Raw genomic sequence first — 54,606 nt, forward strand, 5'->3', positions numbered from 1 at the left:
GCGGGCTCTCCGTCGCCGCCTGGATGAACTGGGACTGCCGCGAGCGCGAGGTGTGGAGGACGATGTCCCCCGTCCGCAGCAGCTCCTCCAGTCCCGCCCGTGGCGCCGCGACCGCGCCGTGGGCACCGAGCCACACCGCCAGGAGCACACTCCACCGCATCGTCGAGTCCTTTCCGGCGCTTGTCCGCGCCCTCACCCTGGCTTTGCAGGCAGGGTGCCAGCGCCGCCGGAAGCGCCGTCACCCCGCGCGCGTGAGTGGCACCTCCAGGCGGGGCAGGTAGTGCCCTGCCTTGCTCTCGAAGAGGACCAGCCGGTCCACGCGTCCCTCGCCGAAGTCCGAGCCCTCCAGGGCCTTCGCGCACCGGGCCAGCGCCGGGTCTCCGCGCGGGTCCTTGGAGCGGGCCAGCGTGAGGTGCGCGGTGTACTCGCGGTGCTCGGGCTCGAAGCCCAGCGGCTGGAGCGCGGCGGCGGCGTCCGCCTGGAGCGCCTTCAGTGCGTCCGTCGCCCCTCGCACGTCCGCCCAGAGCACGCGCGGGCGCGCGGGTGAGCCGAAGCTGCCCCCGCCGCCCACGGACAGCACGAAGGGCGCGTGGCGCGGGCCCAGGGGCTCCAGCGCCTCTCGCAGGGACGGCAGCCGCGCCTCCTCCACCTCGCCCAGGAACACCAGCGTGAGGTGGACACCCTCCGTCTTCACGAAGCGGGCGTGTGGCGCCACGGCGCGCAGCCGCTGCAGCTCCTCGATGGCGCGCTGTTCAATCGTGGCTCCCAGCGTGACGGCGGTGAACAGGCGCATGGCTCAGTTCTCCTGTCGGCGCCCACGCGGCCAGAGCGCGTAGGTCCAGAAAGGGATGAAGGCGAGCAGCTCCACGCCGACGACGTACAGCCCGCGCGCGGACAGCATCCCCGCGCCGATGGGGGACACGGGCAGCGGGCGCACGGGGGCGAAGAAGCGTCCGTGCGAGAAGGGCCACAGCAGCGCCGCGCCCAGGCCGCCGTTGGTGAGTGCATCCAGCAGGCCGTGGCTGGCCACCGCGACGAAGGTGAGCGCGCCCCACCGCGCGGCCGGGGCGCGCAGGGCCCGGGCCACGCCCGCCGCGAGGAGCGCCACGCCCGCCGCGAAGACGAGGGAGTGCGACGCGCCCCGGTGTCCCCAGGTCGCGGAGTAGGGGATGCCGAGCCGGAAGGCCACCACGTCCGCGTCCGGCAGCAGGGCGAGCAGGGAGAACAGCGTCATGGCCGCCGCCAGCCGGCCAGGGGACATGTTTCCCGCCTCGTACCGCCCCAGGGCCATGCCCACCGCCACGTGACCGATGCTCGCCATGAGCATGAAGATAGCCCACCTGGCGGCCCCGGCCCGCCGTGGACAACCTGCCTGGAGGGGGCGGGCCGGGTTGGGCTACCGTCCTTCCCGCATGCGGAAGCGCCCCCATATCGAGGACACGCTCCAGCGCCGCCTGGAGGGTTGGCGCGCGCAGGTGGGTGAGTGGCTCAACCGGGTCCGGTTCGCGGGCACGGCGGGCTGGTTGTTGCTGGCCTGGCTGGACGAGTGGCGGGTGCCCCTGCTCGCGCTGGCCATCTATCTGTCCCTGGCCTTCATGCTGTGGTTGGGCGCGCGGCGCTTCCCGGCGCTCGGGAGCCGGTCGGCCCTGCTGCTCGCCATTGTCGACATGCCCGCCGTCTTCATCCTCCAGCGGCTGGCCATCCTCGAGGCCTTCGCGAGCACGGACGTCCCGGCGAACACGGTGCCCATCGCGCTGCTCACGCTGGGGGCGTACATCGTCCTGGTTGTCATCGTGGCGCTGGTGACGCTGTCGCGCGCGAGCGTGGCGGCGGCCGCGGTGCTGGCCATCGCCCTGGAAATGGGGCTGGTCGCCGTGGCGGGCCTGGACTGGAGGCCCCTCTTCTCCGGCATCGCGTGGGTGCTGTTGCTGGCCGCGCTGGCGGCCATCTTCATCGGCCGGCAGGTGCTGCGGCTGGTGACGGAGGTGGCGCAGGAGGAGCTGCACAACGAGCGCCTGGGCCGCTACTTCTCCCCCGAGGTGGCCCGTCAAATCTCCGAGCGCGGCGGCGAGTCCAGCGACGGCGAGCACCGGGAGGTGACGCTGCTCTTCTCCGACATCCGCGGCTTCACCTCCATGTCCGAGCGGATGGACAGCCCGCAGGTGGTGGCGCTGCTCAACGAGTACCTCTCCCGCATGGTGGAGGTGGTGTTCCGCCATGGGGGGACGCTCGACAAGTTCATCGGCGATGGCATCCTCGCCTACTTTGGCGCGCCGCTGGAATTGCCCGGGCACCCCCAGGCCGCGGTGGCCTGTGGCGTGGCCATGCTGGAGGCGCTGGAGGCGCTCAACGCGGAGCGCGCCGCGCGAGACGAGGAGCCGCTGCGCATCGGCATCGGCATCCACACCGGGCGCGTGGTGGTGGGCGACGTGGGCAGCGAGCAGCGGCGCGAGTACACGGTGATTGGTGACGCGGTGAACCTGGCCAGCCGGATTGAGGGGCTCACCAAGAAGGTGGGCGTCCCCATGCTCGTCTCCGGAGCGACGATGCGGCAGTGCCAGGGCCGGTTCGACTTCGAGCCGGCGGCGCCCCTGCCGGTGGCGGGCAAGGCCGAGCCGGTGGCCACCTTCGTCCCCCGGGCGCCCGCCCTGCGCGCGGTGAGCTGAGCGCCGGGCTCTCCGCCTCCGGCCGTCACAACTCCAGGAGCGGCACTCCCTCCGGCGAACACGGGAGGAGTGTGACTCATGGCGCAGGGATATTCGTTGAACATCGGTCTGAACTCGGTGGACCCGGTCCACTACGCGGGATGGGACGGAGCGCTCCTGGCCTGCGAGGCGGACGCGGAGGACATGGAGCTCATCGCCCGCGCGCAGAACTACTCGGCGGTGCGCAAGGTGCTGACGAAGGAGGCGACACGCGCCCGGGTGCTGAAGGAGATGGACGAGGCGGCCCGGGTGCTGCAGCCCGGCGACCTCTTCCTGCTGACGTACTCGGGGCACGGCGGCCAGGTCCCCGACAAGAACAACGACGAGTCGGACGCCGAGGACGAGACGTGGGTGCTCTATGACGGGCAGCTCATCGACGACGAAATCTATGGCGCGCTGGCGAAGCTGCGGCAGGGCGTGCGCGTGCTGATGTTCTCCGACAGTTGTCACAGCGGCACCGTGAGCAAGCTGGCCTACGCGGCGCTGCGCAACAGCGGCAGCCTGGGGATGCTGGCGGAGGAGGTGCAGGGCACGGAGGGCGCGGAGCAGCGCTTCAGGAACATGCCGCTGCCCATTGCCCTGCGCACCTACCGCAACAACAAGGCCATGTACGACGCCGTCATGGACGCGCTGCCGAAGGAGGACCCGAAAGCGACGATGAAGGCGACGGTGCTCCTCATCTCCGGCTGCCAGGACAACCAGCTCTCCAGCGACGGCACCTTCAACGGCCTGTTCACCGCCAACCTGCTGCGCGTCTACAACGGCGGCAAGTTCCGCGGCAGCCACCGCACCTTCCACCACCGCATCGGCCGCCGCATGCCGCCGCTGCAGTCGCCCAACTACTCCGTCGTCGGCGTCCCCAGCCGCGAGTTCGAGCGCCAGACGCCCTTCAAGGTCTGAGCGCGCGCACCCATGCACTGAAACGGCGAGAGGGCCGGAGGCGGGGAGACCCCCCCGCGCCCGGCCCTCCGTCAACCGCTCACGTGCGGCTCAGTACGCCTTGGAGAACACGATGCGGCCCGGCGACGGCTCGCCGGTGACGACGCACTTGCCCGGCTCCTGCTTGAGGCTGAAGGGCCGGCAGCGCGTGGTGAGCCCCGTCTCCTCCTTGATGCGGGCCTCCACCTTCGGGTCCAGGTTCCAGTGCGCCAGCAGGAAGCCCGCGTCCGCCTTCTCCTTCATCTCCTCGTAGGAGTTGACCTCGAAGGTGTTGGCGTCACGGAAGGCCTTCGCCTTGTTGAACAGGTCCTTCTGCATGGCGTCCAGCATGGCCTGGGCCCTGGACACCGCCTCGCCCAGCGGGATGAACTCCTTCTGCTTCAAGTCCCGGCGCACCATGACGCACGAGTCCTTGGCCAGGTCCTTGGGCCCCAGCTCGATGCGCAGGCACGTGCCGATGAGCTCGTGCTCGAAGTACTTGAAGCCCGGGCCCTTGGACTCGTCGTCGTCCACCGTCACGCCCAGGCCCGCCTTGCGCAGGTCCGCCGCCAGCGCGTGGCTCTTCTCCAGCACCTGCGCCTTCTCCGCGTCCGACGCCTTGCCGAAGATGGGGATGATGACCACGTGGTTGGACGCCAGCTTCGGCGGGACAATCAGGCCGTTGTCATCCGAGTGGGTCATGATGAGGCCGCCGATGAGGCGCGTGGACACGCCCCACGACGTCTGCCACACGTAGTGCTGCTTGCCGTCGCGGCCCTGGAACTGCGTGTCGAAGGCCTTGGCGAAGTTCTGCCCCAGGTTGTGGCTGGTGCCCGCCTGCAGCGCCTTCTTGTCCTGCATCATCGCCTCGATGCTGTAGGTGCGCAGCGCGCCGGCGAAGCGCTCCGACTCCGACTTGCGGCCCGGCAGCACCGGCATCGCCATGTAGTCCTCGGCGAACGTCCGGTAGACCTCCAGCATCTGGAGCGTCTCCTTCTCCGCGTCCTCCTCCGTCTCGTGGCAGGTGTGGCCCTCCTGCCAGAGGAACTCCGTCGTCCGCAGGAACAGGCGCGTGCGCATCTCCCAGCGCATCACGTTCGCCCACTGGTTCAGGAGCAGGGGCAAGTCCCGGTAGCTCTGAATCCACTTGGCGAACGAGCGGTTGATGATGGTCTCACTGGTGGGCCGGATGACGTAGGGCTCCTCCAGCTTGGCGCCGCCCGCGTGCGTGACGACGGCGAGCTGCGGGTTGAAGCCCTCGACGTGCTCGGCCTCCTTCTTCAGGTAGCTCTCGGGGATGAGCAGCGGGAAGTAGGCGTTCTTGTGGCCCAGGTCCTTGAACATCTTGTCCAGGACCCGCTGCATGTTCTCCCAGATGGCGTAGCCGTTGGGCCGGATGACCATGCAGCCCTTCACGTCCGAGTAGTCGGCGAGCTTCGCCTTCTGGACCAGGTCGACGTACCACTCGGAAAAGCCCTTCTCGCGGGGCGTGAGCTTCTCGGCCATGTGCGGAGCACCCTTCGTAAGTCGTTGAAAGAGGACGGTTGCCTACGCCGGGCCCACCCGGAAATCAACGGCCCCGTCGCCCCTTGCGTCACCCGCCCCATGGAACGGGTTGCGGATTTTTCGACCGGCGGTCAAAATGAGGAGCGAAGGTTGAAAACAGCTCCCGGGAGGTACCCATGCTTCAACCCGTGGCCGAGGGTGTTCACGTTCTCACCGTCGACTTCCGTATGGGAGGCTTCGACCTGGGAGGCCGGATGACAGTCATCCGCCTGCCGGACGGCGGGCTGTGGGTGCACTCGCCCGTCCGCTTCGGCCCCGAGGTGCGCGCCGCGGTGGATGCGCTGGGGCCGGTGCGCTTCCTGGTGGCGCCCAACCTCATGCACCACCTGGCCCTCCAGGACTGGGCGGCGGCGTACCCGGAGGCGAAGGTGGCGGCGCCGGCGGGCCTGAGGCGCAAGCGGCCGGAGTTGCGCATCGACGTGGAGCTGGGGGACACGCCGGACGCGGGCTGGGCGGGCGCCATCGACCAGGTGCTCGTGCGGGGCATGCCGAAGCTGGACGAGTGCCTCTTCTTCCACCGCCCCAGCCGCACGGTGCTCGTCACGGACCTGGCCTTCAACATCCACCGGACGGGCTCGTGGTTCACCCGCGCGTACCTGAAGCTCTGCGGCGCGTGGCAGCGGCTGTCGCCCACGCTCATCACCCGGGCCGTCATGAAGGACAAGGCGGCAGTGCGCGCGTCGCTGGACAAGGTGCTGGCATGGGACGCGGAGCGGGTGGTGGTGTGCCACGGCGACGTGGTGGAGCGCGGTGGCCGGGAGGCGCTGGTGGATGGCTTCCGCCGGCTCTAGTGGAGGAGGGCGGAAGTCCCCCGCCGGCCGCCGCCGTGCGCCGCCCCGGGACGAGGTGCCCGTTTCGGGTGAGGAGGCACGCGAGGCCCGCAAGGCGCGCCGCCAGGAGGGACGCCGCAAGGCCATCCTCGCCGCCGCGCGCGCGGTGCTGGTGCGCGGAGGTGTCACCGGGCTGACGCTGGAGGCGGTGGCCGCGGAGGCCGACCTGAGCAAGCCGTCGCTCTTCTACTACTTCCGCTCCAAGGAGGAGCTCGTCGGGGAGCTGGCGGTGGAGGGGCTGGCGCGCGAGGTGGAGGTGCTGGAGGCGGCGGTGGCCTCCGCCAGCGGCGGGGTGGAGGCCCTGGCGGCGCTGGTGCGGGCCAAGGTGGACCTGTACGCGGAGGACCTGGACGCCTTCCGCGTCGTCTACCTCTGGCCGCAGTTCCTGGGCCGCCAGTCCGGCTCGCAGCGCGAGCGCGTCTACGCGCTGAGCGCGCGGCTCAATGACGCGCTCGAGGCCCGGCTCCAGGCGGACGCGCGCGCGGGCCGCCTCGCTCCGGGCTTCCAGCCGCGCCGGCTGGCCAACGTCGCGTGGACGGTGGCACACGGCCTGCTGTCGCTGGTGGCGGGATTGGAAAATGCCGGTGGGAACACGCGCTACACGCTGTTGCAACTGCGTGACGAGGCCTGTGCGCTGCTGCTGCGGACCGGCGTGCGCTGAGGGTGCTGTGAACCTTTGCCGCGCCGCGCTAGAAAGGGGCTCCTTCCCAGTCGTATGTCTCAGGAGGCTTCATGCGGTCGTCTCTCTCGTCTCTCCGGGCTGCCGGCGTCATGGCGGCGTGCCTCGTCTCGGGTTCCGCGCTCGCCTACTCCACCGGTCAGAGCGGCTACAGCGGCAAGCCGCCGGCCCAGTCGTGCATGAGCTCCACCTGCCACTCGGGGGGCACGACGCCCACGGTGACGCTGGAGGGGCCCGCCAGCCTCGAGGCGGGGGCCACCGGAAACTACAAGCTCGTCATCACCGGCGGCCCCGGCGTCCGGGGCGGCTTCAACGTGGGGGTGGACAACGGCACGCTGCAGCCGGGCTCGGGCCAGAAGAAGGATGCGTCGAGCGGCGAGCTGACGCACTCCCAGCCGAAGGCCTTCAGCAACGGCCGCGTGGAGTTCGACTTCACCCTCGTCGCGCCGTCCAGCGGCGGCACCATCAACCTCTACGGCGCCGGCAACTCCACCAACTACAACCAGGATGAGTTCGGTGACGGCGCGGCCCAGTCGCTGAAGGCCATCACCGTGACGGGTGGCGAGGATGATGGAGGCGGGTGCGCCGCGGCCGGTGGCGCGCCGCTGCTGGGTGCGGTGCTGATGGTGCTGGGCGCCCGCCTGGGCCGCCGCCGCAAGTAGTCGCCTGCCTGCCCGCCGGGCGGGCCCGGGAGGGTGGGGCGACAGGGCGGAGGGACGCGGCCTAACATCCGCGCCCTTCCGACAATGCACCTCCGCCGACTCCTTCCCATCCTGTTCCTGATGGGGCCGCTCGCGTGTGCGAGCGGTCCCGGCCTCCGTCCACCGGAGGCCCCGGTCGCCTCCGTGCAGCGCAAGACGGGGGAGCTGCGGGTGATGACCTTCAACATCCAGTCCGGAGCCCGGGGGCTGGAGGGCGTGGCGCGCGTCATCCGCGCCTCGGTGCCGGACGTCGTCGCGCTGCAGGAGGTGGACGTCGGCTCCACACGCGCGGGCGGGGTGGACCAGGTGGCGGAGCTGTCGCGCCTCACCGGCCTGCCGTACCGCGCGCACTTCCGCACCACGAAGCTGTACGGCGGTGACTACGGCATCGCCCTCCTGTCCCGCTTCCCGCTGGAGGCGCTGGCGCAGTATCCGCTGCCGGTGCCCGCTGGCGCGGAGCCCCGCACGCTGGCCCACGCGGTGCTCCAGATGGACGGGCGCGAGGTGAGCGTCTACCTCACCCACCTCATCCGCCGCCCCTTCAACGGGGACGCGCGCGTGCGCCAGAGCGTGCGGGTGGCCCGGCTGATGGCGGCCGACACGCGGCCCAAGCTGCTCCTGGGAGACCTCAACGACGACCCGGGCTCGCGCCCCATCCGCCTGCTGCGGCGGAGCATGCAGGACGTGGTCGCCACCACCGGCGGGGCCGGGGGCACGTACCCGCTGCCGCTCTTCCTGCCCACGCTGCGCATCGACTACGTGCTGGCGTGTGACGCCTTCACGCCCGTCTCCAGCCGGGTGCTGCGCGTGGACGTGTCGGACCACTACCCGGTGGTGGCGGACCTGCGGCTGAAGGAAGAGGCCGCCCCGGCGGTGGCCGGGCGCGCCGCCCCGGCGTCCCTGCCCGCCAGCTCCGCGCCCTGAGCCGCGCCGGCTCCGCGCACCCGGGTACGGAGCGCCGTACCCGGAGCCGCGGTGTCCGTCAGCTCACGTTGAAGCGGTAGAGCACGTCCTGGTCGCCCCGGGTGTAGCCCTTGAGCACCTGGTGCGAGAGGTTCTTCGCGCCCAGGTAGTTGAGGCCGCCGAAGGCGAAGCCCATGACGGACAGCTCGAAGTACACGTGGGGATGGGGCACGTTGGTGATGCTCAGGTCCGTGTAGCCCTGGCCCGGGTGGACGCTCAGGTCTCCCTCGGTGAAGTAGCCCTTCCAGATGCCGGGCGTGAAGAGGAGGAAGCGCCGCAGGTCTCCGGGGCCGAACATCGTCTTGAGCTGGCCCTGGCTGAGCGCGTACTCGGCGGACTTGATGCCGAACTGCCACCAGGCGTCCGGGTTGCCGCCGTAGAAGCGCTTCAGCAGCTCCTCGTTGAGGCGGAGGAAGGCCGAGGCCGGCATGCGCGTCACCGGCATGATGGCGCCGGCGAAGAACGGCTCCTTCTTCGCGAAGTCGCTGAGAAAGGCCTTCCAGGCCGCCTCGCCGTGGGACTGCACCATCATCTGCTGTCGCGCCAGGAATGCGACGCCTTTGACTTCCATACGAGTGCCCTCCTGAGTGGCCCCTGCCTTGCTGCCTGATGGGATGCTCCGGCGTGCTCCGGGCACTTCCATTGTGCTTCGGGTTTCCCGGGGATGAAACGAGCGCGCGGCGAAAAGCGCCCGCCCGCCCGGTTATTCCAGCTGGAGGCCGCAGTCGGCGCAGGCGCCCGCCACCAGCGGGGCGGCGGTGCCGCAGGCCGGGCAGGGCAGCTCGCCGTCCTCACTCGGGGCCGGCAGGGCCGGGGCGCCATCCGGCAGCAGCCCCTCGCGCTGGAGGGTGTCCACCCAGCGCTGCTGGAGGAGCGCTGCCACGCGGGGGCCGTCTTCGGGGCGCACCAGCACCTGGAACTTCGGGCTGCACCCCATCTTCCCGCACGCCTCGCGGTGGACGAGCGCCGGCACGTCCGCGCCCAGGCAGGCCTCCACCAGCCGCCGCGCATCCATCAGCGGCATCTCCGCGCAGGGCACCAGCTCCGCGCCCGACAGCGCCTTCGTCGCTTCTTGCTCGGTCATCACCCCGGGATTGGAGCGCAGGGGGATGGGAGCCGTCCAGTCCGCTCGTTCGTTCGCCTGCCCTCCCCGATGCCCATCAGACGCTCTTCCTACGCCCCCGCCTCTCGCGCGGTTCGACTACCCTGGGCCGGTGCCTCCTGCGTCCCTGTCCGCCCGGCCCGGGCGCCTGCGTCGCCTCCTGCTCGTGGCGGGAGGCGCGCTGACGTTCGGCGTCTTCGGGCTGGCCTGGGTGGTGGACCGCTTCGGCCAGCGCGAGCGGGCGGAGGCCGCGGACGCGGTGGTGGTGCTGGGCGCGCGGGTGCTTCCGGGCGGCGTGCCCTCCGGCGCGCTGCGGGCGCGCACGGAGAAGGCGGTGGAGCTGTACCAGCGCGGCCTCGCGCCCCGGCTCGTCTTCTCCGGAGGCGTGGGAGTGAATCCGCCCTCCGAGGCGCGGGTGATGCTGGCGCTGGCGACGCGGCTGGGCGTGCCGGAGGCGGCATGCACCCTGGAGGAGGAGAGCCACTCCACGGAGGAGAACGCCCGCCTCGCGGTGAAGCTGCTGCGCGGGCTGGGCGCGCGGCGCGTGGTGGTGGTCTCGGACCCGTACCACCTGCTGCGCGCGCGCCAGTACTTCCGGCTGAACGGACTGGACGTGGCCACCAGCCCCGCGCTGGAGACCGAGCGCAACCTCAGCCCGGTGGACCGCTTCTACTGGACGGTGCGCGAGGCCATCGCCCTGCTGCTGCACCCGCGCGTGCTGCTGGCCCGCGCGCCCGCGCCTACTCCGCCGGCACCGTGAGCGCGCGCAGCGCCCGCTGGCCACCGGGCGACACCACGCGCAGCAGCACGGGCTCGCCGGGCTCCGCCTCGCGCAGCGCGCGGACCAGGTCACGCGCGCGGCGCACGGGCTGACCGCGCGCCTCCACCACCACCATGCCCGGCGCCAGCCCCGCGCGCTCCGCCACCGAGCCCGCGTCCACATCCGTCACCAGCGCGCCCGAGCCAGGCAGCCCCTGCGCCTGTGCGAGCCGCGCGTCCATGTCGGAGATGACCAGGCCCACGCGCTGGTCCGGCGGCATCTCCTCCGCGCCGGGGCGGCCGCGCGACGCCACGCCCTCCAGGTCCGGCCGGGTGCCCAGCGTCGCCTTCACCTCCTCCCGCTTCCCGTCGCGGTAGACGGAGAGGGTGAGCGCGGTACCGGGCGCCTTCAGCGCCACCGCGCGCGTGAGGGCGCCGCCGGACGCGATGGGCTGCCCGTCCACGGCGATGATGACGTCATCCGGCCGGAGCCCGGCCGCGGCGGCGGGCGTGTCCTCGCTGACGTCGGTGACGACGGCGCCCTCGCGCGTGGGCAGGCCCAGCGCCTCGCCCAGGTCCGCCGTCAAGTCCTGCACGGCCACGCCCAGCCAGCCGCGCGTGACGGCGCCCTCCTCCTCGAGCTGGGGCAGCAGCGCGCGGACGAGGTTGCTCGGCACCGCGAAGCCGATGCCCGAGCCCTGGCCGACGATGGCCGTGTTGATGCCCACCACCTCGCCCCGGAGGTTGAAGAGCGGGCCGCCGGAGTTGCCGGGGTTGATGGCGGCATCCGTCTGGAGGAAGTCGTCGAAGGGGCCCGCGCCGATGTCGCGCGCCTTGGCGGAGAGGATGCCCAGGCTGACGCTGGAGCTCAGCCCGAAGGGGTTGCCGATGGCCACCACCCAGTCCCCCACGCGCAGCGCGTCCGCGTCGCCCAGGCGAACCACCGGCAGCGCCTTCGCGCCGGGCGGGAGCCGGAGCTGGAGCAGGGCCACGTCCGTGAGCGGATCCGTGCCCAGCACCTTCGCGCTCAGCTCGCGGCCGTCGGGGAGCCGCACCTGGATGTCCGTCGCGTCCTTCACCACGTGGTGGTTGGTGAGCACCAGCCCCCGTGCGTCGGTGATGAAGCCCGAGCCGAGCCCCTGGCGCGGCGGCTCCTCCCGGGGGCCGAACGGCGTGAAGGGGCCCCACGGGCCGCCGAAGGGGGACTCCTCCTCTTCGCCCCAGGGCGAATCCCCGCGCGAGCGGCGGGCCGGTGAAGCCGCGCGCACCTCCACCTGGACGACGGCGGCCCGCACGGAGTCCACCAGCGGCGCGACGGACGCGAGCGCGGCGCCCATGTCCGGTGGCATCACCTGCCCGGAGGGCAGGCGCCGTTCTCCGGCCGGGGTGTCCGGGGCGGCGGGAGGCGGAGCGGGTGGGGGCTGCTCGCTCTCGCGCCGGCAGCCCGCCAGCGCGAGCAGCAGCCCCAGGCTCGCGGTCCGCAGCCGTGTGCTTCGCTTCATCACGCTCCTCCCACCCTTCAACGCCCGGCTCCGTGGAGGGCCACCCCGGTTGCTCGCGTCTCCGGCGGAAGGGCGGCCCGGCGCCTACAGGACAAGCCTGCCCACGTACTCGTACAGCAGCAGCGCGGCGGCGCCGACGTACGCCAGGCCGAGCAGCGCGAGGAAGCTCTCGGTCCCGACGCGCTCCTCGATGCGGAGTGCCTCCACCATGGACCTCCCTCCTTTCCCGGGCCTTGAATAAGGCGGCGGGCAAGGGACGCAAGGCCCACGCGAGGGCACGGTGTGGGGACGGGAGAGCCCCGGTGTGCCCTCAGCCCGAACGCTCGCGAGCGGCGGGGCTCGCGGGAGGCGCTTCGGTGCGGCGCAGCAGCTTCTCCAGGATGCGGAAGAGGGCCTTGCGGTCGCTCGCGTCGAGGATGCCGAGGAACTGGCTCATGCCCTGGTTCATGGAGCGGTCGAGCTTCTGCCAGGTCGCCTGCCCCTCGGGCGTGAGGCGGCAGTGGACCACGCGGCGGTCGGAGGCGCTGCGCTCGCGCATCAGGTAGCCCTCGCGCTCCAGCCGGTCCACGACGCCGGTGACGGTCTTCTCGGTGACGCCCAGGCGGCGGGCCAAATCACCCATGGTGAGCGCGCCGTCCTGGCCCAGCCACAACAGCGCATGCACCTGCGGCGGCGTGAACTGGAGCTGCTCGCAGGTACTGGCGATGGGGTCACGGAGCGAGCGGCGGCGGCCCAGCGCCACCAGGAGCTGCTGGAGCTTCTGCACGTCGGCCGAGACGTCTTCATCTTCTTTGTGGAAATTCCGTGACACGGAGTATCCCTTAGCGGCCTGGGGTAGGCGGGTCAACCTGTTGTCTCGCTGGAAGCGGCCATGTGCACAATGTGCCCCTGGCTGCCCTGGAGCGAGCGGAGCGTCCCATCATGCGTGCCTTCCCACCGACATGTGCTCTTCTTTTTCTGCTGCTCGCGGCCGGGCCCGCCCGCGCGGAGAAGGCGCTGGTGTTCGCCGCGGCGAGCACCACGAACGCGCTCCAGGAGCTGGCGCCGGCCTTCACGAAGGCGACGGGGCATGGGGTGGAGTTCGCTTTTGGCGCGTCCAGTGACCTGGCTCGGCAGGCGGCCGCGGGGGCTCCCGCGGATGCGTTCCTCTCGGCGGATGCGCCCAGGCTTGATGCCCTGGAAGGGGTGGGGCTGGTGCAACCCGGCACACGGGTGGACCTGCTCTCCAACCGGCTGGTGGTGGTGGTGCCGGTGGGGGCGAAGGGCAAGGTGGCGGAGCCGGCGGACCTGCGGGGAATGAAGCGGGTGGCGCTGGCGGACCCGGCGGCGGTGCCCGCCGGGGTGTACGCGAAGGGGTGGCTGGAGAAGGCGGGGCTGTGGAGGGACGTGGAGCCGAAGGTGGTGCCGGCGCTGGACGTGCGCGCGGCGCTGTCGGCGGTGGAGGCGGGGCGCGTGGACGCGGGCGTGGTGTACGCGACGGACGCGGCGCAGTCGAAGAAGGTGAGGGTGGCCTTCGTGGTGCCGGAGGCGGAGGCGCCGCGCATCGTCTACCCGGTGGCCGCGCTGGCGAAGGGGAAGGCACCGGAGGCCGGGCGGGCCTTCGTGCGCTTCCTGCGGACGGACGCGGCGCGCGAGGTCTTCACGCGGCACGGCTTCGGGGTGCTCGGTGTGGAGGCGGGGAAGCGCGTTCCGTGATGGAGGGCACGGCGGGGCTGGTCTTCTTCACGGTGGCGGTGGCGACGGTGGCCACGCTGCTCATCCTCGCGCCTGGGGTGGCGGTGGCGTACGCGCTGGCGCGCTGGGACGGGCCGGGCAAGGGCGTGGTGGAGACGGTGCTGGCGCTGCCCATGGTGCTGCCGCCCACGGCGGTGGGACTGGTGTTGTTGGAGCTGCTGGCGGCGAATGGCCCGCTGGGGCGGGTGCTGGACGCGTGGGGCGTGGAGGTGGTGTTCACGCCGAAGGCGGTGGTGCTGGCGAGCGCGGTGATGGCATTCCCACTGCTGGTGCGCTCGGCGCGCTCGGGCTTCGAGGAGGTGGACCCGAGGCTGGTGGCGGTGGCGCGCACGCTGGGAGATTCTCGGGCGCGGGCGTTCTTCCGGGTGACGCTGCCGCTGGCATGGCGTGGGGTGCTGGTGGGGGCGCTGCTGGCCTTCTCCCGGGCGCTGGGTGAGTTCGGCGCCACGGTGCTGGTGGCGGGCAACATCCCCGGGCGCACGCAGACGCTGTCGCTGGCCATCTTCCACCGGACGCAGCTGGGGGAGGACGCGGAGGCGCTGAGGCTCGCGGGCGTGGCGGCGCTGCTGGCCTTTGTCGCGGTGTACGCGACGGAGGTGGTGACGCGGCGGCGGGGACGGCGGGTGCGGGCGTGAGCATGGCTCTCTCAATCCGGTTGCCCCTGGCGCGCTTCACGCTGGAGGTGGAGACGCGGCTGGAGGGCGCGTCGGTGGCGGTGATGGGGCGCTCGGGCTCCGGGAAGACGTCGCTGCTGGAAGTGCTCGCGGGGCTGCGGCGTGGAGCGCGCGGCCGTGTCGAGGTCGGCGGGCGCGTGTTGCTGGACAGTGATGCCGGCGTGGACGTGCCGCCGGAGGCACGGCGCATGGGCTACGTGCCGCAGGACGCGCTGCTCTTTCCGCACCTCACCGTCGAACAGAACGTGCGCTACGGAGTGCGCGGGGCGAAGCACTCACGGGCGGACGAAGCCGTGTCGCTCCTGGAGTTGAGCCCGTTGCTGCGACGCTACCCGGCGACGCTCTCCGGAGGGGAGAAGCAGCGCGTGGCCCTGGCGCGGGCCCTGGCCACGGACCCGGCGTTGTTGCTGCTGGACGAGCCGCTCGCCGCGCTGGACGTGGCGCTGAAGGAGCGGGTGCTGCCGTACCTGCTGCGCGTCCGCGACGAAGCAAAAGTGCCGATGCTGTACGTGACGCACCAGCTCGGTGAGGCGCGGGTGCTGGCGCGCGAGGCGCTGCTGCTGGACGAGGGCCGCGTGAGAGCCGTGGGCCCGGCCGCCGAGGTGTTGGGCCCGGCGGTGCGCGGGTTGCTCGCGGCGGAGGGCGAGGCCGAGGAGAACATCCTGGAGGGCGTACTGGAGCGCCCCGAGGGCGGGGGCCTGCGGCTGCGAGTGGCGGAGGGGCTGTCGCTCTGGGTCCCCGACGCGCCGGAGTTGGCGGCGGGAGCGCGAGCGGCCTACTCGGTGCCGTCGGAGGACATCCTCCTGTCCACGGGCCCGCTGACCGGAGTCTCCGCGCGCAACGTCCTCGCGGGCACGCTGGCGCGGGTGGAGCCCGCGGCGGCGGGAGAGGACGCGGCCTACGTGGACGTGGGTGACGTGCGCTGGGTGGTGCGGCTCACGACGGCCTCGGTGCGCGAGCTGGGCGTGGCGCCGGGCGCGCGTGTCTACCTCGCGGTGAAGTCAGCCGCGTGTCGTAGGCTGCGGTGAGAGGTGCGGCGGGCGCCTCGTGGCGAAGCAGTACCAGGGTGGGGCGAGGGAGGGGACGGGCGTGGAGCGGAAGATGTGATGCTCAGGTGCTCGACGAGCAGGAGGGCCAGGAACTCGAATTGCTCCGGTCATGGCGTGTCGCAGCGGATTACCATGAGGACGAAGTGATGATGGAGCAGGCACGCGAGGCCCTGAAGGTCGCCGAGGCTCTTGTGCATCGCCTGCTCGGGGAGAGACCTGAATGGTAGCGGAGCGGGACGCCATTCGTGACTACGTCTCACGCGTCACGGGAGGAAGGCCCGTGCGCTGGTTGGATGCGCGGATTTCGAAGGGCGACTTTGATGGGCGAGACTGGACGCTCGAAATCTTCGATGTCCCCCACCGGGAGCACCGCGCCCTGCACTCGCGGCTGTGGCCCCTCAACAGGCGTGTCTGGCAGGAGTTGCACCAGTCGCTAACCCTGGTTTTTCACACCCCCGAAGAGACGACTCGGCTCTATGTCTGGGTTCGTCAGGAGCGTCCGTCCGGTCTTCTCGATTCAGTGAGCCCCAGGACCTTTGTGTCTCCGCCCGGGAGCCTGACCGGTTTCTGCCTGCGTTGCCACCAGCAGCGGACGCTCCGTTCGGAGGGCGCGGGGCACCGATGTGCCTCCTGCGGAAATGAGCAGCAGACAAACGGCCTCTGGGTTGCCTCGCTGCAGTAGGTCTCGCCGGCACCAGTCACCTCGGCACGGATGGCACGGCGCGCGGCCTCCCGCCTACGGGAACCTGATGCCGTTGATGGTCACGGTGCGGGCGCCACTCGTGTCCCACAGTCTTAGCGTGAAAGTACCCGCCGTCACGTCCGGAGTCGCTTCGGCTTCCACGCTCACACCGCCGCCAAACACGAGGGGAGCGATGGGCTCCGGAGACCAGCGCGTGACCACCTTCAACTCGGCACCCTTCCTGCCTTGAAGCGTCAGCGTCGCGTTTTCTGGCTTCCACGGCGGTGTGCCCTCTGGAACTTTCAGGAACACCTCCACGACCACGCGCGCAGCGGAACGATACGCAGTGACGCGCGACACAGGGAACGCGTTCGTCGCGGTCTCGGTAATGCTCTTGGTGATGTCATGGGAGGGAACGCCCTTGCGGTCCATGACCCCCGAGGCGAGCAGTTCGGTGAGTCCCCCTGGCCCGTCTCTTTCGACACGCAACCGCGTGTTTTCCTCCGTGAGTTGCCGGACCTTCGCTTTCGTCTCCGCCAGTTCCTGTTCGTATGACTCCGCGGAGCGTGCCTGTCGGTAGACGTTCACCAGTGGCGCCGCCTGGGCCGCCTGCACGACCAGCGTGATCGCCGCGCTTGTCGGGGCCGCGTTGTCCTGGAATGTCACCGTCAGCCGCAGTCGCTCACCTGCCGCCACCTTCACGGAGGGAATCAACTTGAGCGTACTCGGACCGGGTTCCACCTTGGTGAATCGGTCCGACCCTTCCACGGTGACGGACCCGGGTATCAGGTCCGTGTCGAAGTTGAACAACGTGGCCCGTCCTGGGCTGATGCAGACCGTCGGAGTCTCCCCCTGGGGGACCGCAGGAAGCTCGACATGACGCATGCCTGTGTCGCAGGTGTCGGCATCCGGTTGCGTGGGAGCGGACCCGGAGAGGACGAACGCCATGAGGATGGCAGGTAGGACTGCGGTCACGGAGGAAACCTCGGAGGGGGCGGGAAAGGCGGGGACCTTTCACGTTGCCTCTATCACGCCTTGCTCCGCGCCGTTGTCCGCGCTCAACGCATCTGCTTGCCCGGACGGCTTCACTCGAACTTGCGGACCGCTACCACGGTGACGCTGCTGAACACCTTGGCGGTGTCGGCGCTGCCGTTTGGCTCTCGAACGAGGCCTCGTACACGTTCTGTCAGATCCTCCAGCTCGAAGCAGACCGGAGCGGTACGTCCGTTCACCTTGGCTCCAGTGAGCCGACCGTAGATTCGATCTCCAAAAATCAGCCGACCCGACAGCTCCACCGCGGGCATATTCTTGAACTGGCCTCCCGTAATGTAGAGCGTCGTCCTGCCCTCGCTCACGGCGATGACGCGGGCGCTGTGCTCGGTTTCGAACGTCGCAAGGTGATCGTGTCCCGGCTTGATGCCCCAGTTCGCCATCGTCTCCACCGCACCCGGCGGGCACTCCTCCGAGGGAGGCGCTGGACGCACCTGCGCTCCTGGGCAACCCGTGAGGGCTGAGCAGGTGATGGCTGCACCGACCACTCTTCTCGCGGTGCGGATCGCGGTGGAGGGCTGCTTGGGTTGCACGTTGGTATGCGTCGTCACGGAAGCTGAGTCCTCGGAGAACATCGCGCGTGCCGCGATGCTCACAGGGTTGGGAGCAGCCTCGGGTGAGGCTGCGACGGCCCTAGCTTCTGGCGACTCCAGTGGACTCGCCACTTCCTGACCGGGTCCTTCCTGCTCCTGCGGCGCGGAAACGTGAGGCGCCACCGGCGGCGGAGCATCGGGGCGAGTCATGCTCCACCACGCCACTGTCACAAGACCGGCCATCAGCGCACAGGCCGTGGCCACTTTCAGCAGCGGGCGGCGAACGCGTTCCCAGGTCCGGATGCTCTTCGCACGTCGCGCGGCAGCCGCGCTCGGGTGCGCGAAGACGTCTTCTGTCAGGGGCACATCCGTCGCATCGTCCAGCGGCTTCTCATCTCCCTCCCGCTCGCGCGCTTGCGCGGCACGCGGGGCCTCCACTTCCGCCAGCCTCTGCTCCCGCATTTCCTCATCGGTCACAGGAGCAGGACCGCTCTCCGGCAAGTCCAGTGGCACCTTCCATTCTCGTGACGTACGCGCCTTGTTGGCCTCCCACAGAGCCGTGTAGAGGGACTCCGCGCTTTCGAACCTGTCTTCGGGGCGCTTCGCCAGGAGCCGCATGGTGATGAGGCTGAGGCTCTTCGGAACCTTGGGATTCACCCGATGCGGCGCGCGGGGCACGCGCAGGGTGATGGCCGCTACCAATCTCTCCGGTGGCAGTTCTGGATTGAAGGGCAGCCCGTCTGTCAGTGCTCCGTAGAACAGCACGCCGAGCGCATAGAGGTCCGCTGTCGGTCCGCCCCGGAATCGCGCGTCCTCGCCCTGCGCATGGAGCTGCTCGAAGGCCTCCGGTGGAGCGACGGAGAGGTCCACCGGCGGTAGTCCCTGGGTGAGGGAGCGCGCTCCGGGGAGCGACACGCTTCCGTAGTCGAGCACGAACGGCGTGTCGTCCTCCTTCCGGATGACGACGTTGTTGGCGTTCAGGTCACGGTGGTGAACACCGCTCTTGTGCAGCTCCGCCACCGTGCGGACGATGGGAAGCATCACGTCCACGAGCCGCGCCGCCGTCGGATGCGTCTCGTATCTCCAGTCGTGAAAGCGCCATCCGTCGATGAACTCCATCACGACGTAGAGGTATCCAGCTTCGGGGTCGGGCCATCGGCCGACCTGGAACAGGCGCGGAATGTTGGGATGGGGTGTGCGCCCCAGCAACATCGTGGCCTCGCGCGTGCACCTGCCGTCCACATCCTCCTCGCCGGGCATCTTCTGACCCGGCAACCGCGTCGCCATCTTCAGCGCGCAGAGCATTCCGTCGTGCTCGACCTTGAACACCCGGCCGAGTCCACCAGCGCCGAGAACTTCCAGTATGCGCCAAGGGCCGATCATGTCGCCCGGTCCAAGCCGGTCGGGATGGGGGATGTCGGTGCTCATTCGGAGGTGCCCTGCTCGGTCGGACTGGAGGAGAGTGACGCTGTGGGTTGACCCTAGCAGAAGCCGCGTGCCGGAGTCGGGCCCATTGCTCCGCACTCGCTCCTGACGAGGCGCGCGCCCCGGAACCCCGGCCTCATGCGAGGCTTCCCCTCAGCGAGGAGGATGGGGAGGGGATTGTTGTCTTCTCCTGTTGGAGCGAGCTCACCCTTCTGTGCCAGGTTCGATAGGTGCTCCAGTTCGTTTTCTATCTTCAAGACCCTTTTGGTTGAACAGCGGCCAGCCATATCTCATGCGCCAGGCCATTTCGACGGCCACTCGCGAACGCGCATGCTGGGTGCCTAGTTCTTTGAATACTCTCTTTTCATCAGCGGTCAGGCCCTCGATGCCGTCGATCATCCCGATGTGGAATATACGCGCGGACCAACGGTGTTCCTTCACGAGGTCAGGGTAGAAGTTGAGGCCGATGGAAAAGGGCCCTTTCTCAGTGGTCGCCGTATGATTCCTCAGTCGAGAGAACACCATTGCTGTCGTTCCATTGTAGACCACCCGGAAGTTCTCGGCGGGTGTGCTACATAGGACTTCTGGAGGCAATGTTTCCTCGTTGAATGAGACCACCTCGGCAATGTTGAGCGCCTTCTTGCATCCGCTGGTGTTTGTTTGAGTGTGCAGGGTATTCAAGGGGCATCTGTCAGAATCCAGTACCAGCCCGCTTGGTTGTCCCACTTGCCCGGAGCATTTTTTTCTACCCACTGGGTTGTGAACATGTCGGCGGGGCAGGGTGTGTTTTCTTTGAATGAAATTTCAAATGCGTGTTGCCATGCTGATTCAGCATATTCAATCAGTGTCTTCATGTGTGTCGGAATTGCTCTGTTTTTGATTTTCATGGGGCGATGCGGCTCTCTTCTTGTCCTGTTGGAAAGCTATCTCGGAATCCGGCAGGCGGACGACGGAGAAGAGTGCTTCGAGGAGTAACCGGGGACTGAACTGGCCAGTGTGGGCGCCAAAGAGGCTGCGGCTGTGGGGGCCCGCCCCATGGCTCCGGTCGTGTCAAAGCCCAGCTGCACTCTTCCGTCACGGTGAAACCAGGCAAGCCAGCAGCCAATCCATCTATTCGCCGTCTGTCATTCATCCCCACCCGGGAGCAGATGCCAGCGCCCCGCGCTCGCCCAAGCTTCCGGCTCTCCGCGAGGGGCATCCCGCCCTGGCGGGAGGGGGAACGCATGATGCGCGGTTGGGGACGGAAGTCGTGGGTGTTGCTGCTGGGGCTCGGGCTGTCGGCGTGTGGGGTGGCACCTTCGGAGCCCGCGGAGGAAATCGGGCAGGAGGCGCCGGACGCGCTCGAGAACGGGGGCACGTGTCCCTCCGCCACCCGGCTCGCGGACTTCTCGGCGGGGGGCGACTTCCCGGGGCCCTACGAGCTGACCGGGGTGAAGGAGACGCTCTACTTCACCGTGGATGACGGCATCCACGGCCCGGCGCTGTGGGCCAGCGACGGGACGCCCGGAGGCACGCGGCTGTTCCGTGACTTCGACGTGTTCCCGCACAGCCTGACGGAGGCGCGGGGGCTGCTCTTCTTCATCGTGGACCTCACCCTCTGGCGGACGGACGGCACGGACGCGGGCACATTCCCACTGGTCACCGCGTCACTGCCTCCCTCCTTCGAGCCGCCGCTGGACGTGCTGGGAGAGTTCCGCGGCAAGCTGTTCTTCCGGATGTACACGCCTGAGTACGGCAACGAGCTGTGGGTGAGCGACGGCACGCGCAAGGGCACCCGGTTGTACCTGGACGCCAACCCGGGCCCCACGTCCAGCTTCCCCGGCGAAATGGTGGAGACGGCGAGCGGCAACCTCGTCTTCGACGCGCGCGTGGGCGAGGACCGGGACATGCTGGTGGTGCTGGAGGTGTCCCCCGAGGGCGTCGTCGAGGAGCTGTACCGCGTGGCGGGCTACGAGGATTCCTCCATCTTCCGGCTGTCCGTGGTGGGGGACCGGGTGTTCTTCCTGGTGGACCTGACGGACGGCAGGCCCGCCCTCTACACGAGCGACGGCACCCCGGGCACCGCGACGCTGCTCTTCGCCTGGGGTAGGGTCAGCACGCCGCGCCATTTCACCTCCTACGCGGGCCGTCTCTACTTCGCCGCCGAGGAGAACATCGGTGACCCCGACGGCAGGGGCGTCGAGCTGTGGGTGAGCGACGGCACGCCCGCGGGCACGGGGCGGCTGGTGGACATCTTCCCGGGAGAGGAGAACTCCGGCCCCCGGGAGCTGAATGTGTTCGAGGGTCTGCTCTACTTCACCGCGGATGACGGCGTGCACGGGCGCGAGCTTTGGGTGAGCGACGGCACGGCGGCGGGGACTCGGCTCGCCCGGGACATCCGGCCGGGGCCGGACGGCTCCTCGCCCTATGGCCTCATGGTGGCCAGCCGGAAGCTCTACTTCGCGGCGGATGACGGCGAGCACGGGCGCGAGCCCTGGAAGGTCTTCCAAGGCCGGGCGCGGCTGGTGGAGGACGTCGTTCCAGGCCCCGAGTCCTCGGCGCCCCGGGTGTACGAGTTCGACGTCGAGGATGACCCCGTCTTCGCCCGCGCCGGCAGCTACCTCTTCTTCTCCACCGAGTCCTTCGAGCTCTGGTCGATGAAGACGGGCTTCTACTGCCCGCCGTCTGGCAAGCGCTGACGCGGGCGGCCACCGCTCCCGGCCCGGTGGCGAACCGGACAAACCCGGTCCGCGCGGCCTATGCTGCGCGGCCGGAGGGACACGTACCGCATGGCCATGCGCATCCTGGGGATGGTTCTCGCAGGCGGGCAGGGGACGCGGCTGGCGCCGCTCACGTTGAGGCGTTCGAAGCCGGCGGTGCCCTTCGGGTCGAAGTTCCGCATCATCGACTTCGCGCTCAACAACTTCATCAACTCGGGCGTCTTCGCCGTCTACGTGCTGACGCAGTTCAAGGCGCAGTCGCTGACGGAGCACATCCAGCGCGGGTGGCGCTTCGGCTCGGTGCTGCTGTCGGACTACTTCATCACCCTGGTGCCGGCGCAGATGTACCTGTACGAGGAGCTGGGGCCCGTCTGGTACCGGGGCACGGCGGACGCCATCTACCAGAACATGCACCTGGTGGAGAACCACCGGCCCGAGCACGTGGCCATCTTCTCCGGCGACCACATCTACAAGATGAACGTGGCGCACATGCTGGAGCTGCACGAGTCGCAGCGCGCGGACATCACCATCGCCGCGTACCCCACGCCGCTCGCGGACGCGCACCGCTTCGGCGTCATGCAGGTGGACGAGCGTGGCCGCGTGACGGAGTTCCAGGAGAAGCCGAAGGACCCCAAGCCCATCCCGGGCCGGCCGGACACGGCGCTGGCCAGCATGGGCAACTACATCTTCCGCACCAAGGTGCTGGCGGAGCTGCTGGAGGTGGACGCGAAGACGGAGGGCTCACAGCACGACTTCGGCAAGGACGTGCTGCCCCGGGCGCTGCGCGACGGCTACCACATCCAGGCCTACGACTTCGCGAAGAACCCCATCCCCGGGCAGGCGGGGCCGAACACGTACTGGCGCGACGTGGGGACGCTGGACGCGTACCACGAGGCGTCCATGGACCTGGTGTCCGTCAACCCGGAGTTCGACCTGTTCAACCCCGAGTGGCCGCTGCGCACCGGCAGCGAGTACAGCCCGCCGGCCAAGTTCGTCCACGAGGCGGGCGACCGCGTGGGCCGGGCGCTGAACTCCATGGTGGCGGGGGGCTGCATCATCTCCGGCGGCGTGGCGCGCGAGAGCATCCTCTTCCGCCGTGTGCGGGTGAACAGCTACGCCAGCGTGCAGCGCTCCGTCCTCCTCGACGAGGTGGACATCGGCCGGCACGCGCAGGTGAAGAACGCCATCATCGACAAGGGCGTGCACGTGCCGCCCAATGTGAAGATTGGCTTCGACCTGGAGGCCGACAAGGCACGCGGCTTCACCGTCACCGACACCGGCATCGTCGTGGTGCCCAAGGGCTACCGGTTCGAGTGAGCCGTTCAAGCTTTGTTCGGGCTTCGCGGTGGATTCCTTCAGTGCGGCTGTGAGCAGTCCCGCGTGGGACGGCGCCGACCCGGCCACTTCCCTGGGCCGGGAAGCGCGTCCACCGTGTAACACTGGCGTCCGGGCCGAGTCCGGGGGCGTTCAAGTGGGGTGCGGCGCATATCGCATCGGGCCCGGCCGTCGGTTAATCCTGGTCCCCGACCTTCGCGAAGACCCGAGAACTTCATGCCCAGCAGCGCATCAGGCCCGGACAGCTCGCCCTTCATCCGCGCCGTAGGTCGTGCCCTACCGCCACACTACGTCTCGCAGGAGCAGCTCATCGCGGCCTTCCGCGAGCTGTGGGCCACGCGCCACTTCAACGTGGAGCGGCTGGAGGACCTGCACCGCGCCGTCCAGGTGGGGGGGCGCCACCTCGCGCTGCCCATCGACGACTACCGGGCGCTGGTCGGCTTCCAGCAGCGCAACGACGCGTGGATTCGCGCGGCCACCGAGCTGAGCGAGACGGTGGTGCGCCAGGCGCTGGACAAGGCGGAGCTCACCCCGGCGGACGTGGACCACGTCTTCTTCGTCACGGTGACGGGCGTCGCCACGCCGAGCATCGAGGCGCGGGTGGCCAACCGCGTGCGCTTCCGGGAGGACTTCAAGCGCACGCCCCTGTTCGGCCTGGGGTGCGTGGCGGGCGTGTCGGGGCTGGCGCGGGCGGCGGACTACCTGCGGGCCTTCCCCACGCACACGGCGCTCGTCATCGCCACGGAGCTGTGCTCGCTGACGCTGCAGCGCGAGGACCTGTCCATCCCCAACATCATCGCCTCCGGCCTCTTCGGAGACGGCTCGGCCTGCGCGGTGTTGCGGGGCGGCGAGGCACCGGGGGCGAGGGGGCCGCGGGTGGTGGCCTCGCGCTCGGTGTTCTACCCGGACACCGAGCGTGTCATGGGCTGGGACGTGGTGGACACGGGCTTCAAGGTGGTGCTGTCCGCGAAGGTGCCGAACATGGTGCGCGAGCACATCCGCGGCAACGTGGACCGCTTCCTCGGGGAGCACGGGCTGGCGCGCGGGGACGTGAGGCACTGGGTGGCGCACACCGGCGGGCCCAAGGTGCTGAAGGCCTTCGAGGAGGCGCTGGAGCTGGAGGCGGCCTCGCTGGAGCGCTCGTGGCGCTCGCTGCGCGAGGTGGGCAACCTCTCCTCCGCATCGGTGCTCTTCGTGCTGGGCGAGACGCTGGAGGGGCCCGAGCCACGCCCGGGGGACTGGGGCGTGATGATGGCCCTGGGCCCGGGCTTCTGCGCGGAGATGGTGCTGCTGCGATGGTGACCTCCACCCAGAGCCTCTTCCTGGGCTTCATGGCGCTGCTGGTGGTGGAGCGGCTGGTGGAGCTGGTGCTGTCCAAGCGCAACGCGGAGCGCGCCTTCGCGCGGGGCGGCGTGGAGACGGGGCAGGCGCACTACCGCTTCATGGTGGTCTTCCACACGCTGTTCCTGGTGGCGAGCGTGGCGGAGGTGCTCGTCCACCGGCCCGCGTTTCCGGGCGGCTGGGGCTGGGCGGCGCTGGGCGGGGCGGTGGCGGCGCAGGGCTTGAGGTACTGGGCCATCGCCACGCTGGGGGAGCGGTGGAACTCCCGCATCATCGTGGTGCCAGGGCTGCCGCCGGTGACGGGCGGGCCCTATCGCTTCCTGCGCCACCCCAACTACGTGGCCGTGGTGCTGGAATTGGCGTGTGTGCCGCTCATCCACGGCGCGTGGCGGACGGCACTCTTCTTCTCGGTGGGCAACGCGGCGCTGCTCTTCGTGCGGATTCGCGCGGAGGAGGCGGCGCTCGGCGACGCATACGCGCGTGCCTTCGCCCACCGTCCCCGCTTCATCCCGGAGGTGCCCCGTGACTGAGTCGGAACTGGAGGTGTTGGCGGAAATCCGCCGCATCGCCGCGGACGAGCTGGAGTGGAGCGGCACGGTGGAGCCGCGGCACGACCTCCTGAAGGACTTGCAGCTCGACAGCCTGGGGCTGACGGTGCTGGCGGTGGGGCTGGAGAACCGCTTCCGCATCCGCCTGTCGGAGGAGGATGCGCAGGGCGTGCGGACGGTGGAGGACCTGGCGCGGCTGGTGGCGCAGCGGGCCGCGGCGCCCCGGACTCCGGAGGTGCGCCCGTGAGGGGGCCGGAACTGCCCGCGCTGAAGCACCCGACGGTGAACGCGGCGCTCGCGGCGACGGCGCGCGACACGTCCCATGTCCTCACCTTCGTGGACGCGGCGGAGCGCGAGGTGGCGCTGCCGTGGACGGAGGTGCACCGCCGCGCGAGGCGCACGGCGGCGGGGCTGGCGCGGCTGGGCGTGAGGGAGGGGGACCGGGTGGCGCTGTTGCTGCCCACGTCGCCGGGCTTCATGGACGCGTACTTCGGGGCGCTGCTGGCGGGGGCGGTGCCGGTGCCGCTGTACCCGCCGGTGCGGCTGGGGCGTCTGGACGAGTACCACCGGGCCACGGCGCGGATGCTCCAGGTGACGGGGGCCGTGGTGGTGCTGACGGACTCGCGGGTGCGGCTGCTGCTGGGGCCGAGCGTGGAGCGCGCCCGGCCGCGCCTGGGCTGCCACACGGTGGACGAGGTGTCGCGAGGAGAGGAGGAGCGGGAGGTGCCGGTGCGCCCGGAGGCGCTGGGGCTCATCCAGTTCTCGTCCGGCTCCACGGTGGACCCGAAGCCGGTGGCGCTGACGCACGGGGCGCTGATGTCGCAGGTGGCGGCGCTGGAGGAGGCCATGCCGCTGCGGCCGGACTCGTCGCGGGTGGGCGTGAGCTGGCTGCCGCTGTACCACGACATGGGGCTCATCGGCTGCGTGCTGTCGGCGCTGTACTACCCGGGCAACCTGGTGCTGATTCCGCCGGAGGCCTTCCTGGCTCGGCCGGCGCTGTGGCTGCGGGCGCTGTCGCGGCACCGGGGCTTCATCTCTCCCGCGCCCAACTTCGCGTACGGGCTGTGCCTGAAGCGGGTGAAGGACGCGGAGCTGGAAGGGGTGGACCTGTCGTCCTGGAAGCACGCGCTGAATGGGGCGGAGCCGGTGTCCATGGACACGCTGCGCCGGTTCGCCCAGCGCTTCGAGCGCTGGGGCTTCTCCGCGCGGGCGCTGCGCCCGGTGTACGGGCTGTCCGAGGCGTCGCTGGCCGTCACCTTCCCGCCGGAGGGCCGGGGCCCGCGCTCGCTGAGCGTGGATGCCGGGGTGCTGGCGAAGGAGGGGCGGGCGGAGGAGGGGAAGCGGGAGCTGGTGAGCGTGGGCGCGCCGGTGGCGGGCTTCGAGGTGGAGGTGCGCGATGCGGACGGCGTGGCGCTGCCGGAGCGGAGGGTGGGGCGCGTCTTCGCGAGGGGGCCGTCGCTGATGTCGGGCTACTTCGGAGACGTGGATGCGACCGGGAGGGCGCTGTCGGCCGACGGGTGGCTGGACACGGGAGACCTGGGCTTCCTCGCGGAGGGGGAGCTGTACCTCACGGGGCGGGCCAAGGACGTGGTCATCATCCGGGGGGCCAACCACGCGCCGCAGGCGTTCGAGGAGCCGCTCCAGGCGGTGGAGGGCGTGCGTACGGGCTGCGCGGTGGCGCTGGGCTTCACGCCCGAGGGTGGCCAGGACGAGGCGCTGCTCATCCTCGCGGAGCGGGCGGGGGAGGGCGGCGATGAAGCGGTGGAGGAGCGGATTCGCGCGGCGGTGGTGGAGGCCACGGGCGTGCGGCCGCACACGGTGAGGCTGCTGGAGCCCGGAACGCTGCCGCGCACGTCGAGCGGCAAGCTGCGCCGGTCCGAGGCGCTGCGGCGCTACCTGGCAGGAGAGCTGACGCCGCCAAAGAAGGTGGGCATGGTGGGCATGGCGGTGGAGATGGCGAAGAGCGCACTGGCCATGGCGAGGGCGGAGCACGACTCGTGAGCGTGACGGAGAAGGTGGCGTGCGTCGCGTGCGGCGTTGCGTGGGCACGAGCCGCGACGAGGTGGGAGCGCGCCGCGTGAGGCGTTGCGTGAGCACGAGCCGCGACGAGATGGGAGCGCGCCGCGTGAGGCGTTGCGTGGGCACGAGCCGCGACGAGGTGGGAGCGCGCCGCGTGAGGCGTTGCGTGAGCACGAGCCGCGACGAGGGCGTTGCGTGGGCACGAGCCGCGACGAGGTGGGAGCGCGCCGCGTGAGGCGTTGCGTGAGCACGAGCCGCGACGAGGTGGGAGCGCGCCGCGCCAGGCGTTGCGTGAGCACGAGCCGCGACGAGATGGGAGCGCGCCGCGCCAGGCGTTGCGTGGGCATGTGTCATGGCGAGGGGGGAGTGCGCCGAGCGAGCCGGCGCGCGGTGGATGCCGCCGAGGAGCAGGCGGAGCACGCGCCGGTCGCGGTGCGGGCGGAGCGCGCCCCGTGAAACGGTACGACGTCGCCGTGGTGGGCGGAGGGCCCGCGGGGCTGGCGGTGGCCATCACCGCCACGTCGCGCGGGCTGAACACGGTGGTGCTGGAGCGGGCGGCGGTGCCCGCCGACAAGGCCTGTGGTGAGGGACTGATGCCCTCGGGCCTGGCCGCGTTGGACCGGCTGGGCGCGCTGCCCCACCTGGACCGCAAGGAGAGCGCGCCCTTCGTGGGCATCCGCTACGTGCAGGAGGACGGCACCACGGCGGAGGGCCTGCTACCGGCGCCCGGAGGGCTCGGCGTGCGGCGCGTGGCCTTGTCCTCCGCGCTGGTGGCGAGGGCGCGCGAGGTCGGCGTGGAGTTGCGCGAGCGCACCCAGGTGCTGTCACACCGGCGCAGCCCTGACGCGGTGATGCTGGAGACGGCGGACGGCCCGGTGGAGGCGAGGATGCTGGTGGCGGCGGACGGGCTGGGCTCGCCGCTGCGGCGCGCGGAGGGCCTGGACGTGGAGTTCGCCGGCCCGAGGCGCTTCGGGCTGCGGCGGCACTTTCAGGTGGCGCCGTGGACGCCGTACGTGGAGGTGCACTTCGCGGACGGAGTGGAGGCGTACGTCACGCCGGCGGGAGCGCGGCGCGTGGGCCTCGCCTTTCTCTGGGAGGACGGCGTGGTGGAGGGGCGCGTGGGCTTCGACACGCTGCTGGCGCGCTTTCCCCGCCTCGCGGAGCGGCTCGCGGGCATGGAGCCGGACTCCCAGGTGCGAGGCGCCGGGCCCCTGGCGCGAGTGGCGAGGGCCCGCGTGGCGGACCGCTTCGCGCTGGTGGGAGACGCGGCGGGCTACGTGGACGCGCTGACGGGAGAGGGGCTGTCCCTGGCCTTCGCGTGCGCGGAGTCCCTGGGCATGCTGTTGCCGGACGCGCTGGTGAAGGGCGCCACGCATGAGGCCTTGCGCCCCTACGAGGCGTGCTTCCAGCGCGTGTTCCGCAAGTACGCCTGGACGACGCAAGCCCTCCTCATGCTGGCGCGCCGTCCCAGGCTGCGCCGCCCCGTGGTGCGCCTGCTGGGGAAGGCGCCCTGGCTCTTCGAGCGCATCCTCCACGCGGTGGTGGCCTGAGCCGGCGAGCGCCAGCCATGACTCCTCAGTGATGTCTGGTTTGAGTGCGCTCCAGCGTGAACTCGGTGAGCAGCCTCTTGACCACGTCTTCCGAGCGGAGGTTCTTCATCCGCTGGTGGAAGAGCTCTCCATCCCGCTCCCATTGATCGGTGACCTGGACGGCGACCTTGGCGGGGGGGGAACCGCAGTTGGAGACACGGACGTGCAGTTCACCGAGGTAGACGACCTTTCCCGCCTCGACCTCGAAGGGGGCGTACAGCTGGGTTGCCAGGGGAGGGAGCTGGTCGATGCGGTGGGCGCCGGCATGGACCTCCCTGATGGAGAGGTACCCGGGCGGCTCCTGGAGGTCATGCTTGCGGAACGGGTCGTTCACGGGAATCACTCCCGTTCTCTTGTGCGCGTATGAGTCGTCCTCGTAGTGGAAGGCGACCGGAGGGGTCTCCCCTTGCTCGCAATCCGTGGTGAGCCGGGTGGAGACGACAATCAGCCCGCTCCCGGGCCTCTCCGAAAGGCTGTAGTCACCCGCGACATCCCGGGTGTTGTTCCTTCCAGCACCACAGGCCGCGCAAATCCACACGGACATCACCAGGAACAGCCGCGCATTCATGTTCGTCTCCAGAGACCAGACGGGGTGAGCTGTCTTTTAGTCCGGAACGAGCGCTCCCAGCCACGACCGCCGCCATCAGGCAGGGAGACTGAAGAGTTCCAGTGCCGGGCTCCTCCCTGAGCATGCGCACGGTGTTCGGTCAGTCGTGAGGAGCAGCTTCGTTGACAACCTGCTGGATTGCAAGCGCTGCTGAGGATGTCAGGGGTATGGTGCATGCTGGACACATGAGCGAGAACATCCTGGTGCAGGGAGAGGGGCGGCTTGCGAGGGGGCACGTGGGGCCGCATTCTGGGGACATGAGCGACAAGCCACGACCACCGGAAGACGCGTACGAGGAACTGGAGCGCCTCCCTCCGAACGTCGTCGGCGAAATCATCGCGGGGGAGCTGTACGTGAGCCCCCGGCCGCGCGTGGTCCATGGCCGGGCAGCAGGGCGGCTCTTCAAGCGACTGATGCCCTTCGATGAGGAGCCGGGGCAGGAAGGTCCTGGGGGCTGGGTGCTCATGATTGAGCCCGAGCTGCATCTGGGCCGCGACGTCCTGGTTCCCGGCCTCGCGGGCTGGCGGCGTGAGCGGATGCCCGAGCTTCCCGACGTCGTCGGCGTGGAGCTCGCGCCCGACTGGCTCTGCGAGGTGCTCTCCCCTTCGACGGAGACGCTCGACCGGGCCCGGAAGATGGCTGTGTACGCCCGGGAAGGCGTGAAGCACCTGTGGCTCGTGGACCCGCGCGTCCAGATGCTGGAGGTCTACCGGCTGGAGAATGGCCGGTGGCTCCTGCTGGGCACGCACACCGGGAACGACAAGGTGCACGCCGAGCCCTTCGAGGTGCTCCCCATGGACCTGTCCTCCCTCTGGGCGCGCTGACCCTCCGCGGGGCTCCATCCCTTCATTGGAGCGACTACTTGGAGCGACTACGCTGCGCCCGTGGCCTCCGTGGTCGGGGCCGGCCGGGGCTTCCCACGTCGACTTCCCTGGAGCGTCGTACCCATGCGGCACGTGCTGACGACGAAGCGCCTTCGCCTGTTCCTCCTGCTGTGCGCGCCGTGGCTGGGTGGCTGTCTCTTCGCGGGCACGCGCCACCAGGGCCCGGTGACGGACCACTTCGACGGCGAGCAGTTCGAGAACCTGGTGCCGGTCCGCCGGCTCACTCCGAGCGACGTGCTGGACGCGCTCCGCACCGAGCCTCGGGGCGTCTGGCGCGAGTACGAGGAGCATCCGCCGGGCAAGCCGCCGCCGGAGCGGGTGGGGCCGGGGCAGCTCCGGGTGACGTTCATCAACCACGCCACGGTGCTGCTCCAGGCGGACGGGCTGAACGTGCTGACGGACCCCATCTACTCGGACCGGCCGAGCCCGCTGTCCTTCGTGGGTCCCCGCCGCGTGCGCCCGCCGGGCATCCGCTTCGAGGACCTGCCGCCCATCGACGTGGTGGTGGTGAGCCACAACCATTATGACCACATGGACCTGCCCACGCTGCGCCGGCTGGAGGCGGCGCACCAGCCGCGCTTCATCGTCGGGCTGGGCAACAGGGCGCTGCTGGACGGCGAGGGCTTCGGACGGGTGGAGGAGCTGGACTGGTGGCAGTCCACCGAGGTGGCGCCGGGACAGACGGTGACGGCCGTGCCGGCGCAGCACCGCTCCAACCGGGGGCTCACGGACGTGTCCGCCGCGCTGTGGGCGGGCTACGTCCTGTCCACCTCGGGAGGGCCGGTTCTCTTCGCGGGGGACACGGGCTTCGGCCCGCAGTTCGCGATGATGGCCGAGCGCTTCGGGCCCATGCGGCTGTCGGTGCTGCCCATTGGCGCCTACCGTCCCAAGGCCTTCCGTCCCGTGCACATGGGGCCGAGGGAGGCGCTCCAGGCGCACAAGGTGCTGCGCTCGGCCACGTCGGTGGCCATGCACTACGGCACCTTCGAGCTGGCCCTGGATGGCCAGGACGAGGCGAAGTACCTGCTGCTGCGGCTGCTGGCGCGAGAGAAGGAACGCCCGCGCTTCTGGGCCCTGGGCTTCGGCGAGGGGCGCGACGTGCCCCCGCTGGACTGATTCAGGACGCGGATGAGTCCTGCCATGGAGCCGCCTCGGCCACGCGTTGGCCGCAGCGGTAACTCGCATGTTCGGAGTGCCGGGAGACCGAGGACCCGCGAAGCCCCAGGTCCTGTCTCCCATGCCACGACTTCTCGCCATGCCATTTCCCTGGGCCGCCATGCGCGGAATGGAGCGTCCGTTCCGCATGGCCCGCCAGGCACGCACCTCCCATGGCCCCCTCTCCACCTTGTCAGCTCCCCCGCCCGGGCCCCATGCCCGGAATGGAACTTCCATTCCGCGTGGCCTGCGCAGCCCTCACCGCTCCTCGGCCCTACCTCCCCGCCTTGTCACCTGCTCCGGGCCGCCATGCGCGGAATGGAGCGTCCATTCCGAGTGACCCGCCGGGTCCTCGCCGGTGGGGGGCCCCAGCCTCCCCGCCATGTCAGCCTCCTGGGGTAGCCACCCTGCCGCGGGAGGAGTGCTCTTTTCAGCGGAGCGTCACCCCACGGCGGGAAGGAGGGGATGGGGTATCTGGACGGTGGAGTAGCTGTACCTCATGCGCATGCGGGAGTCGGCGGCGGTGCTGGCGCCGCGGGGCTCCGGCACGCTTGCGCCTGGCGCGGAGCACGTCGAGACCGACATCGAGGGGCGCCCCGTTCGCGCCTTCTCCGATGCACCGCCATGGCCCAGGCACAGCCAGGCGGTGCCCTGCCTCGTGCGAATCCCTACGCGCCACGAGTGAGTGCGGGACGCCGGCTCACCGGTTGAAGGGGTACTCCTGAATCCAGTTGAAGCCGCAGTTGATGAGCAGGTGCTTGGAGTCGCCCACCTTCTTCAGTGCGCGGAAGAGTCTTCCTTGGACCTGCCCTGGCCTCAGCGCCTGTGCCCGACGGACTGCCAGAGCCAGCCCAGCCGGAGCTCCACGTCCTCGAACGGGGCCACGCGGATGAGCGTGTCCTCCTCGCCGTAGACGCCCGTCTCCGTCCAGAGTCCGTTCACCAGCATATCGACGGTGAGCGTCCGTTCCTCCAGGTCGACGAACCACAGGTGCTGCACGCCGATGCGCGCGTAGAAGGGGCGTTTGATGCGCCGGTCATAGCCGCTCGTCGAGGGCGAGAGGACCTCACACACCCAATCCGGGGCGGTCGTCCAGCGTCCCTCGGGCGGCTCGGGGACCCGCTCGCGCCGCCACCCGGCGAGGTCCGGGATGAACTCCGGCGAGCCCTCGACCTGCACGCCGGGCTCGACCCTGAGCCACCAGCCTCCTGGCCCCTTGGCCCCGAGCTGGAAGGGGCCATCCAGCTCACCGAAGAGCCGCAGCCCGAAATAGATGTGCCCGTCTCCTGGACGGACATGCGTATACAGCGTCCCCTCGATGATCTCGCCCACCACGCCCTCCGGCAGGGCCTCGAGGTCGGCAAGGGTTGCGGGACCCTCCTGCTTTCGCGCGCCGTAGGCCATGCTCGAAGTGTGGGCATATCAGCCTCGGCTGACAAGCGGCGCCCTATGGCCCGGGGGCTACAGCTTCATCCGCTTGAACATCCCCTCCGGAATGGTGCGGATGATGAGCATGATGAGCGCCCAGATGCCGGGCACGTAGACCTCGTTCTTCCGCGCATCCGCGGCACGCAGCAGTCCGCGGGCCACCTTCTCCGGCGAGGCGAACAGCTTGTTCTTCGGCAGGTGCGCCGTCATCGGCGTGTCCACGAAGCCGGGCTTCACGGTGACGACGGCGACTCCGGACTTCGCCAGCCGGTTGCGCAGCCCCTGGAGGAACACGTTCAGCGCGCCCTTCGACGCGCCGTACACGTAGTTGCTCTGCCGCCCGCGGTCTCCGGCCACGGACGAAATCACGACCATCGTCCCGGCCTTCTGCGCCTCGAAGCGGTTGGCCAGCACCGTGAGCAGCGACACCGCGCTCAGGAAGTTGGTGCGCAGCACCGCCTCCGTCGCGGCCCAGGACTTCTGCGCCTCGGCCTGGTCACCGAGCACGCCGTGCGCCAGCACCACCCCGTCCAGCCCGCCCAGCGCCGCGTACGCCGCGTCCACCAGCGCCTCGTGCGCGTTGAAGTCGTTCAGGTCCACCGCCCGCGACTCCACCTTCGCCGCGCCGCGCGTGGCGGCATCCTTCGTCACCGCGTCCAGGTTCGCCGCGTTGCGGCCGACGAGGTAGAGCGAGGCCCCGCGCGCGGCCAGGAGCCGCACCGTCGCCTGGGCAATGGCGCTGGTGGCGCCGAGGACGAGCACTTTCTTCATGGGGTGGGCAATCTCGAGGAGAGGTCAGCGAATCGCAAGCAGGGACTGGGGCCGTGACGCGGCCACGCCGCGCTCCGGCTCCAGGGAGAAGGGCAGGGCCACCGGGTTCACCCGCCGCCAGAAGGACGACGAGAAGGCCGGGTCGATGTAGCGCGCGAACTCGGCACGGCGCGGGAAGTACGCCGCGAAGCTCTCCGGGCTCATCCGCGCGTCCTTCGCCGGGTACACCGCGCCGCCCGCCTCGCGCGTCAGCCGGTCCAGTTCCTCCACCAGCTTCCACGTCTTCTCGCCCCGGTTGGCGAAGTCCATGGCCAGCGTCACGCCCTGGCGCGGGAAGGACATCCACCCCGGAGACGGAATGTCGCCGAACGTCTTCAGCACGGACAGGAAGCTGGGCAGCCCGCCGCGCGAGCTGCGCTCCAGAATCTCCTTCAGCGCGTCGCGCGCGGTGGCGTAGGGCACCACGCACTGGAACTGGAGGAAGCCGCGCTTCCCGTAGATGCGGTTCCACCCGTAGATGGCATCCAGCGGGTAGAAGAACGGGTCGTAGTGCGTCAGCCGCTGCTTCGGCTTGCCGTTCTGCCGGTGGTAGTAGAGCCAGTTGAACGCGGACACCGACAGCCGGTTGAGGCAGAAGGACGGCATGTCCATGGGCACCGCCAGCCCCACGCCGTGCGACAGGTGGCTCTTCGCCAACGGCAGCCCATCGAATTGCGGCGGCGCGAAGTTGCCCCGGTAGAGGAGGCCGCGGCCCACCTTCTTCCCCCGGGCCAGGCAGTCCACCCAGGCCATGGTGAACTCGTAGTCCGCCTCGGACTCGCGGGCCACCACGAGGAACTCGTCCAGGTTCCCGAAGGGCACCGTCTCCTGCAGCACGTACGGGTTGCTGATGGGCTTGAGCTGCACCTCCGCCCAGGTGACGAGCCCGGTGAGCCCCAGGCCGCCAATCGTCGCGCCGTACCAGTCCGGGTTCTCGTCCGGCGCGCACACCCGGCGGCTGCCGTCCGAGCGCGCCAGCTCGAATCTCCGCACGTACCGGCCGAAGGTGCCCCCGCGGTGGTGGTTCTTCCCGTGCACGTCGTTGGCGATGGCGCCGCCCACCGTCACGAACTTGGTGCCCGGCGTCACCGGCAGGAACCAGCCGCGCGGCGCCGCCAGCCGCAGAATCATGTCCAGCGTGACGCCCGCCTCGCAGCGCACCACGCCCGTGGCCGGGTCGAAGGAGATGAACCTGTCCAACCCCGCCGTCAGCAGCAGCGTGCCGCCCGCGTTGAGGCACGAGTCGCCATAGCTGCGGCCCAGGCCATGCGGCAGCAGCGGCGTGCCCTCGCGGGGCAGCGCGTCCGTGCGCCACACCAGCGAGTGCGTGCGCTGCTCGACTCGGGGGTAGCGCCCCCAGGACTCCAGTGACTTCATCGCGCGAGTCCTCTCACTTCGCGGCCCATAGCACCAAGGCCGACACCAGCCCCACCGCGTAGCTCACCCGGTCCCTCAGGGCGAAGACGAGCGGGTCCTCGTTCACCAGCCCGCGGTGCGCCAGCACCCATACCCGCCCCACCCAGTACAACATCACCGGGCACAGCAACCACAGCCGCTCCGGGTGGGCATACAGCGCCGTCACCTCCTTGGAGGTGATGTAGAGCGCCAGCACCAGCACGGACACCTGTCCGGCGGCGGCGCCCAGGCTGGCGAGCTGCTCGTAGTCCTGCGCCAGGTAGCCGCGCCCGTGCGCCGACGTCTCGTTGGACAGCCGCAGCCGCCGCACCTCGGAGAGCCGCTTCACCAGCGCCAGCGACAGGAAGAGGAACATGCTGAACATCATCAGCCAGCTCGACGTGGGCACGCCCACCGCCAGCGAGCCGCCGAAGATGCGCACCGTGTAGAGGCCCGCGAGCACCAGCACGTCCAGCATCACCACCTGCTTCAGCCGCAGCGAGTACGCCAGCGTCAGCGCGTAGTACGTGGCCAGCAGCGCGGCGAACGCGGGCGGCAGCAGCAGGCACACCGCCGCTCCGGCCAGCAGCAGCGCGGGCGCCAGCACCACGCCCGTGCTCACCGGCAGCGCGCACGCCGCGAAGGGGCGCTTGCACTTCGTCGGGTGCCGCCGGTCCGAGTCCAGGTCCAGCAAGTCATTCAGCACGTACACGCTGGAGGCGCACAGGCTGAAGGCGGTGAAGCCGAGCACCGCGTGCAGCAGCATGTCCGGCCGCGTCGCCTTGTGCGCGGCCAGCAGCGGGACGAAGACGAGCGCGTTCTTCGCCCACTGGTGCACGCGCAGCGCCTTCACCCAGACACGAGGGCCCACGCGGGGGCGCTCGAAGACGCGGTGCACCTGGCGGCCCAGCCCATGCGCCTGCTTCAGCACGCCGGCCGGTGCATGCACCACCACCACCTGCCGGGACTCGCGCCACAGCGGCACGTCCACCGCGTCATTGCCCGCATAGTCGAAGGTGCCCAGCGACTCCTTCAGCCGCGCCAGCTTGCGCGCTCCGGACAGGTTCACCGTGCCGTCGCTCGCGAACACGTCCGAGAAGAGTCCCAGGTGGGCGGCCACGCCGTCGGCGATGCGCCGGTCCGCCGCGGTGGCCAGCACCAGCCGGCGTCCCCGCGCCTTCTCCTCCTTCAGCCAGGCCAGCAGCTCCTCGTTGTACGGCAGGAGCGAGGCGTCCAGCGCCGCCCGCCGCGCCACCTCCGCCTTGAAGAAGGCCTTCCCCTTCAGCACCCACAGCGGCACCAGCAGGAGCAGCCACGGCGCCTGCTTGAAGAGGACCAGCAGGCTCTCATGCAGCGTGTCCGTGCGCACCAGCGTCCCGTCGAGGTCGACGGCGAGCGGCACGTCCGGTGGGTCGGCTGGAAGCGGTTTTTCAGGAAGCATCGGAAGAAGTGACAGGCTAGCGCAGCATGGCCGGGCATGGGACGGGCCGCCCCCGGGTGTGACGGCCTCGCCGCCCAGGAGACACTCTGTCCGGCCAGGGGGCCGCGCTCAGTCCGGCCGGGCCAGCAGGAGCGTCTGGAGGGGGAGGTGGCGGATGGGGCGGGTCTGCTCGATTCGGAAACCCGCGTCGTCCAGGAAGCCCTCCACCTCCGCGGGCGTGTAGGCCGCCGCGCCGGACGTCAGGAAGTAGTGCAGGCCGATCAGCGGCGCCGAGCTGGCCGGGGCCTCGATGTCCTCGCGCAGGTACTCCAGCACGGCCAGCGTCCCCTTGGAGCCCAGCGCGCCGCGCACCCGCCGCAGCAGGGCCACGTTCTGCGCGGGGGACAGGTGGTGCATCACCTGGAAGAGCAGTACCGCGTCATACGGGCCCCCCAGCTCGGCCGTGAGGATGTCGCCCTCGCGGTGGGTGACGAGGTGGCTCAGCCCGGCCGAGGTGATGATGTCCCGGCCCACCCGGGCGCTGCCCTCGAGGTCCAGCACCGTGGCCTTCAGCCCCCGGTGGCGCAGGCACAGCTCCGCGGCGAACCAGCCGTGGGCGCCGCCCAAATCCAGCAGGCTCTTCGCTCCGCGGGGCAGGGGGATGGCCGCCGCCACCTCCGGGGCCGCCAGCCGCGCGAGCTGGTGCATGGCGTGGATGTAGTCGCGCCAGCGCGGGTCCCCCGGGGCGAAGTGGTGGATGTCCACCGCCTGCCCGGAGCGGACCACGCCCTCCAGCCCCGTCCACCAGTCCCACTGCGTGTAGTTGAACTCCAGGAAGGCGCCCACGTACTTCGGCGAGCGCGGGTCCAGCCAGCGCTTCGCCCGGGGGGCCAGCCGGTAGCGCCCGTCGCGCTGGCGCTCCACCGCCTCGCACGCCACCAGCGCCTCCAGCAGGGTGCGGGTGCCCTCGGGTGACAGCTTCAGCCGCTCCGCCAGTGCCTCGGCCGGGGCCGCGCCCTCCGCGAGGGCCGCGTACACTCCCAGCCGCACGCCCGCCATCAGCGTGCGTGAGGCCATCATCCCGAAGAAGGCGTGCGCCAGCGGCTGGGGGGCCAGGTTGAACCAGTCCGCCACGCGCTCCAGCAGGTTGTCCGCCTTGAGCCCCAGCCTCATGCGCGAATCCCTACCGCTTCTTCCGCCGGGGCGCGGCCACCGCGGCCAACCCCACCAGCAGCAGCGCCGCCTCGGGGCCGAGCAGGCAGCCCGTCGTCTTCGCCTCCCGCACACCCGTGTAGCGGCACGTCCCATCCTGACAGGTGAAGCGGGGCGAGCAGTCCCGGGTGCTGCGGCAGACGGTGTGCACCCGGCCGGTGCCGTCCTCCCCTTCCTCGTTGTCCCGGTCCGCGCCGCCCTCGCCCGCCGAGGCATCCGGCAGGTCGATGGGCAGACCGCCATCCGCCCCTGCGTCGGCATCCGACTGGGCGAGGGACGTGGCGGGCAGCAGGAGGGGGAGGCAGGCCAGCAGGCCCACCAGACGGGAGCGCAGGGGGTGACGGGTGGAGGACATCACGGAGCAGCCACCCTAACCGCCCGGCGGCACGGATGCATCCTCCACGGAACCGGGGCCAGAATGTCTGACCCTTTACCCGGCATCTGGTACGGTACGCCCCGCGATGGCACCCCGAATCCTCGTGGTCGATGACAACCAGGAGCTCTTGTCCCTCCTCACGCAGCTCTTCGAGGAGGCGGGCTACGAGGTCGTCGGCGCCAATCGCGGCAAGCAGGCCGTCGACGTGGCCCGGGCCAATCCCCCCGCGGCGGCCGTGCTCGACATCCTCCTGCCGGACATGATGGGGTACCACCTCGCGGACGCGCTGCGGAAGGACAACCCCCAGCTCCCGCTCCTCTTCATCACCGGCGTCTTCAAGGGCGGCAAGCACGCCGTGGAGGCGCGCGCCAAGTACCAGGCCGCCGGCTACTTCGAGAAGCCCTTCGAGGCCCAGAAGCTCCTGGAGGCGATGACCAAGGTCCTCCCCCCGGAGAAGAAGGCGGCCCCGGCCGCCTCGCTCCAGGACGCCTTCGAGGTGGAGCTGGACATCGACGTGGAGGACGAGGGCCCGCAGGACGCCATGGAGCTGACCGGCCGCATCAAGGTGACGGGCGGCGGCAACATCACGGCGGAAATCCGCGGCGCCAACCTCACCGCCAGCCCCATGCAGAAGGTGCCGGCCACCCAGGTGCGCCCGCCCACCCCGGGCCGGCCGCCGGACCCGCTGCCCGTGGGCGCGGGGGCTCCGGGCAGCCGCCGTGGCGAGCTGAAGGACAACCTGCCGTCGCTGCTCACCGCCTTCTACCTGTCTCGCGAGACGGGTGAGCTGGGCGTGCAGAAGGGCAAGGTGAAGAAGGTCGTCTACTTCGAGAAGGGCACCCCGGTGTTCGCCCTCTCCAACCTGCTGGCGGACCGCTTCGGCCAGTTCCTGGTGCGCGTGGGGAAGATAAAGCCCGAGCAGCTCCAGGACGCGTCCGCCGTGGCCGGGCAGACGAACCGCCGCACCGGCGACGTGCTGGTGGAGCGCGGCCTGCTCAAGGACACCGAGCGGCTCTACTACGTGGGCCAGCAGGTGAAGGCCGTCATCTACTCCCTCTTCGCGTGGGAAGAGGGCACGTACGTGATGAGCTTCAAGGAGAAGGCCTCCTCGGAGTCCATCAAGCTGGACGTCCACCCGGCCAACCTCATCGTCCGCGGCATCAAGAAGCTCTACAAGCCGGAGCGCCTGCGCCGGCTGCTGCAGCCGGAGGACCGGCTCATCCCCGCCGTGGCCCCGGCCTACCAGCTCAACGAGGTGGAGCTGGAGCGGTGGGAGGCGGAGCTGTTGCCGAAGATTGACGGCAACCGCACCGTGGCGGAGCTGCTGGCCTTCGCCAACCGCCCCGAGCACGTCGTCTACGGCTTCCTGGTGGCGATGATGTCGCTGGGCATCCTGGACAAGCGCTCGTAGCGCGGCGTCCACGCGGCGGGTTGTCAGGGGAAGACGTCCACCACCTTGAAGAACATGGCGTGGCCGACGGCGGGGGCCTCCAGAGTGGACTCGGGATGACGGGTGCAGCCGTCCTCGTCGCACAGCACGAGGCAGACAGGGTAGCGCCGTCCGTTGGGCAGCTCCAGCGCCGTGTAGCGGCCGATGACCGTCTCTCCCTTCGTCCACAGCCGCCCCATGATGAGCGTGTCGTCTGGTAGTGAGGAACTGCTGAAGACTCGGCTGACGATGTCGCCGTCGTGCACGAACAACGGTCTGGCGCCACCCGGCTTGTCCGTGCGCACGTAGATGCTGATCTGGCTTCCCTGCTGCAGGCCGAGCTCTCGCATGGCCTCGAGCGCCCCGTCGGGGCAGGGGGTATCGGGCGTGGGGCGCACCTGGGGGCCGGAGCAGGCCAGGGCGGCCGCGGCGCCGCAGGCCACGATTCCGCGCTTGAGGGGGGAGACGAGGCCCGTCGCGGAGGGACGGGGGGCTGAAGGAGTGGGCATGGGGGGTTCCTGGGGCGGGGGTGAAGCAAGGGCCGCCCCGGCGTCGGGAGAATGGGGGCGCCCGAGGGCAGGCGCTACTTCGGGGCTCACGGCTTCCGTTGCGCCGGACGCGGGTTGGAGCCGGATGCGCTCCAGCGCCAGCACGCCCGCCAGTCCCGCCGCTGCCAGCATCGCCACGAGCTCCAACCTGCGCCGTGTCGTCCGGTGTCTCGGTACGGTGGGGGCAGCCCCCGGGGCCTCCTGCTTCGTCAGCAGGGGCTCCTCGGGAGGGGCTTGCCTCGCGTTGCGAGCCGGCTGGGGCACCGCTGCTTGCGCCACTCGGGGAGCTTCGGGCGAGGGCGCTTCCGGCGGCATCACTCCTTCGGCAGCCACCGCCTCTCGCACCTCGGCGGGGTCGTGCACCTTGGCGGGCCGCGTCGCCACGTCCACCATGGGCACCGCCTCTCGCGGCTCGATGGGGCCCCGTGCTTCGGTGGGCCGCACCACCATGTCCGCTGCTGACGCCGTCATGGCCTGGGGATGGCGCCGCCGCAGCCAGCGCACGGCGGCCTTGTTGGCTCGCACGTCGGGTCGCTGCATCCTGTCGCGCATCAGGGCTGCTTCGTGGCCGGGCGCCAGCGGCCCCCACGCGCCATCCTCGGTGGTGGTGGTGCGCGAGTGGCTGCCCGGGCCCGCGTACCATTCGAAGAGGGGCGCGTCCCACGCCTCCCCCGCGCCCTCCAGCGCCCGGCGCACCTCCGCGGCCAGCGTGGCCAGGTGTGCCGGACGCGCCTCGGGTCGAAACGCCAGCAACCGCATGACGAGCGCCGCCAGTGGCTCGGGCACACGAGGGTTGAGGAGGGCCAGCGGTTCGAGCGCCAGCGCCTCCAGCCCCTCCTCCGCGATGCTCTTGCCCCAGCCCAGTTGCAGCGGCGGGTATTCGTCGGCCAGCAGCCGGTAGAAGGTGACGCCCACCGCGTACGCCTCGTCCGCCACCGTGTACGGGTAGCGCCCGCCCCCGCCCCGCAGCGCACGCGTGCGCCAGGCCATGACTTGGGGGCTGTAATACAGGGGCGTGCCCGGAGGCATGCGCGCGGTGCAGGTGAGGGCGGCGGCCTCCGGGTAGACGCCCGCCCCCCAGTCCAGCACCACCACGCGTCCGTCCGGGCCGACCATCACGTTGCCGCCCTTGAAGTCGCGGTGCATCACGCCCAGGGCGTGAGCGGCCGCCAGCGCCTCGGCCACCTGAGAGAGCAGCCCGCTCACCTGGCGCGCGGTGGGGTTGCGCAGCTGGGCCCAGCGGTACAGCTCCTCGCCGTGCACGTACTCCAGCACCAGGTACGGGTAGCCCGCTGCTTCCGCCTCCCACCGTCCCGCCTCCACCAACCGCGCCACGCCCGGGTGCCGCACCCGCCTCAGTGCCTCCGCCTCCCGGCCGAAGCCCGCGTCCTCCGGCGTCCGCGCCAGCTTCAGCGCGTACAGGGGGCCGGTGGGCGCATCCACCTCTCTTACCGCGTACACCGTGCCGAAGCCGCCATGGCCCACCTGGTTCTCCACCCGCCAGCGCCCGACCTGGGTCCCTTCCGGCAGCGCCAGCGGTGAGAGCACCCGCGCTTCGGCACCCTGTCTGGCCCCCTTCATGGGCGGCCCTCCTTCCGGCCACGCGGCGCACGGGGGACGTTCACCACCGGCGGCTGCAACTCCAGCCGTTCCCATTTCAGGCCCCGGCCGCTCGCGTCCACCACCTCCAGTCGCACCGAGGTGGCGTGGGTTTGGGATGGCTCTTCCCACTGCACCGCTATCCGCGCGCTTCTTCCGGGCGCCAGCCGCTCTGGCTCCATGACCACGGGCAGCAGCCGCGTCTCCTCCAGCGGCTCGCTCCGCGCGTTCAGCCTCACCAGCCGCGCGGAGTCCGCGAGCCATGGCGTACCTCCGGACGGGTTCTTTACTTCCGCGCCCACCATCACCGTGGCTCCCGTGCGGAAGAGGGTGGCCCGCATCCACTCGAGCCCCATCTCCGTGGGCATCGCTTCCGGACGGTGGGCCCGGACGCCGTTGTCCGCGTCCATCTCCCCGGAGACGAAGAGGCCGCCCAACCCCGCCCGGGCGCACCGGGCGCGCAGCGGGGCCAGCCCGGCCTCCGTCGCGGCGCAGAGCCCACGCAGCCTCGCCAGCTCGGAGACGAGCTGTTCCTCGGACCTTCCCTCGCGTACCACCTCCACCTGCAGGTCCGGCGCGTCCGGCTGTGAGGTGAGCACGAACTCCACCTGCCGCGGAGCCTTGCCGTCCGCGAACCGCACCGCGAGGCGCAGCGCCGGGTTCACCGGGAACTCCACCGCGGGCCTGAGTACGAGCAACTCCTCGTTCACCTGGACGCGCGTGAACAGCCCCTGCAGGAGCCTGGTGTCCACGGACTCGCGCACCACCGGCGAGTCGAACAGGACCACCGTCGTCGTGTCCGGCGCCATCCGCAGCACGTGGGGAGTCGGCGCCTCGTCGCCCTTCAAGAGGATGACCCGCGCCTTCTGCCCGACGCTCTCCGGGGGCTGCGCCATGGCCACCGTGCCCACCAGCACCATCCACACCGCCACCACCAACGATTCAGGTAGGGACATCCAATGAAGACCTCCTGAGTTGGAAGCTACCAGAGGTGGGTGACACGCGGGAGGCACCGGAACGCACGCTCTGGCGAGCCCTTCCGGCCACGTTCATCTGAAGCGCCCCGTCTCTCCACGACGGGCTCGACCGGTCGTCGGACGTGGAATGGAACCTCCATTCCGCCTCCCCCTGGTTGGGGAGGGCTTCCGGGAAGCGTTCCAGGCCGAGTCTCCAGGCCGTCTGGGGACGTGGAATGGAACCTCCATTCCGCTCTCCCCCTGGTTGGGAGGGCTTCCGGGAAGCATCCAGGCCGAGTCTCCAGGCCGTCAGGCGGAACGTGGAATGGAACCTCCATTCCACTTTCCCCGGGGCCGGGACGGGGCGTCAGGGAGGAGTCCAGGCCGAGGCACCAGGGTGCTGCCCGGGTGTCCGACCTGGAATGGAACCTCCATTCCGCTTTCCCCGGGCCGGGCCGGGGCTTTCAGGGAGCAGTCCAGGCCGAGTCACCGAAACAGGGCACCCTGCCGCCATCCCGGTCGATTCCAGGGAGCCGCTCGCCGGGAGAGGAACCACGTTGGAGCCAACCGCTCACCCGGCTCTCTCGCGCCGCCGAGCGGCACCGTGCCCGGGCGCGGGCCGCTTCAGCCGCCCGCGAGCCGGGAGCCAATCCAGTACAGGCCGAGCGCGCCCGACCCCAGCGCCACCACGCGGTGCACCCATGCGGTGAGGCGCTCGTTCAGACGGGACAGCCCTTCCGCGAAGAGCAGGCCCACCGCGCCCATACCGATGAGGATGCCCAGGGCGAAGCCGGGCAGGTACGTCCACGCGGCCAGGCCCGAGCTGCCGCCCATCAGCAGCGGGGGCAGGGCCAGGAGCAGCGAGCGCACGCCGCTGACGGCCATGAAGGCGCCGGCCGCGGTGCTCACCGTGTGCACGTGCTGGTGCGGCTCCTTCGAGTGGCCGGGCAGGTGCGGGTGCCCGTGGGAGAGGCTGTTGGGGAAGATGAGCGCCGCCGCCGCGAGGGCCAGCAGCACCGTGCCGCCGAACACCTCGGCCCAGCGCTCGAAGGTCTCCGACAGGCCCACGCCGGCCAGGAGGCAGAGGGCGGCGATTCCGCCCAGCATGGCCGCATGGCCCAGGGCGAAGCGCAGGGCCGTGGAGATGGCGGCGCGCTTGCGGCCCCCGCCCAGCGTGCCGAGCGTGGCCATGGCGGCGCAGTGGTCCGGCCCCACCGCGTGGAGCAGGCCCTGGGAGACACCGACCAGGAAGGCGAGGAGGATGGGTGACACGACGCGGCACCCTACTCGTGCTTCAATCGGGAGGCCAGCAGGACAGGAGGACCCACGTTTCATGAGGATTGCCACCCGACGGTTCGCGGCCGCCCTGCCGCTCACGCTCTGCCTGCTCGTCGCACCCGGGTGCGACGAGGGCCCCGAGCAACTCCGGGACGCCGAGACGGAGTACCGGGCGCTCATCGACCGCAAGGTGCCGCCGAAGGACCCCGCCTGGGACGCCGTCATCGCCGCCCTGGAGGCGGTGCCCCGCGACTCGAAGGCCCGGCCCGAGGCGGAGCGGCGGCTGGCGGCCATCCGCGCCCTCCGGAGCGAGCTGCCTCCACGTCCCCTGGCGACGCCGGGCGCGACGGGCCCGGGCACGGACGCGGTGGACGCCAAACGCGCCGCGTGCGAGGCGCTGGCGCAGAAGCTGGGACAGGCGCGCGACGAGAAGGCGCGCGAGCCGCTGCAGCAGGCGCTGGCGCAATGCCGCGCGGACCTCACCCGGCTGGAGGCCCATGGCCATCCCCCGGGGGAGCAGGGCCACGAGCACGGCGGGGAGACCCAGGGTAGCGGCAGCGGGAGTGACGACGCTGGACGTTGAGTGACGCCCGGGTTTGTGCTTGATGAAGGGGCATGCCCATGCCCCAAGCAGGTGACCCGGCCCCCGGTTTCCAGCTCCCCGACCAGGACGGCAACTCCGTGACGCTGTCCCAGTTCGCGGGGAAGAACGTCGTCCTCTACTTCTATCCGAAGGACAACACCCCCGGCTGCACCACGGAGGCGTGTGCCTTCCGCGACGAGCACTCGGCGCTCGGCGCCGCCGGCGCGGTGGTGCTCGGCGTGTCCATGGACAGCGCCGCGAGCCACCAGAAGTTCGCGACGAAGTACAGCCTGCCCTTCCCCCTGCTGGCGGACACGGACCACAAGCTGGCCGAGGCCTATGGCGTCTGGGGCGAGAAGTCGCTGTACGGCCGCAAGTTCCTCGGCATCACCCGCGCCACCTTCCTCATCGGCCCGGATGGACGGGTGAAGCAGGTGTGGCCGAAGGTGAAGGTCAACGGCCACGTGGGTGAGGTGCTCGCCGCGCTGGGCGGCCAGGGCACGGCTCCGGCCGCGAGCGCCGCCGGGGCTCCCGCGCCCGCGCCGAAGAAGAAGGCCGCGGGTGGCAAGGCGGTGAAGAAGGCGGCGCCGGCGAAGAAGGCCATGAAGAAAACCGCACCGGCGAAGAAGGCCGCCGCACGCAAGGCCCCCGTGAAGGGTGCTGCCCGCGCCCGCCGCTAGAGCTATATCTGTCTGTGCACGGGCGGCCGAGCGGGCCGTCCTGGAGTCGCCCCGTGGTTCGGACACCCGGCGTGCCCATCCCTCGGGTGACGGAAACCCGGTTGCGGTATTTCGGAGGAGTGACATGCGCGAGGGGAGTTCGAAGCGTTGGTTCGCGGCGGCGGTGACGGTGGGGCTGCTGCTGGGCACGGGCTGCGGTGGGTTGCCCGAGACGGGTGGCAAGCTGCCCGAGGAGTCGCGGGGCAATGCCTTCGGCCAGCGGGGCAACCAGCCGCCGGCCCTCAAGGACATGGAGGGCGGCCAGACCCAGGAGCAGCTCCCTGCCTGGACGATGACGGCGGGCCGTGGCTACAACGGCACCATCCGCCAGATTGGCTCCAGCATCGACCCGCGCACGCCCCAGACGAGTGGCCAGGAGAACAAGTCCCTCTGGGATGATGCCGGGAAGATGATGCAGCACCGGCAGTCCACCCTGGGTGCCAACTATGCGCCGGCCTCGCAGGGGCTGGGCGGCGAGGACGGGGCCGAGCAGGGCAACGGGACATACCGCAACCGCGGCGCGGGCTACGCCCCGCTGGAGTGGCAGGACCGGAACGAGCGGAAGCGGCGCTGAACGGGCCAGGGGGCGCCTGTCCGCCCCCTCGCCAACTCCCTGCGGCCCTCGCGGGTGCCCATCCCTCTGGGGAGCACACGGCTCCACCAGAGGAGAGGGACAGGGACATGGACCAGGGACGTTTCCGCCGCTGGCTGTTGCTGCCGGGCGCGCTGGCCGCGGCCGCGCTGCTGGGCACCGCCTGCGAGCGTGAGAAGCCGCTGCCGAGGGTGGGCAGCGACTACGAGGGCGTCGCCAACGATCAGCAGCCCACCGAGAGCTTCAGGCCGGGCCAGCAGCAGCCGCAGCCGAAACAGGGCGGCTGGGAGGACCCCGGCTCCGGGCAGCCCGCCACGGGCGGCGCGGGACACGACGACGAGCAGCAGGGTGCCGGCACCACGCCCGACGAGTTCCGCCGCTCGCAGCAGGTGCCTTCGCCGGGCCAGGAAGACCAGCCGGGACCGCAGGACCGCTCCGGTGCGCAGGGCAGCCAGGGTGGCATCGGCGCGCCCGGATTCACCACGCCCCAGGAGCAGCCCACGGACCAGGGCGGCACGCGTCAGTTCGAGGAGTCCAGCGGTACGAGCAGCTCGACGATGCAGCGGGGCACCGAGCAGGGCCCGCGCAGCCCGCCGAAAATCGACACGGAGGAGGCGCCGAAGCAGTAGCGCCCCCGCGTCCCTCAACGGGACGCCAGCATCACCTCGGTGGGGTCCTTGCCAACGAAACCGCTGGCGAGGCCCTCGGCGAGCGCGTGGTGCTCGGCGCCGCCCAGCGTGGCGAGCCGGTCCTCCGCCGGGTGCGCGAAGCGGGCCGCGAGCGCGTCCAGCCGCCGGTGCGCCTCGGTGATTCGCTCGCGCGGGACGCGGCCGGACTCCACCGCCTTCACCAGCGCTTCAATCGCCCGGCGCTGCACGTCCGCGCGGTGGCACACGAGGAACAGGTCCACGCCCGCGAGCGTGCCCTGCACCGTGGCCTCCTCCACGGAGTAGTGGTCGGCGATGGCCTTCATCTCCAGGTCGTCGCTGACGAGCACCCCGTCGAAGCCCAGCTCCTCGCGCAGCACGCCCTTGAGCACGCGCTGGCTCATGGTGGCGGGCACGCCCGGGTCCAGCGCGTCGAAGAGGACGTGTGCCGTCATCAGTGAGGCCAGTCCCGCCCGGGCGAAGGCGCGGAAGGGCACCAGCTCCACGCGCCGCAGCCGCTCCAGGTCATGCGGCAGCCGGGGCAGCGTCAGGTGGCTGTCCGTGGTGGTGTCGCCATGGCCGGGGAAGTGCTTGCCACACGAGGCCACGCCGCCGGCCTCCAGCCCGCGCGCCAGCGCCACGCCCAGCCGCGCCGTCTCCTCCGCGTCCCGGCTGAAGCTGCGGTCGCCGATGACGGGGTTGGCCGGGTTGGTGTCCACGTCCAGCACCGGCGCGAAGTCCCAGTCGAAGCCCACCGCGCGCAGCTCGTGCGCCAGCAGCCGGCCCACGCGCTCCACCAGGGCCGCGTCCCCGCGCTGTCCCAGCTCGCGCATGGGGGGCAGCGTGGTGAAGGGCGCGCCGCGCAGCCGGGCCACCCGGCCGCCCTCCTGGTCCACCGACAGGATGAAGGGCCGGCCCGCGCGCGCCTTCAGCTCGCGGCACAGCGCCGCCGTCTCCTGGGCGGTGCCCACGTTGCGCTTGAAGAGGATGGCGCCGTAGATGCCGTCGTCCATCAGCGCGGCGAGGTCGCCGTCGATGCGGGTTCCGGGGAAGCCCACCATGAAGAGGCGGGCGCAGTCGCGGTAGAGGGCGGAGGCTGTCACGGCGCGCAGTCTGGCAGAACCCGGGCCCGCGCTGGGGGCCGGTGAGGGTGGCCGTCGTCGGCTGCCTGTCAGGTCGCGGAGCGCGGAGCCAGGCACTCCAGGGTCACCGCTGCCCCGGTCCTCCCGCGCCGTCCGGTGACGGAAGGGGCTCGGCGCGCGTGACCTGGGTTGCACGGTACACCTTTTATTCTGGACCGCTTCGTGAGCTGCTTCGGGGCTTCCCCCTCACGGAGGTTCCATGCAGATGTCTTCCAGAAAAGGCTGGGCGCTCGCGGCCGCCTGCGCCGTGTTGCTCGGCGCGAGTGGTGACGCGCTGGCCACGGCGGGTGTCGTGTTCGTCCACGGCACGGGTGACCAGTCGCCGAGCTCGGCGGTGGGTTACTGGACGCAGCCGTCCATCGACACCATGCGCAACGGCCGCCCCTATCTCGTCGTGGGCTATCCCGGCGCGAGCTGCGCGGGCTACAGCCAGTGTAGCTGGGGCTCCATCGTCGACCAGATTGTCCCCTGGGTGAACGCCAACGGCATCACCAGCTTCACCGTCATCACCCATTCCAACGGCTCCAGCCCGCTGCGCTACATGCTGGGCCACACCGGCGCGGTGAGCGCGAAGGGCTACCCGGTCAGCGCGGTGACGAGCAAGATTTCGCAGGTCATCTTCTCCGCGCCGGACCTGACGGGCACGCCGCTGGCGGACCAGGTGACGACGAGCGGCTCCTTCCTGAACATCGCCAACAGCGTCGTCGAGTTCTTCGGCGGCGGCAGCTACAACAACCCGGCGGTGGTGCAGCAGCGCACGGACAACATGCGCGTGTTCAACTCGAACGGGACGTTCGCCGGCTCGTACGGGGCGACGACGGTGGGCGGCAAGCCCATCTCCGTGGTGCGCGGCAACCGCGTCTACGCCAACCTCTTCTCCAGCGACGCGCACTGCGGCGGCTACCTCTACACGATTGGCCTCAAGGCGGCGGCGCTGCTCGGCTGGGGCAGCTTCAACGCCGGCACGGACGGCTTCATCGGCAATGACAGCTCGGGGTACTTCGGCAACATCATCATCGACGACGGCCGGCTGAACCACCACCAGTCGCGCCGGAGCTGCCACAACAGCGGCAACATCATCGGGCAGAAGGTGGCGAACGCGCCCATCCCCGCGCCTTCCGCTCAGACGTGGACGCCCGAGACGAACGTGGCCGCCGCGGGGCAGGCCTGCAACAACTACTACTCGGGCTACGCGACGGACTTCATGACGGGCAACACGGTGTGGAAGTACGGGTGCTCGGCCAGCCAGCTCAACAACGGCTACGTGGAGCCGGACTGCCTCATCGCCTACGGCTACTCGAGCAGCTACCGCATTCCCAGCACCGCGAGCTGGAACCCGTACCTCAACGCCAACTACTACCCGACGTGGAGCCAGGTGTGTCCCGACTCGTGGGCGGGCGACGGCATCTGCGACGCGTGCCTCGTGGCGAAGTACGGCTTCGACGCCACCACGGGCGCGTCGGGCGCGAATGACTGCGTGCAGGCGCCTCCGGGCGGCTCCAACTGGTGCGGTGCCCTGGCGTACGACACGTACTGGGGCGTGCACAACTACGTCGTCGTCGAGGCGCTTCACTGATGTGGACCTGGAGAAAACACATGAACTTCCCTCACCGTTTCGTCAGGTCCGCCGGCCTCGCGCTGGCCGTCGCCATCCTCGGTTTCACCCCGGAGTCCGCCATGGCGGGCGACATGCAGCGCGCCTCGGGCGCTTCACTCGTGGCGGGTGACGTGGCCCCGGGCCGGCTGTTCGGCCGCGACGTGCGCGAGGGCATCGGCCCCGGGCGCGTCTCGGTGTCCAACCCGTCGTCGCCGAAGCTGCCGCTGGCGGAGCCGCTCGCGCCCGAGACGCGGCGCTCGAAGTCCACGGTGCTGCACGTGCCGCCGGGCTCGGTTCCCACGCAGCTTTCGCTGCCCATCGACACGCCGGACGAGGCGTGGGTGATGTTCATCCCCAGGGGCGACAACGCCAAGGCCGGCGAGGAGGCGCTGCGCGAGGTGACGATGCTGGACCCGCAGGGCCGCCGCGCGGACCTGAAGGCGGAGCGCGCGGCGAACGCGCAGCTCGGCGTGGATGCCTCGAAGCTCAAGTCCCAGGGCATCACCCGGCCCATCACGATGCTGCGGCTGGACCGGGAGATGGGGCGGGGCCGCTACAAGGTCGAGGTGGGGCGCAAGGCGGCGGAGCTGGGCATGGCCGTGGAGGTGCGCGTGCCCACGTCGAGCATCGAGCTGTCGCTGACGGCCTCCGCGATGCAGCTCTTCCCCGGGGACGACGGCTACGTGACGGTGGGACTCCAGTCGGACGCGAAGGTGGACCACGTGCGCTACGAGGCCGTGCTCTACACGCCGCGCTTCGAGAAGGACCGCGTGGTGCCGGTGGTGAAGGTGGGCAACGAGCACCGGGCCCTGGTGTCGCGGGTGATGAACGAGAAGGACGAGCCGGGCGCATGGGTGCTGGAAGTGCGCGCGGTGGGCTCGGCGGGCGGGCAGGACTTCGACCGGCTGGGGCAGACGTCCTTCGGCTTCGCGGTGCCGACGGCGCGTTTCGACTCGGTGGGCCGCGCGCGGCTGGTGCGTGACGCGGGCGGGAAGGTGACGGCGCTGGAGGTGGACGTGGTGCTGGAGAGCGCGGCCGTGGACCGCTACGAGGTGACGGGCACGCTGGTGGCGACGGACGCGAAGGGCGTGGAGCGCCCGGTGGCCGAGGCGCAGGTGACGGACCAGCTCGGCGCGGGGACGCACACGCTGACGCTGCGCTTCGAGGCGGGGCATGCCGGCCTGTCGAAGCTGGACGGCACGTATGCGCTGAAGGACCTGCGGCTCTTCTCGCTGGGCACCAACACGCTGTACCACCGGCTGGCGCAGGGGCTCGGCGTCCGCTTCCCTGCGGTGCGGGCGTCCGAGCTCGCGGCGGCGGAGGTGACGCCCGCCATCGAGAACCTGCTGCGCGAGGGTGAGTTCAACCTCGTGCCGTGATGCAACCGACGCTGGAGGCCCGTCACCGGGCCTCCGGCGTCCCCCGGCCGTTCTCCTGGATGGAGAGGCCCCTGCTTCGCCGGGCCTGCCCGGCTTGACCCGGCTGCCTGGGGTGACTATTCAATTAATCAATTGAATTGTTGAGGAGTCCGGGAATGGGGAGCAGGGCCTTCAAGGACGCGCTGTACGGGCAGTTCGCCCGCGTCTCCAAGTCGCTGGGGCATCCCAGGCGGCTGGAGCTCATCGACCTGCTTGCCCAGGGCGAGCGGCCTGTGGAGGCGCTCGCCAGGGAGACGGGGATGAGCGTCGCCAGCACCTCGCAGCACCTGCAGGTCCTGCGGGAGGCCTGCCTGGTGGAGGCGCGCAAGGACGGGCTCTACGTGTACTACCGGCTGGCGAACCCGGCCGTCTTCTCGCTGCTGCAAGGGGTGCGCGGCGTGGCCGAGGCGCAGCTCGCCGACGTGCGGCGCGTGGTGGACACGTACCTGGGCGGCCGTGACGGCATGGCTCCCGTGGGCCGCGAGGAGCTGCTCGAGCGTGCCCGCTCCGGCGAGGTGCTGGTGCTCGACGTGCGCCCGGCCGAGGAGTACGCGGCGGGGCACATCGCCGGCGCGCTCTCCATTCCCATCTCGGAGCTCGAGGCGCGCCTCAAGGAGCTGCCGAAGCGGCGCGAGGTGGTCGCCTACTGCCGCGGCCCCTACTGCGTCTACGCCGACGAGGCGGTGAAGCTCCTGCGCGGCAGTGGCCGCAAGGCGCGCCGCCTCCACGAGGGCTTCCCCGAGTGGCGCGCCGCGGGCCTGCCTACCTCCACCGTGAGGCGAGCATGAGGCCCGTCGAGCCGCGTCTCGGCCTTCAGGCCAACCTGGGGCAGTTCTCGCTCCTCGTCCTCGTGAATGCCTTCGTGGGCGCGATGGTGGGCCTGGAGCGCAGCATCCTGCCGGGGCTGGCCGAAGCGGAGTTCGGCCTTGTCGCGCGCTCGGCCGTCCTGTCCTTCATCGTGGCCTTCGGTCTGTCCAAGGCGGCCACCAACTACTTCGCCGGACGGCTGTCGGACGCGCTGGGTCGCAAGGGCGTGCTCGTGGGCGGCTGGCTCATCGCGCTGCCGGTGCCGTTCCTCCTCATGTGGGCGCCGAGCTGGAGCTGGGTGCTCGCGGCCAACGTCCTCCTGGGCGCGAGCCAGGGGCTCACCTGGTCCACCACCGTCATCATGAAGATTGACCTGGCGGGCCCGGAGCGCCGGGGACTGGCGATGGGCCTCAACGAGTTCGCCGGCTACGTCGCGGTGGCACTGTCGGCCCTGGCCACTGGTTACGTCGCCGCGCGGTACGGCTACCGTCCCGAGCCCTTCTACCTGGGGGTCGGCTACTCGGTGCTGGGCTTCGTGCTCTCCGCCTGGGTGGTGCGCGAGACGCGCGGACACGCCGAGGCCGAGGGGCTCCTCCACGCGACACCCTCGGCCGCACCGAAGGGCGGCGTCTTCGCGCGCACGAGCTTCACGGACCGCGAGCTGTCCAGCGTCACGCAGGCGGGCTTCGTCAACAACCTCAACGACGGCATGGCGTGGGGGCTCTTCCCGCTCGTCTACGCGGCCGCCGGACTGTCGCTCGCGGAGGTGGGGGCGCTCGCGGCCGTGTATCCGGCCGTCTGGGGGCTCTCGCAGCTCGTCACCGGCGCGCTGTCGGACAGGCTTGGCCGCAAGTGGCTCATCGCGGCAGGAATGTGGGTGCAGGCCGCGGGGCTCGGTCTCATGGTGACGGGCCGCGAGACGTCCGTCTTCGTCGTCTCGTCGGTGCTGCTCGGCGTTGGCACCGCGCTCGTGTACCCGACGCTGCTCGCCGCCATCGGTGATGTGGCGCATCCCTCCTGGCGCTCCAGCGCGGTGGGCGTCTACCGCCTGTGGCGCGACGGAGGCTACGCAGCGGGAGCCGTCGTCGCGGGCGTCACCGCGGACGTCCTGGGCGTGCCCGCCGCCATCGCGCTGGTGGCCGCCGTGACGGGGCTGTCGGGTGTCGTCGTCGCGGTGCGCATGCGTGAGACGCACGGGGCGCGGTCCGCCGTGAGCAGGCGCATGGGCCCGCCCCTGTCTTCTTCGTCGCCTCCATAGGGAGCCGCGAGGGGGCTCCACTCGAAGAGCGGCGCCGCTACCCGAGGTTCACGAAGAACGTGCCGATGTAGAAGCGGTCGGTGCCGGGGTCCACCCGGTAGCGATAGAGCACCGAGCTGCCTCCCACCATGATGCTGCGCTCACCGTTGGTGCCGTGAGCGGGCAGGGTTCCCGCCAGATACATCTCGGAGATGTCGCCCAGGATGGCGTCGGCGAACTCGTCCATGCTGCCGTCACGCGTGAGGTCCGGGGCGAAGACCTCCCGGGGCAGATGGTTGGGGCGGTAGCCGTGTCCGAGGCTCATCCGCACCTGCCACTCGAACAGCGTGTACTCGCGCCAATAGCCATCGCCTTCGCCTCCCGACGAGTGAAGGCTCCAGTAGGTTGGCATGATGAGGCCCCCGGGAAGAGCGCGCACGGGGAGTCGTGCGGTGCTCGTGCTCGGAAGCGTACCATGGCGGAACCGGACCGGCGGAAGCGCTAGGCTGGTCCGATGATGAAGAAACTCCTCCTGGGTCTCGGCGCGCTCATCGTGGTGCTGGCCGGGTTCGTCCTGAAGACGCTCGCGGACGCGGGCCAGTTCAAGCAGCTCGCCCCCCACTTCGCCGGACGCTGCACCCCGGTGCCCGGCATGCCCGGCGCCGAGGACATCACCTTCCACCCGACCCTCGGTCATGCCTACGTCTCGTCGGATGACCGGCGCGCCACCCAGACAGGGCGCCCGGTGGCGGGCGGAATCTATCGCTATGACCCCACGGGCTCCGCGCCGCCCGTGCTGCTGACCAGTGCCTTCTCCCGCGACTTCCACCCGCACGGCCTCAGCCTCTTCGTCGCTCCGGACGGCACGGAGACGCTGTACGTCATCAACCACACGGAGACGGGAACGAACCAGATTGAGCGGTTCGAGGTTGGCGCGGATGGGATGCTCGTCCACCGCCGGACGCTGAGAGACGCGGCGCTGGTCTCGCCGAATGACCTGGTCGCGGTGGACGCCGAGCGCTTCTACGTGACGAACGACCATGGCTCCCCACCCGGCACCGGGCAGGCGATGGAGGACTACCTGCAGCTCGCGCGCGGCAACGTGCTGTATTTCGACGGCGAGCGCTTCCGCGAGGTCATCCGCGGGACGGCCTATGCCAATGGCATCAATCGCTCCGCGGATGGGCTGACCGTGTACCTGGCGCAGTCCGTCGGGCGCTCCCTGTCTGTCTACACGCGGGACGTGGCCTCGGGCGCGCTGACGGAGCGGCGGAAGCTCCCGCTGGACACCGGGCCGGACAACATCGAACTGGATGCCCGGGGCCACCTGTGGGTGGGTTCCCACCCGAAGCTGCTGGGCTTCGCGGCCCACGCGCAGGACGTGAGTGGGAAGACGCACGCCCCCGCGCAGGTGCTGCGGCTGAAGCCTTCGGGGGACTCGCTGGAGGTGGAGGAGGTGTTCCTCGATGACGGAAAGCAGATTTCCGGCGTCGCCGTGGCCGCGGTCTCCGGGAACCGGATGCTGCTTGGCCCTGTCTTCGACAAGGACCTGCTCTCCTGCGAAGTGCCCTGATTCAGCTGCGCTGAAGCGCGCGCTCGCGGGAGGAAGGAATCCATGTTCGTGAGGTGGGTGGCACTCGTCGGGCTGCTCTGTGCGTGTGCCGCATCCACACCGGTAGGTGAGTCCGGGGAGGCGTACTCACCCTCCACTGAGTGGGCGCATGCTGACGCGGAAGGGGAGTGCGAGGACGCTGGCCTGGACCACTGCCTGGCGCCCGCGTGCACCGGGGAGCAGTGCGCGCTCTACCGCTGCGAGGACTTCGTACCCGAGCGGGGACAGGTGGTGCTCACGCGCGGCTCCCTGCCCGTGCGCCCGCCCTCCAACAGCCAGCGTTACTGGGGGACCCCTGGATTCTCCAGCGCAACGCGGAGCCGGTGCTCGTCTTCCAGTGGTATCGGCCGGAGGAACTGCCCAGTCAGCAGCAGGCGCGGCGCATCCTGGAGGCCTGGAGACAGCGCCCGAAGGAGCGGCACCACATCTTCCCCAGAGCGTTAGAGAGCTATTTCAAGGGCAAGGGGATCAACATCCACGAGTGGGTCTTGGTGCTGGATGTCGCGGAGCATAAGCGCATCCATCGTGGCCCGAACGGAGGCCCCTGGAATCAGGACTGGGAAAGATGGATCAAGGACACCAAGGGGATGGAGATGATACCGAAGCACTTCGAGCAAGCTGCGCTGATGATCCAGCGCTACAATCTTTGGGGGCTTCCCACCACATATTGGAAGCGGTTCGAGCTGCCACCGGCACCTCCTCAGGAATGACGTGCGCTATTACGAACTCGAAGATCCTCACCACTCGATTCC

56 protein-coding genes and 1 pseudogene (2 of these 57 only partly in view) are annotated in these 54,606 nt (G+C 70.6%); 32 read left to right on the plus strand and 25 right to left on the minus strand.

Going from position 1 to position 54,606, the window contains the following annotated elements; translation table 11 throughout:
• The 3 genes from K8638_RS06290 to K8638_RS06300 all read right to left on the minus strand — a co-directional run.
• Positions 1-160, minus strand: partial view of a YiiX family permuted papain-like enzyme gene (locus tag K8638_RS06290; protein WP_223753502.1) — the start only. It extends 458 nt beyond the left edge of the window; the window shows 160 of its 618 coding nt (coding positions 1-160); it begins with the start codon at positions 158-160; the stop codon falls past the left edge of the window.
• A gap of 78 nt (positions 161-238) precedes the next feature.
• Positions 239-793, minus strand: coding sequence for an RNA 2',3'-cyclic phosphodiesterase (gene thpR / locus K8638_RS06295; protein ID WP_223753503.1), 555 nt, complete (start codon positions 791-793; stop codon positions 239-241).
• Positions 794-796: 3 nt separating this feature from the next.
• Positions 797-1,327 (minus strand): metal-dependent hydrolase, encoded by a 531-nt coding sequence (locus K8638_RS06300; protein ID WP_223753504.1) that lies wholly within the window; start codon positions 1,325-1,327, stop codon positions 797-799.
• 85 nt (positions 1,328-1,412) lie between these two features.
• Between K8638_RS06300 and K8638_RS06305 the strand changes: the two genes are divergently transcribed.
• Positions 1,413-2,666 carry an adenylate/guanylate cyclase domain-containing protein gene (locus tag K8638_RS06305; protein ID WP_223753505.1) on the plus strand — a complete coding sequence of 418 codons (1,254 nt, stop codon included), beginning with the start codon at positions 1,413-1,415 and terminating at the stop codon, positions 2,664-2,666.
• A gap of 78 nt (positions 2,667-2,744) precedes the next feature.
• Positions 2,745-3,605 (plus strand): caspase family protein, encoded by an 861-nt coding sequence (locus K8638_RS06310; protein ID WP_223753506.1) that lies wholly within the window; start codon positions 2,745-2,747, stop codon positions 3,603-3,605.
• 90 nt (positions 3,606-3,695) lie between these two features.
• On the opposite strand, the gene proS is transcribed toward K8638_RS06310, so the two are convergent.
• Positions 3,696-5,129 carry a proline--tRNA ligase gene (proS, locus tag K8638_RS06315; protein ID WP_223753507.1) on the minus strand — a complete coding sequence of 478 codons (1,434 nt, stop codon included), beginning with the start codon at positions 5,127-5,129 and terminating at the stop codon, positions 3,696-3,698.
• 176 nt (positions 5,130-5,305) lie between these two features.
• Here proS and K8638_RS06320 point away from each other — a divergent pair, with 176 nt between their 5' ends.
• From K8638_RS06320 to K8638_RS06335, 4 genes are all read left to right on the plus strand, one after another.
• Complete coding sequence (locus K8638_RS06320; RefSeq protein WP_223753508.1) at positions 5,306-5,980, plus strand: DUF4336 domain-containing protein; 675 nt, start codon at positions 5,306-5,308, stop codon at positions 5,978-5,980.
• A 55-nt stretch (positions 5,981-6,035) separates the two neighbouring features.
• Entirely contained in the window at positions 6,036-6,680 is a 645-nt protein-coding gene (locus tag K8638_RS06325) for a TetR/AcrR family transcriptional regulator (protein ID WP_223753509.1), read from the plus strand.
• Positions 6,681-6,751: 71 nt separating this feature from the next.
• A complete protein-coding gene (locus K8638_RS06330) occupies positions 6,752-7,360 on the plus strand; it encodes an MXAN_6652 family MXYO-CTERM-anchored protein (protein WP_223753510.1) in 609 nt (202 codons plus the stop codon).
• A 183-nt stretch (positions 7,361-7,543) separates the two neighbouring features.
• Positions 7,544-8,323: an endonuclease/exonuclease/phosphatase family protein gene (locus K8638_RS06335; protein WP_223753511.1), complete on the plus strand. Its 780-nt coding sequence runs from the start codon at positions 7,544-7,546 to the stop codon at positions 8,321-8,323.
• Between the two features lie 58 nt (positions 8,324-8,381).
• Here the strand turns inward: K8638_RS06335 and K8638_RS06340 are convergent, their stop codons facing one another.
• Together K8638_RS06340 and K8638_RS06345 are read right to left on the minus strand one after the other, a co-directional pair.
• Complete coding sequence (locus K8638_RS06340; RefSeq protein WP_223753512.1) at positions 8,382-8,933, minus strand: hypothetical protein; 552 nt, start codon at positions 8,931-8,933, stop codon at positions 8,382-8,384.
• A gap of 132 nt (positions 8,934-9,065) precedes the next feature.
• A complete protein-coding gene (locus K8638_RS06345) occupies positions 9,066-9,446 on the minus strand; it encodes a hypothetical protein (protein WP_223753513.1) in 381 nt (126 codons plus the stop codon).
• Positions 9,447-9,576: 130 nt separating this feature from the next.
• Here K8638_RS06345 and K8638_RS06350 point away from each other — a divergent pair, with 130 nt between their 5' ends.
• Positions 9,577-10,224 (plus strand): YdcF family protein, encoded by a 648-nt coding sequence (locus tag K8638_RS06350; protein WP_223753514.1) that lies wholly within the window; start codon positions 9,577-9,579, stop codon positions 10,222-10,224.
• Here the strand turns inward: K8638_RS06350 and K8638_RS06355 are convergent.
• The 3 genes from K8638_RS06355 to K8638_RS06360 all read right to left on the minus strand — a co-directional run bounded on the left by K8638_RS06355 (position 10,205) and on the right by K8638_RS06360 (position 12,536).
• Positions 10,205-11,725: a trypsin-like peptidase domain-containing protein gene (locus K8638_RS06355; protein WP_223753515.1), complete on the minus strand. Its 1,521-nt coding sequence runs from the start codon at positions 11,723-11,725 to the stop codon at positions 10,205-10,207. The genes K8638_RS06350 and K8638_RS06355 overlap by 20 nt on opposite strands.
• 84 nt (positions 11,726-11,809) lie before the next feature.
• Positions 11,810-11,935 carry a hypothetical protein gene (locus tag K8638_RS44495; protein ID WP_255662451.1) on the minus strand — a complete coding sequence of 42 codons (126 nt, stop codon included), beginning with the start codon at positions 11,933-11,935 and terminating at the stop codon, positions 11,810-11,812.
• A gap of 100 nt (positions 11,936-12,035) precedes the next feature.
• Positions 12,036-12,536 (minus strand): MarR family transcriptional regulator, encoded by a 501-nt coding sequence (locus K8638_RS06360; RefSeq protein WP_223753516.1) that lies wholly within the window; start codon positions 12,534-12,536, stop codon positions 12,036-12,038.
• A 110-nt stretch (positions 12,537-12,646) separates the two neighbouring features.
• Here K8638_RS06360 and modA point away from each other — a divergent pair, with 110 nt between their 5' ends.
• From modA to K8638_RS06380, 4 genes are all read left to right on the plus strand, one after another.
• Positions 12,647-13,420, plus strand: coding sequence for a molybdate ABC transporter substrate-binding protein (modA, locus tag K8638_RS06365; RefSeq protein WP_223753517.1), 774 nt, complete (start codon positions 12,647-12,649; stop codon positions 13,418-13,420).
• Positions 13,420-14,094, plus strand: coding sequence for a molybdate ABC transporter permease subunit (gene modB, locus K8638_RS06370; RefSeq protein ID WP_223753766.1), 675 nt, complete (start codon positions 13,420-13,422; stop codon positions 14,092-14,094). Before modA ends, modB begins: the two co-directional genes overlap by 1 nt.
• A gap of 2 nt (positions 14,095-14,096) precedes the next feature.
• Complete coding sequence (gene modC, locus K8638_RS06375) at positions 14,097-15,161, plus strand: molybdenum ABC transporter ATP-binding protein (protein ID WP_223753518.1); 1,065 nt, start codon at positions 14,097-14,099, stop codon at positions 15,159-15,161.
• An 86-nt stretch (positions 15,162-15,247) separates the two neighbouring features.
• Complete coding sequence (locus tag K8638_RS06380) at positions 15,248-15,409, plus strand: hypothetical protein (protein ID WP_223753519.1); 162 nt, start codon at positions 15,248-15,250, stop codon at positions 15,407-15,409.
• Between the two features lie 509 nt (positions 15,410-15,918).
• On the opposite strand, the gene K8638_RS06385 is transcribed toward K8638_RS06380, so the two are convergent.
• The 4 genes from K8638_RS06385 to K8638_RS06400 all read right to left on the minus strand — a co-directional run bounded on the left by K8638_RS06385 (position 15,919) and on the right by K8638_RS06400 (position 19,759).
• Positions 15,919-16,812 (minus strand): DUF2381 family protein, encoded by an 894-nt coding sequence (locus tag K8638_RS06385; protein ID WP_223753520.1) that lies wholly within the window; start codon positions 16,810-16,812, stop codon positions 15,919-15,921.
• A gap of 137 nt (positions 16,813-16,949) precedes the next feature.
• On the minus strand, positions 16,950-18,875 hold the full coding sequence (locus K8638_RS06390; RefSeq protein ID WP_223753521.1) for a serine/threonine-protein kinase: 1,926 nt from the start codon (positions 18,873-18,875) through the stop codon (positions 16,950-16,952).
• Positions 18,876-19,076: 201 nt separating this feature from the next.
• Entirely contained in the window at positions 19,077-19,553 is a 477-nt protein-coding gene (locus K8638_RS06395; protein WP_223753522.1) for a hypothetical protein, read from the minus strand.
• On the minus strand, positions 19,550-19,759 hold the full coding sequence (locus tag K8638_RS06400) for a hypothetical protein (protein ID WP_223753523.1): 210 nt from the start codon (positions 19,757-19,759) through the stop codon (positions 19,550-19,552). Before K8638_RS06400 ends, K8638_RS06395 begins: the two co-directional genes overlap by 4 nt.
• A gap of 336 nt (positions 19,760-20,095) precedes the next feature.
• Between K8638_RS06400 and K8638_RS06405 the strand changes: the two genes are divergently transcribed.
• From K8638_RS06405 to K8638_RS06435, 7 genes are all read left to right on the plus strand, one after another.
• Entirely contained in the window at positions 20,096-21,550 is a 1,455-nt protein-coding gene (locus K8638_RS06405) for an ELWxxDGT repeat protein (RefSeq protein ID WP_223753524.1), read from the plus strand.
• A 90-nt stretch (positions 21,551-21,640) separates the two neighbouring features.
• Positions 21,641-22,888 (plus strand): glucose-1-phosphate adenylyltransferase, encoded by a 1,248-nt coding sequence (gene glgC, locus K8638_RS06410; RefSeq protein WP_223753525.1) that lies wholly within the window; start codon positions 21,641-21,643, stop codon positions 22,886-22,888.
• A gap of 234 nt (positions 22,889-23,122) precedes the next feature.
• Complete coding sequence (locus K8638_RS06415; protein ID WP_223753526.1) at positions 23,123-24,208, plus strand: type III polyketide synthase; 1,086 nt, start codon at positions 23,123-23,125, stop codon at positions 24,206-24,208.
• Positions 24,202-24,777: an isoprenylcysteine carboxyl methyltransferase family protein gene (locus tag K8638_RS06420; protein ID WP_223753527.1), complete on the plus strand. Its 576-nt coding sequence runs from the start codon at positions 24,202-24,204 to the stop codon at positions 24,775-24,777. Before K8638_RS06415 ends, K8638_RS06420 begins: the two co-directional genes overlap by 7 nt.
• Positions 24,770-25,042: an acyl carrier protein gene (locus K8638_RS06425; RefSeq protein WP_223753528.1), complete on the plus strand. Its 273-nt coding sequence runs from the start codon at positions 24,770-24,772 to the stop codon at positions 25,040-25,042. The genes K8638_RS06420 and K8638_RS06425 overlap by 8 nt, the downstream gene beginning before the upstream one ends.
• Positions 25,039-26,796, plus strand: coding sequence for a fatty acyl-AMP ligase (locus K8638_RS06430; protein WP_223753529.1), 1,758 nt, complete (start codon positions 25,039-25,041; stop codon positions 26,794-26,796). The genes K8638_RS06425 and K8638_RS06430 overlap by 4 nt, the downstream gene beginning before the upstream one ends.
• Before the next feature lie 470 nt (positions 26,797-27,266).
• Positions 27,267-28,364: an NAD(P)/FAD-dependent oxidoreductase gene (locus K8638_RS06435; protein ID WP_223753530.1), complete on the plus strand. Its 1,098-nt coding sequence runs from the start codon at positions 27,267-27,269 to the stop codon at positions 28,362-28,364.
• A 25-nt stretch (positions 28,365-28,389) separates the two neighbouring features.
• On the opposite strand, the gene K8638_RS06440 is transcribed toward K8638_RS06435, so the two are convergent.
• Positions 28,390-28,971 carry a hypothetical protein gene (locus K8638_RS06440; RefSeq protein WP_223753531.1) on the minus strand — a complete coding sequence of 194 codons (582 nt, stop codon included), beginning with the start codon at positions 28,969-28,971 and terminating at the stop codon, positions 28,390-28,392.
• Positions 28,972-29,267: 296 nt separating this feature from the next.
• On the opposite strand from K8638_RS06440, the gene K8638_RS06445 reads away from it, so the two are divergent.
• Both K8638_RS06445 and K8638_RS06450 read left to right on the plus strand, forming a co-directional pair.
• Positions 29,268-29,834, plus strand: a complete 567-nt coding sequence (locus K8638_RS06445) for a Uma2 family endonuclease (RefSeq protein WP_223753767.1) — start codon at positions 29,268-29,270, stop codon at positions 29,832-29,834.
• Between the two features lie 123 nt (positions 29,835-29,957).
• Positions 29,958-31,010 carry an MBL fold metallo-hydrolase gene (locus K8638_RS06450; RefSeq protein ID WP_223753532.1) on the plus strand — a complete coding sequence of 351 codons (1,053 nt, stop codon included), beginning with the start codon at positions 29,958-29,960 and terminating at the stop codon, positions 31,008-31,010.
• A gap of 855 nt (positions 31,011-31,865) precedes the next feature.
• Here K8638_RS06450 and K8638_RS06455 read toward each other — a convergent pair.
• The 6 genes from K8638_RS06455 to K8638_RS06480 form a co-directional block, all read right to left on the minus strand.
• Positions 31,866-32,381, minus strand: a complete 516-nt coding sequence (locus K8638_RS06455) for a Uma2 family endonuclease (RefSeq protein ID WP_370643926.1) — start codon at positions 32,379-32,381, stop codon at positions 31,866-31,868.
• Between the two features lie 129 nt (positions 32,382-32,510).
• A complete protein-coding gene (locus tag K8638_RS06460) occupies positions 32,511-33,248 on the minus strand; it encodes an SDR family oxidoreductase (RefSeq protein WP_223753534.1) in 738 nt (245 codons plus the stop codon).
• A 24-nt stretch (positions 33,249-33,272) separates the two neighbouring features.
• Positions 33,273-34,664, minus strand: a complete 1,392-nt coding sequence (locus tag K8638_RS06465) for an FAD-binding oxidoreductase (protein WP_223753535.1) — start codon at positions 34,662-34,664, stop codon at positions 33,273-33,275.
• A gap of 13 nt (positions 34,665-34,677) precedes the next feature.
• A complete protein-coding gene (locus tag K8638_RS06470; protein WP_223753536.1) occupies positions 34,678-36,123 on the minus strand; it encodes a UbiA family prenyltransferase in 1,446 nt (481 codons plus the stop codon).
• Positions 36,124-36,231: 108 nt separating this feature from the next.
• Complete coding sequence (locus K8638_RS06475) at positions 36,232-37,275, minus strand: methyltransferase (protein ID WP_223753537.1); 1,044 nt, start codon at positions 37,273-37,275, stop codon at positions 36,232-36,234.
• Between the two features lie 10 nt (positions 37,276-37,285).
• Entirely contained in the window at positions 37,286-37,669 is a 384-nt protein-coding gene (locus K8638_RS06480; RefSeq protein ID WP_223753538.1) for an MXAN_6627.5 family MYXO-CTERM protein, read from the minus strand.
• A 106-nt stretch (positions 37,670-37,775) separates the two neighbouring features.
• Between K8638_RS06480 and K8638_RS06485 the strand changes: the two genes are divergently transcribed.
• Positions 37,776-39,101, plus strand: a complete 1,326-nt coding sequence (locus K8638_RS06485; RefSeq protein WP_223753539.1) for a response regulator — start codon at positions 37,776-37,778, stop codon at positions 39,099-39,101.
• Positions 39,102-39,124: 23 nt separating this feature from the next.
• Here K8638_RS06485 and K8638_RS06490 read toward each other — a convergent pair whose 3' ends face one another.
• The 3 genes from K8638_RS06490 to K8638_RS06500 form a co-directional block, all read right to left on the minus strand.
• Positions 39,125-41,248, minus strand: a complete 2,124-nt coding sequence (locus K8638_RS06490) for a serine/threonine-protein kinase (protein ID WP_223753540.1) — start codon at positions 41,246-41,248, stop codon at positions 39,125-39,127.
• Positions 41,245-42,222: a DUF2381 family protein gene (locus tag K8638_RS06495; protein ID WP_223753541.1), complete on the minus strand. Its 978-nt coding sequence runs from the start codon at positions 42,220-42,222 to the stop codon at positions 41,245-41,247. Before K8638_RS06495 ends, K8638_RS06490 begins: the two co-directional genes overlap by 4 nt.
• Positions 42,223-42,846: 624 nt before the next feature.
• Complete coding sequence (locus tag K8638_RS06500) at positions 42,847-43,494, minus strand: hypothetical protein (protein ID WP_223753542.1); 648 nt, start codon at positions 43,492-43,494, stop codon at positions 42,847-42,849.
• A gap of 61 nt (positions 43,495-43,555) precedes the next feature.
• Between K8638_RS06500 and K8638_RS06505 the strand changes: the two genes are divergently transcribed.
• From K8638_RS06505 to K8638_RS06520, 4 genes are all read left to right on the plus strand, one after another.
• The gene (locus K8638_RS06505) at positions 43,556-44,083 is read left to right on the plus strand and encodes a hypothetical protein (RefSeq protein WP_223753543.1); all 528 of its coding nucleotides are present in this window, start codon (positions 43,556-43,558) and stop codon (positions 44,081-44,083) included.
• 38 nt (positions 44,084-44,121) lie between these two features.
• Positions 44,122-44,763: a thioredoxin-dependent thiol peroxidase gene (gene bcp / locus K8638_RS06510; protein WP_223753544.1), complete on the plus strand. Its 642-nt coding sequence runs from the start codon at positions 44,122-44,124 to the stop codon at positions 44,761-44,763.
• A 124-nt stretch (positions 44,764-44,887) separates the two neighbouring features.
• Entirely contained in the window at positions 44,888-45,376 is a 489-nt protein-coding gene (locus K8638_RS06515; RefSeq protein WP_223753545.1) for a hypothetical protein, read from the plus strand.
• Between the two features lie 107 nt (positions 45,377-45,483).
• Positions 45,484-46,023 (plus strand): hypothetical protein, encoded by a 540-nt coding sequence (locus K8638_RS06520; protein ID WP_223753546.1) that lies wholly within the window; start codon positions 45,484-45,486, stop codon positions 46,021-46,023.
• 14 nt (positions 46,024-46,037) lie between these two features.
• Here the strand turns inward: K8638_RS06520 and nagZ are convergent, their stop codons facing one another.
• The gene (gene nagZ / locus K8638_RS06525; protein WP_225937071.1) at positions 46,038-47,102 is read right to left on the minus strand and encodes a beta-N-acetylhexosaminidase; all 1,065 of its coding nucleotides are present in this window, start codon (positions 47,100-47,102) and stop codon (positions 46,038-46,040) included.
• Positions 47,103-47,388: 286 nt separating this feature from the next.
• On the opposite strand from nagZ, the gene K8638_RS06530 reads away from it, so the two are divergent.
• The 4 genes from K8638_RS06530 (at position 47,389) to K8638_RS06545 (ending at position 52,263) form a co-directional block, all read left to right on the plus strand.
• Positions 47,389-48,759, plus strand: coding sequence for a hypothetical protein (locus K8638_RS06530; protein ID WP_223753548.1), 1,371 nt, complete (start codon positions 47,389-47,391; stop codon positions 48,757-48,759).
• Between the two features lie 20 nt (positions 48,760-48,779).
• Positions 48,780-50,159, plus strand: coding sequence for a DUF4785 domain-containing protein (locus tag K8638_RS06535; RefSeq protein WP_223753549.1), 1,380 nt, complete (start codon positions 48,780-48,782; stop codon positions 50,157-50,159).
• A gap of 155 nt (positions 50,160-50,314) precedes the next feature.
• Positions 50,315-50,986: a metalloregulator ArsR/SmtB family transcription factor gene (locus K8638_RS06540; RefSeq protein WP_223753550.1), complete on the plus strand. Its 672-nt coding sequence runs from the start codon at positions 50,315-50,317 to the stop codon at positions 50,984-50,986.
• Positions 50,983-52,263, plus strand: coding sequence for an MFS transporter (locus K8638_RS06545; RefSeq protein ID WP_223753551.1), 1,281 nt, complete (start codon positions 50,983-50,985; stop codon positions 52,261-52,263). The genes K8638_RS06540 and K8638_RS06545 overlap by 4 nt, the downstream gene beginning before the upstream one ends.
• A gap of 37 nt (positions 52,264-52,300) precedes the next feature.
• On the opposite strand, the gene K8638_RS06550 is transcribed toward K8638_RS06545, so the two are convergent.
• Positions 52,301-52,654 carry a hypothetical protein gene (locus K8638_RS06550; protein ID WP_223753552.1) on the minus strand — a complete coding sequence of 118 codons (354 nt, stop codon included), beginning with the start codon at positions 52,652-52,654 and terminating at the stop codon, positions 52,301-52,303.
• A 102-nt stretch (positions 52,655-52,756) separates the two neighbouring features.
• Between K8638_RS06550 and K8638_RS06555 the strand changes: the two genes are divergently transcribed.
• The 3 genes and pseudogenes from K8638_RS06555 to K8638_RS06565 all read left to right on the plus strand — a co-directional run.
• The gene (locus K8638_RS06555; protein ID WP_223753553.1) at positions 52,757-53,815 is read left to right on the plus strand and encodes an SMP-30/gluconolactonase/LRE family protein; all 1,059 of its coding nucleotides are present in this window, start codon (positions 52,757-52,759) and stop codon (positions 53,813-53,815) included.
• A gap of 42 nt (positions 53,816-53,857) precedes the next feature.
• Positions 53,858-54,564: pseudogene (locus K8638_RS06560) on the plus strand (TIGR02269 family lipoprotein).
• 1 nt (position 54,565) lies between these two features.
• Positions 54,566-54,606 carry the 5' end (the start) of a double-CXXCG motif protein gene (locus tag K8638_RS06565; RefSeq protein ID WP_223753554.1) on the plus strand. 697 nt of this gene lie beyond the right edge of the window, so the window shows 41 of its 738 coding nt (coding positions 1-41); it begins with the start codon at positions 54,566-54,568; its stop codon lies beyond the right edge, outside the window.

The sequence above is a fragment of the Myxococcus sp. RHSTA-1-4 genome, assembly GCF_020037125.1.
In the GTDB taxonomy this organism is placed as follows: Bacteria; Myxococcota; Myxococcia; order Myxococcales; family Myxococcaceae; genus Myxococcus.

What these genes read in the sequence shown, in the direction of transcription:
- glgC (WP_223753525.1), top strand. Translation starts at nt 21,641, where the DNA reads ATGGCCATGCGCATCCTGGGGATGGTTCTCGCAGGCGGGCAGGGGACG.
- K8638_RS06545 (WP_223753551.1), top strand. Translation starts at nt 50,983, where the DNA reads ATGAGGCCCGTCGAGCCGCGTCTCGGCCTTCAGGCCAACCTGGGGCAG.
- K8638_RS06465 (WP_223753535.1), bottom strand. Translation starts at nt 34,664, where the DNA reads ATGAAGTCACTGGAGTCCTGGGGGCGCTACCCCCGAGTCGAGCAGCGC.
- K8638_RS06450 (WP_223753532.1), top strand. Translation starts at nt 29,958, where the DNA reads ATGCGGCACGTGCTGACGACGAAGCGCCTTCGCCTGTTCCTCCTGCTG.
- K8638_RS06475 (WP_223753537.1), bottom strand. Translation starts at nt 37,275, where the DNA reads ATGAGGCTGGGGCTCAAGGCGGACAACCTGCTGGAGCGCGTGGCGGAC.
- K8638_RS06320 (WP_223753508.1), top strand. Translation starts at nt 5,306, where the DNA reads ATGCTTCAACCCGTGGCCGAGGGTGTTCACGTTCTCACCGTCGACTTC.
- K8638_RS06385 (WP_223753520.1), bottom strand. Translation starts at nt 16,812, where the DNA reads ATGGCGTTCGTCCTCTCCGGGTCCGCTCCCACGCAACCGGATGCCGAC.
- K8638_RS06550 (WP_223753552.1), bottom strand. Translation starts at nt 52,654, where the DNA reads ATGCCAACCTACTGGAGCCTTCACTCGTCGGGAGGCGAAGGCGATGGC.
- K8638_RS06310 (WP_223753506.1), top strand. Translation starts at nt 2,745, where the DNA reads ATGGCGCAGGGATATTCGTTGAACATCGGTCTGAACTCGGTGGACCCG.
- K8638_RS06485 (WP_223753539.1), top strand. Translation starts at nt 37,776, where the DNA reads ATGGCACCCCGAATCCTCGTGGTCGATGACAACCAGGAGCTCTTGTCC.
- K8638_RS06355 (WP_223753515.1), bottom strand. Translation starts at nt 11,725, where the DNA reads ATGAAGCGAAGCACACGGCTGCGGACCGCGAGCCTGGGGCTGCTGCTC.
- K8638_RS06305 (WP_223753505.1), top strand. Translation starts at nt 1,413, where the DNA reads ATGCGGAAGCGCCCCCATATCGAGGACACGCTCCAGCGCCGCCTGGAG.
- K8638_RS06405 (WP_223753524.1), top strand. Translation starts at nt 20,096, where the DNA reads ATGATGCGCGGTTGGGGACGGAAGTCGTGGGTGTTGCTGCTGGGGCTC.
- K8638_RS06495 (WP_223753541.1), bottom strand. Translation starts at nt 42,222, where the DNA reads ATGTCCCTACCTGAATCGTTGGTGGTGGCGGTGTGGATGGTGCTGGTG.
- K8638_RS06345 (WP_223753513.1), bottom strand. Translation starts at nt 9,446, where the DNA reads ATGACCGAGCAAGAAGCGACGAAGGCGCTGTCGGGCGCGGAGCTGGTG.
- K8638_RS06505 (WP_223753543.1), top strand. Translation starts at nt 43,556, where the DNA reads ATGAGGATTGCCACCCGACGGTTCGCGGCCGCCCTGCCGCTCACGCTC.
- K8638_RS06555 (WP_223753553.1), top strand. Translation starts at nt 52,757, where the DNA reads ATGATGAAGAAACTCCTCCTGGGTCTCGGCGCGCTCATCGTGGTGCTG.
- K8638_RS06520 (WP_223753546.1), top strand. Translation starts at nt 45,484, where the DNA reads ATGGACCAGGGACGTTTCCGCCGCTGGCTGTTGCTGCCGGGCGCGCTG.
- K8638_RS06400 (WP_223753523.1), bottom strand. Translation starts at nt 19,759, where the DNA reads ATGAAAATCAAAAACAGAGCAATTCCGACACACATGAAGACACTGATT.
- modC (WP_223753518.1), top strand. Translation starts at nt 14,097, where the DNA reads ATGGCTCTCTCAATCCGGTTGCCCCTGGCGCGCTTCACGCTGGAGGTG.
- K8638_RS06330 (WP_223753510.1), top strand. Translation starts at nt 6,752, where the DNA reads ATGCGGTCGTCTCTCTCGTCTCTCCGGGCTGCCGGCGTCATGGCGGCG.
- K8638_RS06460 (WP_223753534.1), bottom strand. Translation starts at nt 33,248, where the DNA reads ATGAAGAAAGTGCTCGTCCTCGGCGCCACCAGCGCCATTGCCCAGGCG.
- thpR (WP_223753503.1), bottom strand. Translation starts at nt 793, where the DNA reads ATGCGCCTGTTCACCGCCGTCACGCTGGGAGCCACGATTGAACAGCGC.
- K8638_RS06390 (WP_223753521.1), bottom strand. Translation starts at nt 18,875, where the DNA reads ATGAGCACCGACATCCCCCATCCCGACCGGCTTGGACCGGGCGACATG.
- K8638_RS06480 (WP_223753538.1), bottom strand. Translation starts at nt 37,669, where the DNA reads ATGTCCTCCACCCGTCACCCCCTGCGCTCCCGTCTGGTGGGCCTGCTG.
- K8638_RS06515 (WP_223753545.1), top strand. Translation starts at nt 44,888, where the DNA reads ATGCGCGAGGGGAGTTCGAAGCGTTGGTTCGCGGCGGCGGTGACGGTG.
- modA (WP_223753517.1), top strand. Translation starts at nt 12,647, where the DNA reads ATGCGTGCCTTCCCACCGACATGTGCTCTTCTTTTTCTGCTGCTCGCG.
- bcp (WP_223753544.1), top strand. Translation starts at nt 44,122, where the DNA reads ATGCCCCAAGCAGGTGACCCGGCCCCCGGTTTCCAGCTCCCCGACCAG.
- K8638_RS06340 (WP_223753512.1), bottom strand. Translation starts at nt 8,933, where the DNA reads ATGGAAGTCAAAGGCGTCGCATTCCTGGCGCGACAGCAGATGATGGTG.
- K8638_RS06415 (WP_223753526.1), top strand. Translation starts at nt 23,123, where the DNA reads ATGCCCAGCAGCGCATCAGGCCCGGACAGCTCGCCCTTCATCCGCGCC.
- proS (WP_223753507.1), bottom strand. Translation starts at nt 5,129, where the DNA reads ATGGCCGAGAAGCTCACGCCCCGCGAGAAGGGCTTTTCCGAGTGGTAC.
- K8638_RS06420 (WP_223753527.1), top strand. Translation starts at nt 24,202, where the DNA reads ATGGTGACCTCCACCCAGAGCCTCTTCCTGGGCTTCATGGCGCTGCTG.
- K8638_RS06445 (WP_223753767.1), top strand. Translation starts at nt 29,268, where the DNA reads ATGAGCGACAAGCCACGACCACCGGAAGACGCGTACGAGGAACTGGAG.
- K8638_RS44495 (WP_255662451.1), bottom strand. Translation starts at nt 11,935, where the DNA reads ATGGTGGAGGCACTCCGCATCGAGGAGCGCGTCGGGACCGAGAGCTTC.
- modB (WP_223753766.1), top strand. Translation starts at nt 13,420, where the DNA reads ATGGAGGGCACGGCGGGGCTGGTCTTCTTCACGGTGGCGGTGGCGACG.
- K8638_RS06535 (WP_223753549.1), top strand. Translation starts at nt 48,780, where the DNA reads ATGAACTTCCCTCACCGTTTCGTCAGGTCCGCCGGCCTCGCGCTGGCC.
- K8638_RS06540 (WP_223753550.1), top strand. Translation starts at nt 50,315, where the DNA reads ATGGGGAGCAGGGCCTTCAAGGACGCGCTGTACGGGCAGTTCGCCCGC.
- K8638_RS06490 (WP_223753540.1), bottom strand. Translation starts at nt 41,248, where the DNA reads ATGAAGGGGGCCAGACAGGGTGCCGAAGCGCGGGTGCTCTCACCGCTG.
- K8638_RS06530 (WP_223753548.1), top strand. Translation starts at nt 47,389, where the DNA reads ATGTCTTCCAGAAAAGGCTGGGCGCTCGCGGCCGCCTGCGCCGTGTTG.
- K8638_RS06300 (WP_223753504.1), bottom strand. Translation starts at nt 1,327, where the DNA reads ATGCTCATGGCGAGCATCGGTCACGTGGCGGTGGGCATGGCCCTGGGG.
- K8638_RS06470 (WP_223753536.1), bottom strand. Translation starts at nt 36,123, where the DNA reads ATGCTTCCTGAAAAACCGCTTCCAGCCGACCCACCGGACGTGCCGCTC.
- nagZ (WP_225937071.1), bottom strand. Translation starts at nt 47,102, where the DNA reads ATGGTGGGCTTCCCCGGAACCCGCATCGACGGCGACCTCGCCGCGCTG.
- K8638_RS06440 (WP_223753531.1), bottom strand. Translation starts at nt 28,971, where the DNA reads ATGAATGCGCGGCTGTTCCTGGTGATGTCCGTGTGGATTTGCGCGGCC.